Source organism: Protofrankia sp. Cr2, from assembly GCF_963555885.1.
In the GTDB taxonomy this organism is placed as follows: Bacteria; Actinomycetota; Actinomycetes; order Frankiales; family Frankiaceae; genus Protofrankia.
On the sequence record NZ_CAUVXG010000011.1, the window covers coordinates 1 to 43230 of the forward strand.

The following is a 43230-nucleotide window of genomic DNA, read 5'->3' on the forward strand; positions in this document are numbered from 1 at the left end:
GCAGTGGCCGGTCTGTCAACCGCTATTTCGGGCAGACCCCGCGGAAAGGTCGAGCGGGAGCGATGTCACCCCTCGGTGGATGAGGCTGGGCAGATAGGTGAGGGTGTCGGCGGCCAGGGACAGGCCGGGGGCCCGCGCGACGAGCGTGCGGATCGCGGTTTCCGCCTCCATCCGGGCCAGCGGAGCTCCCAGGCAGTAGTGCAGACCGAGGCTGAAGCCCAGATGGCGGCGGGGGGCCGGGGCGGCCGCGTACCGGGTGATGTCGAAACGGTCGGGATCGGTGAAGACGGCCGGGTCCCGGCCGGCGGAGGCCATCAGGACGATCACGCCGTCACCGCGGGCGAAGGTGTGCCCGCCGACAGTCGTCTCGGTGAGCGCGACCCGCATCGTGAACTGGGTGGGCGTGTCGTAGCGGAGCATCTCCTCGACGGCCGCGGGGGTGAGCTCCGGTCGTTCGCGCAGCAGAGCGAGTTGGTCGGGATTGCGCAGCAAAGCGATCATTCCGTTGCCGATGAGGTTGATGCTCGTCTCCATGCCCGCGACCAGCAGGAGCACGCAGATGCCGAGGACCTCGGCTGCGGTGAGGACCTCGCCCTGCTCCTCCACCCCGACGAGCATGCTCAGCAGGTCGTCGGTGGGGTGCGCCCGCCGCTGCCCGATCAGGGCGTGCAGGTAGGCGACGACCTCCTGGCCGGCTCTGCTCCGCTCGGCGACGTCGTGGGCCGACAGCAGGTCGTCCGGGTCGGTGCCACGGGCGATCGCCAGCTCCCAGTTCCGCAGCGCCGGCCGGTCCTGTTCGGGGACGCCCAGCAGCCGACCACCGACCATGGTGACGGCCAGCGGCGCGGACAGGTCCCGGATGACGTCGATCTCGCCGGCCTCGAGCGCGGCATCGACCAGCCGGCCCACCAACTCGTCGATCATCGGCGCGAGACTTGCGACCATGCGGGCGCTGAATGCCTTGTTGACCAGCCTGCGCAGCCGCCGGTGATCGGGAGGGTCCATCCGGATGAAGGAGCCGGGCAGGGATGCCGCCTGATCCCAGAAAGGGCTCAGCCCATCCTCGTGGCCGTGGCCCCAGTCCTGGCTCCCCAGGATCGCAGCACAGTCGTCGTACCGGCTGACCAACGCGACCGGGACGTCGTGGAGGTAAAGCCGGGACAGCCCGGCCGCCTCGCGGACCCGCTGGTAGCTCGGGTACGGGTCGGCCCGGTTGGCAGGATCGAACCCGTCGAAGGTGACGTGACTGGGACTCACCGTGGTCATTCCCTGCTCCTTGTCGTTCAGCCAAGCCGTTCGAGCCGGATTCAGGCAGCCAGGCGCTCAGGCGCTCAGGCGCTCAGGCGCACGGGAAGTCCCGACATGCCGCGGACCACGAGGTTCGGGCGGTACGGAGGTGGATCGGCGAGCAACGTGAACGCGGACACCCGCGCGGCGATGGCACGCAGCGCGACCTCCACCTCCAGGCGCACCAGGGACGCGCCGATGCAGTAGTGCAGGCCGAGGCCGAAAGCCAGATGGCGGTTCACCCGTCCCCGTTGGGCATATCGGGTCAGATCCAGACGATCGGGGTCGGCGAACGCCTGCGGGTCACGGTTGGCCGACCCGAGGATCAGGATGAGACTGTCCCCAGGGGCGAACGTGTGTCCGGAGACGGTGATCTCCTGGCGGGCCGTGCGGGTTGTCAGCTGCGCGGGAGCGTCATAGCGCAGCATCTCGTCCACCGCCGGCAACGCGAGGTCCGGCTGCTGGCGCAGGAGCTCGAACTGGTCGGGATGGCGGATGAGCGCGAGGATCCCATTACTGATCAGGTTGACCGTGGTCTCGTGCCCGGCGACGACCAGCACGAGCAGCGTGCCGAGCATCTCCGCGGCCGTGAGCCGGTCGTCTTCGGCCTCGACCTGGGCAAGCGCGCTGATGAGATCCTGACGGGGCCGGGCCCGACGCTCCGCTACCAGGGCGCCGAAGAAATCCAGGAACTCGCCGACGGCTGCCGTCCGGTTCGCGAGCTCGTCGGTGGACATCAGCACGTCGGGATCAAGACCGCGGGCGATGCCGGCCGACATCCGCCGAATGGCCACGTGCTCGCTCGCGGGGACCCCGAGGAGCTCGCACACCATGGTCAGCGGCAGCGGGTAGGCGAACGCCTCGACAAGGTCCACCTCGCCGGCGGCCAACGCCTTGTCGAGCAGGTCGGCCACGACCTGCTCCGCGTGCCCGCGCATCCCCTCGATCCTGCGGGGGGTGAAAGCCCTGCTCACCAGCCCCCGCAGCCGCGTGTGGTCCGGTGGCTCCATCCAGAGGAAGGATCCCGGCAGCTCCACGTCGCTGTCCGGGTGGAGCAACTCGGACTCCTCGGCATGACTCCAGGCCGGATTCTGCAAGATGGCGTCACATTCAGCATAGCCAGGTACAAGGGGTGGGCCGAGCAGCCCCGGGACAAACGGTCCGGCAGCGCGCAGAACGTCATAACTGCGGTACGGGTCGTGCCGCCATGCGGGAGTGAAAGCGTCGATGACAGCTTGCTGAACGCTGGTGGTTTCTTCGACCGCGGCAGCGGTGATGTGTCGAGTGCCGGCGATGTCCACGTACAGCTCCGTTCGGTGAATTGAACCGGCGGTACAGCCAATCGACCGGGCGTGCGCAAGTGGCACCCGTGAAGGACACGCGTCATGCTGGTTCCCACCGGCGTCGAACGTCAAGAATCGCCGGCCGAGTTCTATCGCCCGATTGGGTATGCCAACGCGGTTGTTCAAACAGCCGCCGCCCGTTCAAACAACCGCCGTCCGGCCGTCGGGTTCACGATGTTGGTCGAGTTCACGATGCTGGTCGAGTTCACGATGCTGGTGGAGGATGGGGCCACGGATATCAACCTTCGCTACGCTTCGCCGGCCGGCCGCTGGGTGCTGCTCGCCACGGTGCTCGGGTCGAGCATCGCCGCGCTCGACGCCACCGTCGTCAACATCGCTCTCCCCCGGATCGGCGCGGACCTCGACACCGGCCTGGCAGGGCTGCAATGGACGGTCAACGCCTACACCCTCACCCTCGCCGGCTTCCTCCTGCTCGGCGGTTCGCTCGGGGACAGCTACGGCCGGCGCCGGGTGTTCCTCATCGGTGTGCTGTGGTTCGCCGCCGCCTCGCTGCTGTGCGCGGTCGCCCCGACGGCCAGCCTGTTGATCGCGGCCCGGGCACTCCAGGGGTTCGGTGGCGCTCTGCTGACCCCCGGTAGCCTGGCGATCATCGAAGCGAGCTTCCATCCCGACGACCGCTCGGCGGCGATCGGTGCCTGGTCGGGTCTGGGTGGCGTCGCCATCGCCATCGGCCCGTTTCTCGGGGGCTGGCTGGTCCAGGCCGTCTCCTGGCGACTGATCTTTCTGATCAACCTTCCGCTCGCCGCCGTCGTGGTCTGGGTGTCGGTGCGCCATGTGCCCGAAACCCGCAATCCGCAGCCCGCCGCCGGCCTCGACCTGCCCGGGGCGCTCCTGGCGGCGCTGGGTCTGGCCGGCGTGATCTACGCGCTCACCGACGGCAGCACCCTGGGCTGGGGATCCCCGGTCGTGCTCGTCACCGGTATCGGCGGGGCCGCGGCCCTGGTGGCGATGGTCGTGGTGGAGGCACGCAGCCCCCATCCGATGCTGCCGCTGGAGATCTTCTCCTCCCGCCAGTTCAGCGCCGCCAACCTGGTGACGTTCGTCGTCTACGGCGCGCTGGGGGGCTCGCTCTTCCTGCTCCCGGTCGTCCTACAGGAGGTCGCCGGGTTCTCGCCGATCGAGGCCGGCGCAGCTCTGCTCCCGATCACGATCCTGATGCTGACCCTGTCAGCCAGGGCCGGCCGCCTCGCCCAGCGGATCGGGCCCCGCCTGCCCATGACCCTCGGCCCCATCGTCGCCGGCACCGGCCTGGCCCTGCTCACCCGCGTCAACGCCGGGAGCACCTACCTCGGTACTGTCCTGCCGGCGATGACCGTGTTCGGGCTGGGGCTCTCGCTGACAGTGGCACCGTTGACTGCCACGGTCCTCGCCGCGGCCAGCGATCGACACGCGGGGGTGGCCTCCGCGGTCAACAACGACGTCTCCCGGGTGGCCGGCCTCGTCGCGGTGGCCGCCCTGCCTGTCGTCGCGGGCATCTCCGCGAGTGCCTACGCCAACCCCGACGAGCTGGCAGCCGGTTTCCACACCGCCATGTCGATCACAGCAGGAATGTGCGTAGCCGGCGGCCTGCTCGCCTTCCTCACGATCCGCCGGCCGGCCCCGGCGCGACAGCCCGCCGTCGACGTCGTCCACCGCTGTCCCCTGGATGCGGCACCGTTGTGCGGCACGGACGAATCCCGGACGCCCGCGTTGCGCTACACCGCAGCCGGGACGAATGAGCCAACCGCAGGGTAATGAACCAGGACGGGCCGTGCATGCGGACAAGCAGTGAACCTGGACAGGCCGTGAACGTCATCCCGATCGGGTGAGTACGCCGGCCGCGAAACAAACTAGCGTTGTACCGCAAGGCGCCGCCCGTCTTCATCCAACCGCTCGGCGGCCCGCAATATAAATCGATCCACTACAAAGGAGAATGAGCGGTGCCCGAACGCTATGACGTCATCATCGTCGGGACCGGCGCGGGCGGCGGTACGCTCGCGCACACGCTCGCCCTCTCAGGAAAAAGGATCCTGCTGCTGGAACGGGGCGACTATCTGCCGCGGGAGACGGCGAACTGGGATCCCGAGGAGGTATTCGTCGACGGTCGGTACATTTCTACCGAAACCTGGTACGATGCCGACGGCAAGGCGTTTCAGCCGCAGGTCCACTATTTCGTGGGTGGTGCCACCAAGCTGTACGGGGCGGCGCTCTACCGTCTACGGCCACAGGATTTCGGCGAAGTACGTCATGTAGACGGCATCTCACCGTCCTGGCCGCTGTCCTACGACGACTTCGAACCGTGGTACACGAGGGCGGAATGGCTCTACCAGGTCCACGGAAACCACGGTGATGATCCCACCGAAGGCCATTGGAGCAAGGAGTACCCCTGGCCGGCGGTCACCCATGAACCACGGCTGCAACAGATCTTCGATGATCTGAAAACCGGTGGATACCAGCCCTTCCATGCGCCGTGCGGAATCCTGCTCGACGAGACGGACCGGGCGAAAAGCGCATGTATCCGCTGTGCGTGGTGCGACGGGTATCCGTGTCTGGTGCACGCCAAGTCCGATGCGGAGGTGATCGCCGTGCGGCCGCTGCTGGACCGACCGAATGTCACGCTCCTCGTCAACGCCGAGGTCATCAGGCTGGAGACCGACCCGACCGGCCGCATCGTTACCGGTGTCGTCGTGTCCCGCAACGGCGGTCGCGAGGTCTACGAGGCCGACATCGTGGCCCTCTGCGCCGGCGCCGCGAACAGCGCCAAAATCCTGCTCGCCTCGGCCGGTGACTCCCACCCCCACGGGTTGGCGAACGGCTCGGACCAGGTCGGCCGAAACTACATGTTCCACAATTCCAAGGCCGTGGTCGCCCTCGCCGACGAGCCCAATGAGACGGTCTTCCAGAAGACCCTCGGACTGAACGATTTCTACTTCGGCAGCGATGACTACCCGTGGCCGGCCGGCAGCATCCAGATGGTGGGCAAGTCGAACGCGGCGGCCATGCGCGGCGAAGAACCGACGCTTACCAAGCTGGCCCCGAAACGGAGCCTGGAAGAGACGGCCAGGCATGCCGTCGACTTCTGGCTGAGCACCGAGGACCTCCCCCGCCCGGAAAACCGCGTCACCCTGGCGCCCGACGGCAACGTCCGCCTCGCCTATACCCCGACCAACAACGACGAGGCCGGTCACCTGTACCACCAGCTGAAGAAGATTCTCAATCACATCGGCATGTCCGCGCACCACGTGCTCCGGAAGAACTTCTACATGTCCATGAACATCGAGATCGCCGGTGTCGCGCATCAGGCCGGCAGCGCCCGGTTCGGCACCGATCCCGCGACGTCGGTGCTCGACGTGAACTGCAAGGCCCATGAACTCGACAATCTCTACGTCGTCGACACCAGCTTCTTTCCCAGCATCGGCGCGGTGAATCCGGCGCTCACCGCCATGGCCAACGCCATCCGGGTCGGCGAGCACCTGTGTGAGCGGATGCAGTAGCGCGGGCGACCGAACGAATACCGGTGCCGGCCGGACACCAGATGGCGATGGCGAGGATACATGGCCAGCAGGACCGAAACGACCGTCATCTACGCGGCCGGTGCCGCGCAGGGCATTGTTCTGGTGACCTTTCCCGCCGCGAGCGCCATCTTCACCGACCCGGACAGATACGACCTGTCGAGCACGCAGTACGGGAGCATGTTCCTCCCCCAGGTCGTCACAGCCGTCACCACCGCGCTGCTGGGTGCGCACCTGGGCCGGCGTTTCGGCACGAAGCGGGTGTATCTGGCCGGCCTGTGCGCCGGTCTGGTATCCATGACGCTGCTCGTCCTCAGCCAGCTGTTCACTTCGGAACAGTCCGTGGCGTACGCAATGCTGCTGCTGGCAACGGCGAGTCTGGGCGCCGGATTCGGCCTCACGGTACCCGCCCTGAACACGTTCACCGCCGCGTTTCACCCCCGGGCCGTCGACGCGTCCATTCTCACGCTCAACGCCCTTCTCGGTCTCGGCACGATGCTCGCCCCGGTGTTCGTGGCCGTGTTCGTCGGCGTGGGCCTGTGGTGGGGCCTCCCGCTGATGTCGGCCATCCTGCTCGCAATTCTTCTGGTGATAAGCCTGCCTCTTCCTCTGCAGGCACAGGCACAGGCACAGACACGCAAAAGTGGCGTGAACACCGGAGCCACCGGGGCCACCCGGGCCGGGGCTGGCCTGCCCGCCCGGCTGTGGGTCTACGCGGCGTTCGCGGTCGTCTACGGTCTCTGCGAGACGGTCAACGGCAACTGGGCTCAACTGGACATGACCGGTGAGCTGGGCGCCTCAACCACGGTGGCCTCCCTCGCCCTCACCGCGTTCTGGGCCGCCGTCACCGGTGGGCGGGTGCTGTTCGCGGCCATCCAACGCTGGTTCCCGGCCCGGTGGGCATACCACCTGCTGCCCGTCGTCCTCACCGCCGCCTTTGTGATCATCTCCATGCTTCCGCCGAACGCTCCGGCCCTGGGTGTGGTCGCGTTCGGGCTGGCCGGCCTCGGCTGCTCGGCGCTGCTGCCACTGACGATCAGCTTCGGCCAGGAGGAACTCACCGCCATCCCGGCGACCGTGTCGGGTACCGTCATCGCCTGCTACCAGCTCGGATACGGCATCGCCGCCTTCGGCGTCGGTCCCCTGCACGCACACGGAATCAGCCTGGCCACCGTGTTTGGGGCCACCGCCGCTGTCGCCGTCGCCATGGGACTGCTGTCATTCCTCGTGGCCGGGCTTCGACCGAGCCCGGCCGCCATCCACCCGCGACCCAACCCCGCGATCGCCGCCCGCCTCCGATACAAATGACCACAATCCGACCGTGGGCCGTGCCCTCGCCGAGCGAGGCGTCGCGGCAGCGGACGTCATACGAACCGCCGCCGGGCATGCTATAGCGTCGCTGCTATGCCTCGGGGCGACGGGTGAGCGGTTGACGGTGTTCGTCAAGACCCGGATGCGGGAGGTCGGAGAGGTCGCCCGGGCCAGGCGAGCCCCAGCACGCTGCCTGGCCGAGGAGCACACCCTAGACGAGGATGACGGGAACAGTGACTGAGCGGACCGAATGGGCGCAGGTGCGGGACCGGCGGATGAACGAGCCTGGCGCGCAGGAGGCTTACCAGGCCACCCGGCTGGCCGAGGCTGCCGTCGAGAAGGCTCACCTCGCCGCCCTGCACGCGGCAGGCCGCGCAGCCGCGCGGGAGATGGTGGCCGAGTACGAAAGCGAGCACGGCACGCTGCCCGAGGGGTCCCGGCAACGCGCCCGCGAGTTCCTGATGGAGGCCGGGCTGCGCGACGACGAACCATCGCGGGCAGCCGGGTAGTGCGCACGATCGTCTACGACACCGGCGCCCTGTTGGCCGCCGAACGGCGCAATCCCGATTTCCTCGCCCTGCACGACGAACTGACCGCCGGTAGCATCCGCCCGATCGTACCGGTGGTGGTCCTCGCCCAAGCCTGGCGCGGCGGCCCGCAGCACCAGGTCTCCCGCGTTCTCAAGGGCTGCGACATCCGCCCCGATGATGGGTCAACCGGTCGCGCCGCCGGTGTCGCCTGCGGTGCCGCTGGGACCGCCGATGTCGTGGACGCGATCGTCGTCGCGACCGCCGTCCGGTACCAGGCCTCGGTGGTCACCAGCGAGGCCGATGATCTGAATCACCTCGCCGACTCCGTCGGTGTCAAGCTCCGGCTCTTCACCGTCTGACCAACCGCGAGGGCCACGGCACCACGCGGATGTTGGCGCGATCGTGGCGATTGGATCGCCGCCTCCACAAGATCAAACCAGGGTGAGATGGCGTCAACAGCGTTGACTACGATATTCGTCACGATAACGCCCAGGTACTCGACTGCATGTCAGTTTCGGTTCCGCCGTAGACGCCCAGATCCGCTGGTGGCTACACCAGCCATGGTCATTATGGCCACTTGAGTCCGTGTCGCTGGAACCAAGGCCGCTGGACTCAAAGCCACCGGAGCCAAGGCGGCTGGAGCCAGCGGAGCGCCACACGTGAACGTTGGTATTCGGGAGTTGCGGGACGGCCTGAGCCATCACCTTGCCGATGTGCGAGCCGGTCACACGATAACCATCACCGATCATGGACGGCCGATCGCCCGTATCGTGCCCGTGCACCAGCCGACAGTTCTCGAACAACTCATCGCCGATGGGCTGATCGAACCTGCTCGTACCAGGACGCGTAGCCAGCCGAGCCCGGTCCACGCGACAGGTTCGGTGAGCGAGCTGGTCAACGACCAGCGACGATGATCTGCTATTTCGACACGTCGGCGTTCATACCACTGCTGATCTCCGAATCGGGCACACCTCAGGCCAGCCGGCTCTGGGAGAAATCCGATCATGTCGTCTCGTCGCGGCTGCTCTACGTCGAGACAGCCGCAGCCCTCGCTCAGGCCAAACGGATGCGATGGATTGACGACACAACGCACGGCGAAGCGATGACGTCCCTGGAGCAGCTGTTCAGCGCGTTCGACGTGGTTACGACAGCCGTCGTCCACGTGCCCGGCAGTGGGGATCTCACGCAACGTCCCGTCGTTGGACGCCCTGGCACAGGGAAGGACCTGTCGGAAATGTGCTCTCTACCAGTGCAGCACCACCGACCGGGTCCGCGACGCCCTCGTGCAGACCTTTCGCGCCTACCTGCGCGAGCACGAAGCCGCGTGAACCCGCTCTAGACCTCCCTACCGGCGCGGACTACGGAGGCGCCGTTTCGAATGGACGCGGCCACGGTGACGATCCGTTCGACGAGGGCGAGGTCGGCAGCCGCGTCGCGGCCGTCTATTCGCGGCGGTCGCCGGTCTTCTACGGCGTTTCGGAACTCGAGGAGCTGCGTCTCAAACGGGTCGACCAGAGACACGGGTTCCGAGGAGACCACGGGAAGCCCGTTGCTCGATCCACGAACGCTCTCGATGACCGCGGGCGCGTGAGGGAGGTACGGCGACGGAAGGTCGAGCGACCAGCGGCCCCTGTTACCCACGAGCCGTACGCGCTCTTCGTACCCGGCTGTTTCGACGTACGCGAACGTGAGCGAGGCGGTTAGGGTGGCTGAGTAGGAGAAGATTACCCGACCCGCCAGCCCGTCGTTCCAGAAGTCCGCGAACGAAACTGTTTCAGGTTCACCTAGAAGGCCCCGCAGCAAGTTGACGTCGTGTATCGCGCTGGTCGCCAGCAGGAAATACGCGCGCTTCAAACCCACGTCGTCACGGTCCACGCCTAGGGCCGAGAGGACCGACGCGACGTCAGGCACGGAGGTCTGAGAATCGAGAAACGCGCCGAGGTCCGACGTGGCTTGTCTTCCGTGGCCCAGTACAGGAGTCAGGTACGCGTCTTCCGGAGGATGGACCAGGTCGACCGACACGGACACGATCGTTTCCTGCGCCAGGACCTCGGTGATTCTGCCCACGCTGTCATAATATCGTTTCATGTAGCCGACTTGCAACGGCAGGTCGCGTACCTCGAACTCGCGTACACACTCGACGGCGCGACCACGCGTGTAGGAGATCGGTTTCTCCACGAATGTCGGCAAACCGTGCTCGGCTAAAGTCAGCAACAAGTCGTGGTGGTCTCCGTCCACGAGCAGTAGAACCGCGTCCAGCGAGCTTCCCCGAGCTTGTGCCAGGTCGACCAGCGAGGAGTAGTATTCCGCCTCAGGAAAAAGCCTGCGCGCATGTTCGAGGGCAGCTGAGTCTACGTCGCAGAGTCTCGCGACGGCGAAATTTTCGGAGAGTTTCCAAAGGAGCGGAAAATAGCGCGACCGGGCAGCTATGCCGCAGCCGACGACACCTATTTGCAGTCTTCCCACGTGGCAGCCCGCCTCTACTTGTCGGGACCAAGGTCAGTCGGTTCGGAATCGTCCCAGGTGTCGCGCTGGACCGCCACCTGTCCGCCTCCGTCGATAGACAACAGGTGTCGCTCGAACACCTGGCTCAACAGTCCGAATTGGCGGAACGGCGGTCCCACACGATTTCCGAAAACTGCCGTCCCCCCGCGCTTCGAGACGTACGGATCTATCAGTTCCGCGATGCTTCGTCCTGCTTCGGGACCGTCGGGCACCCGCTGTCGGACGTCCCGCGACGCCCGTGCAGAGTGAATTAACTCGGCGGTCCGTTGGAGAACGGTCTCTCTGCTTCCGGCCGCTTCGAGGTTCACTAGAGTGTTCACGCACAGATTCGGCGCCTCCTGCTGGAAGAACTCGGTCTGCGCACCGAGGAAAGCAGGGTCGAACCACAGCGGGCGCACTGTCCTGTCCGATTTGCGTTCCCGCCTCGTCAGACTCAGCGACACCGAACCGGAGAACAGCACTGTCGTTGCGTCGGCCGGTAGGTAGCGGCGTATGTCGCGCAGGTACTCGGACCGTACGAGGTCGTAGGTGGATGCCGGCTCCCACCCGACGCGCGCGGCGGCGTACACGAAGGCGAGTGTGGCGAGCACGCTCTTGTCGCAGACGGCTCGTACGGCGCAGGTGCTCGTGACCTCGCGGGCGAAGCGGCTCCGCTTGACCTCCGTACGCATGTACCACCGCGCCGCGTCTAGGCCACCGAGCCCTACCACTTCCGGGTACACCGAAGGAGACGGGTTGTTCTCCGCGATGAAGACCAATTCTTCGTCTTGACTCGCGAGGCTGACACCGGCAGTCGATTTGCCGAGGCCGGGTAGTCCGTCAAAATAGATAATCGGCGAGTGCGGGACGACGTGCCTCTCCGAAGCTTCCTTGGACGACATCTACCCATTCTCCGTCGAGCGAGGCGGATTTCGCGGCGGCAGCTGCGACCGCGAGACTTCGGAGGTGGTCTCTGCCGGCATGAGGCAGAGGGCCTTCCCCTCGGAGGTGCCGGACGAAAGAGACGAGCGCTCCGGTGAATCCGTCCGGAACCCATTCACCCTTTGGTACTATCCGCTTCTCCTGTTCACCCGAATACACGTCCACGGCGGACAGAGAAGCGACCGCGCTCTGGCGGGTACCGTCTACCACGAGCCGGTAGTCGTAAGCCGAAGGTCCCGGCACCGAGTTAACGAACGTCATGGCCACGTGCGGAGCGGTCCCGCTCGAGAAACGCGTGTTCACGGAGTACAGGAGAGGGGAGGCAGCCACTTGGCCGGGACGCCGACCAGAAACCGCCGACACCGCGCTGGGCGTTTCCTGAGCTAGGAGTCTGACGAGGTCGAAATAGTGGATTCCGTGGTCGAGGAAAATGTAGTCCGGGTGCCGCGTGTACCAGGTGTCCACGTCTTCGCGGTACCTGTTGTGGTGGTGCACCGCATAGACCGATCCCGCGTCGCCGCTCTCGATCCACCTGAAGAGCACGAGGTGCGTCGGGGCCCAGCGGGCGTTCTGGTTGACCGCGAGCGGCACACCTTTGCTGTCCGCCTCGTCCACGATGCTTTGCGCGGTGGCCAAGTCGTACGCCAAGGGTTTCTGAGCCAGAACCGGCTTTCCGACTTCGAACAGGGCACTCAGCAGTTCGGCTCGGGTGCCGGGGGGCGTCGCGACGTCTACCAGGTCCACGTCCTCCCGCGCGGCCAGCCGGACGGCGTCTTTCTCGACAGCCGCACCGAGACGGGAGGCGACGCGCTTCGCGCGTTCGTCGTAATAGTCGCAGACGGCTGTCACCCTCATACCGGCTTGCAGGTAAGCGGCGACGTGGGCCGACCCGCCGATCCGGCCGCAGCCGACTAACCCGACTCTCACAAGAGACCTCTTCCTGAGCTCGTCGCCTTACCGGAGAACGCTCCTGGATCGAGACAGGACGTCCGCTGCTCTGCCGGGCTCCAACGCCCAGAGCTCCGGAGAGAACAACTCGACCGAGACGGGACCGGTGTAGCCTATCGCGTCCAGGTCCCTCATGACCGCGTCGAAATCCACGACGCCGCTGCCGGGAACGCAGCGGAGGGAGTCGGTCATTGTGGCCGGGGCCGTTCCTGACGGCACGTCGGAGACCTGTACGAACTCGACAGGGCGGGCGCAGGCGCGGGCGTGGCCCAATGACTCGCCCGACGCGTACAGGTGGCACAGGTCGAGGAGAATCCCGACGTTCGGCCGACCGCACCGGGCGAGCAGCTCGTCCAGTTCCCGAAGACTGGCCACGAACGGGTGCGGCCCGTCGAGTTCGGGCGCCAAACCTCGAGTGACTCCTATGTACTCGACAGCGAGGCGAACGCCGTGCTCGCCCGCGGCGGCGGCCAGGACGTCCAGCCGCCTGGCAGCGATCTCCGCCGCCGTCGCAGGAGGCAGGTGCGTCCTCGGGTTGACGACGACGGCGGCGCGCTGGCAGCCGAGCGCCTGCGCCACCTCGAGCCGCTCGTGGACGGACGCCACGGCCGCGCGGAACTGTGGCTCGTCCACGAGGAGCGGCGCCGGAAGCACCGGCCCTGCGGGAAGCAGCCCGCTGAACTGCGCAACCTCGACGCCCGCACGCTGTCGCCAACGCGTGAGGGCGGCCGTACCGCCGAGTTCCTCGGCGAGGGATTCCGCTTGCTGGATGCTCACTTCGACGTGCTCGAAACCGGCGGCACGACTGACCTCGACAAATTCCCGGAGGGAAGTCCCCCAGCGGTAGCAAGCCGGGTTCACGCAGACGTCACGCAGCATCGGACCTCCTGCGCGGGAGCGGCAGGCAGGTCCCGCTCCCGCTTGCCTAGTTCGGTTGGACGTAGATGTGGGCGAGCGGTCCCGGGCTGCTGCCGAGCGACTTGAGGAACTGGGGCTGGACGTTCATCGCGACGAGTTCCGAGTCGTCGAAGAAACCGAAAGAGCGGACCGGACCTGCGATGTCCTGCCAGTCGTCGACCTCCGCAGGAGGTTCGACGAGCTCAGCGGAAAAAAAACATTCCACCTTGTGCTGGCCCTCGGACACGTCGATGAATTCGGAAACCGCTACCACGTCACCAACGGTGACTCTCAGGCCGGTCTCTTCCCATACTTCTCTCGTGACGCACTGTGGAAGGGTCTCGGGCGAGTCCAGTCGGCCGCCCGGCGTGTACCAGTAGCCGTTTCCGTCGGTTACCAGCAGCAGCCGTCCCTCGTACCGAAGGACGGCGCGGCACGCGACAGTGGCCTTCGGTGCTGTCATAGCATTACTCCTTCACCGCCGAGCTCTCGTGCCGGGCGGCAATTCTTCTGCTCCCGGCGTCCGACCGCAAGGATACAACGGGTCAGTTCAACACAGCTGGACCCCGTCAGTGATGATCTCCTGCGTGATGTCGGGGAACCTCGTGAGCTGGTCGGAAAGGAGCTGTAGGACGGCCACGCTGTCGACGTCGCGGGCAGCGAGTCGCAGGACCACACGCCACGGTCGGTCGAGACGTTGACCCGTCGCGCTCACCAGGTGGACTTCGGCGTAATCTCCCGTGGCCGTGTGAAGAAGTCCGGCCAACCGTTCCGCCGCCACGTTGTAGAGCTTGCCGACGTGGTAAACGGGGTTCTTGCCGTTCGCGCCTTCGAGGTTCATCGGACGGAGCGGCGTTATCAGGCCGTTGGTCCGGTTGCCGCGTCCGACCACGCCCTCGTCACCGGACTCGATCGAGCTCCCCGTGTAGGTCAGATATATTTCGTCGTCCTGGGGTAAGTCCCGGGCGTTGAGTCGGAAATTCACCGTTCCTTGCGGCCACAGGAGCTCGGCCAGTCGTACGCACTCGGTCAGGACGTCGCCGCAGTTGTCCTCGTACGATCTGCGGTTCGGGACGTGGCGGCTCTTCTGGGGCACGCACAGGACAACGTCGGCGTCGTCACCCACTCGCATCGACATGACCTTGACGTCTGAGCCGCACCACGGTCGTTCCTGACGGAAGCCGCTGTTCCCCGAAAAATTGTCGGCAAGCGCGATAACGAATTCCTCGTGGGTGCTCAGGGGCGCCCATCCGGTGCCGAGTGAGGTGTCGTTGGCGAGCACCGTCCGACGTTCACGCAAGGTGCTGGGGTCCGAGGGAGCGAACCATGTCGACCGTTCCGGGCTACTGCGGCCCGTCCCGTGGACCGCCCCCGGACTCGGATTCCCAGTGATGTTCAGTTCGATGCTCAGATAGCCGTCCAACTCGGGTAGACGGCCCCGAAAGAACTCCTCCACGGTCTCGGTCGCGATGTCGTCAACCGGTACCGCCGAGTTCCCGCACGTCCTCGTTGCCCTGCCGTTCACGAGGACCCGCACCGGCGCGAGCATTTTTCCTCCCCCGTATTCTACCTGGGACTTCCCGCCGAGAACCGCAAGCTTGTCGAAATTGTGATGCAGGACGACGCCGAAGGTGTCTCGCGTGTACCTGCTGTATGCCCGTGACAACAGCTCCGCGACGTTGTCAGCAAGCGTGTCAGGATGACCCATGCCCTTCCGTTCGACGAGTCCAGTGGACCGGGCCGGAATAACACCCGTCTCGACGAATACTACGGTCTCGTCCATCTCGAAACGCTTGATTTCCACGTCGCTCTCCTACGTCTCTCTCGGTGGAGCCGGTGATCTTTCTCGTTGGTGGCCGTGCGGAGGACCCATCCTTAGAGCTGCCCTGCAATCACCCGCCGGGCCTCGGCACGCGCGGCCGAATCCGGGGTATCGACGTGAAAAACGGCCCGAAGCAATTCGACCAGTTCGTCGTCCCGAACTTTCGTGGTCGGCGCTTCCGGTGGCACTTGTCCTGATCTGGTCACAGACTACTCCCACGTATTCCGATTTCTACCTCGATCGGACCGGGTCACCCCGCCCGGCCCGGCCGCTCGGCCCTGTACCGAAATCGTCCGGATCCTATGTCAACACCTTGAGACGTTCGACCACTTTACGCAGTACTTCCAGGTCCGGTTCTTGGACGAGCACTGCGGGAGGAACGGAGAGCGGCGTACGAATCGGTAGGCCGCTGGCGGTGGTCGGAACGGCTGCGTCCAGTTCCGCCCAAACAACCTTGCCGCCTCGTCTGAGGTTCAGATGCCACCACCTCGAACTCAGCGCATCGACGAGGAAAAGCCCTCGACCGCACTCTGCTCCGTCGAACTGCTCGCGGAGAACCGGGGGACTGGGATTGTGGTCTCTGACGCCGACGAAAAAGCTGTCAGCGATCGAGACGAGCCGCAGTTCGACGGACTGCTCGACCCCTGCGCCGACGGTTGAAGTTGCCTCGATACCGTTAGTGACTAATTCGGAGGCCAGTAGCTCCACGACGTCCGAGAGATGTTGCAGACGCCACTGCCTCATGACGTTCTTCGCGACCAGCCGGCCGTAGGCGACGGCGCTCGGCACGGCGGGCAGTACGGCCCTCACCGCGCGGCGGGACGCTGCGGTGACGACCGGGGTCGTCCCGCCAGTCGTGGGCTTTGTCATGTGACACGACCCGGGAGGTGCCGTGACGGGATGTCGAGCTGGAAGACCGCCGTCGTGAAGCCGGGCCAATGTTCAGCCAAGGCGTAGGCCGCCGCCGCGCGGCGGCTCTCGAAGAAGCCGCTCACGCCGCAGACGAAACCGTCCTCCAACCGCACGGCAACGTACACCGCGTCTGGTTCACACCGCACTGCCATCGCTCCGTCCCGGACGCCACGGTCGCGGCTGTCCCTCGCCTGCCTCCGCACGGGTGGTCGTCCGACAGGACGGCCGTGTGGCGAAAGCGCCCTGCTACCGACCCGACCCCTGGTCTGTCCCTTCCGTGCCGGTACGACCTCGTAGGGCGATGATGGGACAACGTAGGCTTAAATGCAAGTGCATTTTGACCGAGGTGCCCACAACCGGCGGAGACCGGCCACTGGCAGACTCCGAGCAGGAGTCGTCCCGGTCGCGGAGGGGGAGCGTGGCGAAGTCGTCAGCAGGGCCGACGGTGCGCGGTCGCCGACTCGGCGCCGAGTTGCGAAGGTTACGAGAAGCCGTCGGGATGACTGCGGAGGAGGCCGGGCAGGCAATCCAGGCGTCGGAAGCCAAGATCAGCAGAATCGAGAACGGGAGAGTCGCGGTACGCCAGGTAGACGTCAGCGGTCTGCTCGACCTGTACGAAGTCCAGGACGCGGACCTGCGGGACGCCGTCCTCGCGCTCGCCAAGGAGTCTCGCCGACAAGGCTGGTGGCGCGGCTTCAGCGACATTGTGCCGCGCTGGCTCGAGGTCTACATCGGACTCGAAGCAGACGCCTCGTCCATCAACACGTACCAGTGCGCTCTCGTCGAAGGACTGCTCCAGACACCGGACTACGCTGCCGCGGTCATCCGTTCGATCTTGCCGGAGACTCCCGACGAAGTCGTGGCGCGGCGGGTCGCTCTCCGGATGAGCCGCCAAGAACGGCTTCGCTCCGACCGCCCGCCCCGGCTCTGGGTAGTACTCGACGAGGCCGTCGTCCGGCGCCCCATCGGAGGCAAGGAAATACTCGGAGCCCAGCTCAGGCACCTCCTCGACTCCATGGCTCGGCCGAACATCACGATTCAGGTGCTACCGTTCGCGGTGGGCGGGCACGCCGCGCTCGGGACCTCGTTCACGCACCTTGGGTTCCCCGACGCCAATGATCCGGAAGTGGTCTACGTCGAGGCGTTGACGGGCAGTCTCTACCTGGAGAAGGCCGATGAGATACGGCAGTATAGGGAAAAGCTCGATCATCTCCGAGCCCTCGCGCTCGATCCCGCCGCGTCTGCCGAGATGATCGCGATTTTGCTGAGGGAGTAGGAATGAAAGACAAGATCGAGTTTGACCGGGAGAGCCTCTCCTGGCAGTTGTCCAGCTACACGAACGGCGAGGGCGCCTGCGTCGAGGTCGCCAAGCTCCCCGAAGACGGCCGAGCCGTGCGTGACTCGAAGGACCGAAGCGGTCCCATCCTCGTCTTCACCTCGGCGGAGTGGACAGCCTTCCTTGCGGGCGCCCGCGACGGTGAATTCGACTCCTGAGCGTGGTGTAGGTTCCCCGGATGATCTAGAAATTCCCTCGCCCAGCTAGCACCTACCTGGCAATTGCCAGGTAGGCCCGGCTCCCGGGAGGGTTTCGACCGGTCTGGGTTTGTATGCACCCCCTGGGTTCACCGATCCGTGCGGGCAGTCGGTCCGCCGACGATGCGGAACTGCTACTGAAGCCGGGTAGGTGTGAGCACAACCAGTGCCAGCGACATTGGGAAACCCATATCTCGGTCTTCCCGCCGGGACGCACCTACTCACGGGATCAGGCGGGGTCCGCCTCCTTGCCGACCTACGCCACCGCGCCCGGCGACGCCGGAGTGCATGCGGCCGGCATCGACGCTGACCGATCATGGCACTTGACCACTGGGGGGCATCGGCAACGTGGACCGGCCCCGGCACACGGGACGGCACCGGCGACGATCTTTTCGGAGGCGTTCCCTGACACCAACCGGTAGCGGGAAGCGACCGCCTGATTCTCCCCGGCGGGCTAGCCCATGAGTCCGGTTACCCCGTTGAAGGTCATTGTCAGGCCGAGGACGGTCACGACGGCCGCCGACAAGACCGGCAACCATGCGATGAGCGGGCTGCTGCCCGGACGCCGGAACCTGTCCAGCGTCGCGCGGGAACTCACCAGGATCAGACCTAAGCCGACGAGGACCGCAGCCAGGCCGACGCTGAAGGCGACGACCATCGTCAGGCCCAGTACCGTGCGGTTGAGGCCGATGGCCAGCAGGAGAACACTCAGCGCTTCGGGACACGGGATGATCCCGCCCGACACGCCCATGGCGGCGATGCCACGAAATGTCGAGGGCAGCACCGGAGGAGCGTGCTGGTGGTGAACCGCGGGACCGTGCTCGTGGTCGTGGTCGTGGTCGTGGCCGTGGCCGTGGCCGTGGTCGTGGCCGTGCGCGCCGCGGTGGCGCCAGCGGCGAACGACCAGTCGCACTCCGAGGATGAGCACAACGATCCCGGTCGTGACCTCCAGGCTCGGAACGAGGACGCCGGGAACGATGAACCGTCCCGCGGCCAGCACCAGTACGCCGAGCACGACCACAGCGGAGGTATGGGTGACGGTGACGACCGCCCCGAGGGTGACCGCCTGCCTGGGTGTGCTCTGGGAGCCGACCAGATAGGAGGCAAGAAGAGCCTTGCCATGACCGGGCGTCAGGGCGTGGAAAGCTCCGAGCAGGGCACTGGTGGCAATCAATGCCACCAACGCCCAGGGTGACCTCAGCGGCGTACGTAGCGCGCGCAGCATCGTCGCCCCGTTCGACACCTCTCGTTTGCTGGTGGTCGCCAGCGCCGGGTGATCAGGCGAAGGGGCAGCTGACGCGGTACCGACCTGGGCGAGCGCAAGGGTGATCGTCCGCCCCTCGTCTGCATGTGTGATGGTGTCCAGGTTCGCAGGGTCGGCGCCTGCGACCAGAACGTCCATCTGTACCGTCGTGCGGCCGGGACTGTATCCGTCGGTGAGGACGACATTTCGACTGCCGGGCGCCACACCGGCACTCAGTTCGATGGTCACGGCGCCACCAGCCGCAGTGAGCAGATCGTAGCCCGGATATGTGCGCCCGGTGACCGTCAGCGGGACAGCCTGGCCGTCCACTCGCAGCTGGAGAGTCGACGTCACGAGGTCCACATGCGCAGCCTCCTCACCCACGCTGATCGTCTGGTTGCCATCGGTGTCGATAGCCCGAGCGAAGGCCGGCGCCACGAGCACTCCCGGGGTGAGGTCGAGCTGTACCGCCAGCCGGGAGCTGGTGGGCGTCAGGTACGCCTGTTGGAGGACCTCGTCGGTCGGATGTGCCTGGGCGGGTATCGCAACGAGGACCGACCCGGTGGCCGCCAGCAGGAACACTGCCGCCCACCGGACCAGGTGTCGAGCAATCGTCACGAACTCAGATGTCACGAACTCAGGCCGGCGCCGTAGTCGTTACCGGGTTCGCGGTAGATCGAGTGGATGTGCGTGATCCCGCCGGCATTGGCGCCGCCGCCCTGCTGGTGGGCGAACTCGATGATGAAGGTCGGGCCCTGCACCCGATAATAGATCGGTTGACCGATCGTGGTCGATCCGTACCAGGCGAACGTGGTCTGGTCGAGGTTCTTCTTCACCGCTGCCAGCTTGGCGGCCGCCAGCTCCGCGTTCAACGGGGTGATCCACTCGTCCACCAGGTCAAGGAGCAGGGTCTTCTGCGCGTCGGTGAAGGTGGACGCCTTGACTCCTTCGGCTGCCAGGGTCTTTCCGTCCTGCCCGGCCCCCAGCACGATCTCCTTCGTGGCTGTCGTCAGGACGGCCGCCTTGAGCTGCGTCGCGTCCAGCGAGTCGACGACCGCGAACGCCTTCTTCGCCTCGCCGCTCAACGGTTCGACGCCGCTGCCGGCCGCGGTGTAGGACGCCGGTTGGGCTCCCCACAGGGTCGGGGCAAGCGTCATCGCGTTCCCGGCCATCGTGACGTTGAAGGCCAGGTGGTGGCCGCCGTACTGGACCGTCCACTTCCCGGTGGCGGCCGGCGTTCCCAGGATCCGGATCCAGTAGTGATCCGCTCCGAAGTCGAGGTTCATGCCGCCCTGGGCGGCCAGGACACCGTCCGCGGCCGTGATCTGGGTGACCTGCTTGTACCCCTCGTCACTGAGCGCCGCCTTGACGATCTTCAAGACGGCTGCCTGCTGGATCGCGTTCAGGGCGTCCATCCGAAGTCCTGCACGCTTGAACAGCTGATCGGGCAGGTTCGACCACTGCGACAGGTTGGTCTGGGTGCGTTCCGCCATCACCGCTGTCTTCTGCGTCGAGTCCAACGTGGCCAGGAACGCTGTGGTCGCGGTCAGGACCGCTGCCGCCGCCTCGCCGCTCGTCGTCGTGCTGGCGGCCGTCGAGCTGGTGGCGGTCGATACGGCGGCCGTCGATACGGACGTGGTCACCGATCCGGTGCTACCAGATGAGCATGCGGTGACAGCCACCAGCACGAGCCCGGCCGCGATGGTCGCGCCGAGACGACGTTCCCGCCGAGCGGACCGCATCCGGGCGACACGAGAATAACGCAGAGACAAGTCGGTTCTCCAAGGTCAGGGCATGCCGCGCCCATGTGCGAACGCGTTGATTGCCGAGGTCGACTGCACCCGCCGCAGACGTTAGATCCCGCAAGAAACCTGGTCAATTAGACCGGCTGTGAAAGTGCCCAATCGCGGACCGCCGACCTGTGGGGATGCGTTGTGATGACACTCGGATCCGGTTCTTGATCAGCCCACAGTGGCAGGGACGATTATGATTTGCTTCTGGCCCGACGTCCGAACGGAACACGGAACACGGAACACGCGTCAACATGGGCACACCGAAGCACCCACGGGTGAGATTCAGAAAGCGGTCAGACCGCTACCCGGGCAAAAGAACAGCGTCCATGGTCGGTACAGATGAATTCACCCTGCACAGCATTTTAAACGCAACGTCGCAGAGTCGAGCCGTTCAGCATCCACCGCATGTACAGTTCATCGCTTGCGATTAGCTTGCAATGAGTCAGCTCAGGTCGTCCAGTCGACGACGGTGAGTTCGTCCGCTGCCGCGATGACGATCCCGTTACCGCCGCAGGACGGGCACGCATCAAGACGCTCACCGTCGTACTCCCGCGCACAGGTGAAGCAGCGCAGCCGGTCGACCGCGGTCCGCCATTCCACCTGGCTGGCTTGCAGGCAGGTGCCGGTAGCCGCGCCGTGCCAGGCCGCGGCGGCGGAGTCGATGTCGACACCGGTACCGACCGCGAGCACTACCGTGCGCACCGCCGCTCCCGCGCTCGCCTCCACGAGCGCGGCGACCGCCGCCCGCGCGAGGCCGGCCTCATGCATCTGCGGGCACCGCCACTCCCCAGTTCGCCAGGATGGTCCGGGCCGCGGCCACCATCGCCGTGACCCTGGAGTCGACCAGCGGGCTGAGCCCCCAACGGTCCGCGATGGACTCGGGCACGATGCCGACCAGCGCGACATGCTGTGGGGCACAGCCCGCAAGCTCCGCGGCCGACAGGGCGTCCACAAGGCCGACGTCGTGCGCGGTCGCACGCACCCCGTGGCCGCGTCGGACATCACCGTCACCGATGACGATCACATCGCCCGGCCTGCCCTGTGCGCTTGACACCGCGTCGAGGACGAGCACCGCGCGGCGGCCGGCGAGGTAGGGCATGAGCATGAGGCCGAGGGTCCCGCCGTCGAGCACTTCCACGCCCGGGTTCGGCACCGCCGCCAGCCGCCGGGCCGCGACCACGCCGACGCCGTCGTCACCCAGCAGCTCGTTGCCGATACCCAGGACAAGAACGGGCGCCACCGCCTCGCCCCCAAACGCTTGCCCGGAACGCTCTCCCCCGGCGGGAACCGCCCCGATCACAGCCGGTCCTTCGGCAGAAACTTGGAACCGGAGAAAATCGAGGAGATCACGCCCGTCCCCTCGACCCGGTCGACCAGCATGGCGCTGTACAGATGGTGAATCATGAATCCCCAGGTCAGCCACATGATCATATGATGGATGAGCCGGATCGTCGGCAACGAGACCAGGTGGAACACCCATCCGGTGAGAAAGGCGGCCCAGCTCCTGCCTTCCACGCCCCACAGCGCGACTCCGGTCAGTATCTCGACGGCGAACATCGTGTAGAGCACCACGTAGGTCATCCCGGCAAGCGGGTTGTGCCCGACGACCTCGGGCGCCTCACGGTCGATGAACAGGTAGAAGCGCAGCGACGGGATGATCAGGCGCCGGCGTTCGCGCGTGCTGGGGATCCACTCCGTCCACCGCGACCAGCGGTTGGGCGACAGGACATGCCAGGCGACCCGCGCGAGGATCAGATCGATGAAGACGAACGCGGTGACCTCGTGGACCGTCTTGACCCCGGTGACCCAGTAGGCGTCGCCACCGAGGCGCAGCTGCGGGTTCCCGATCAGGAAGCCCGTCACGCTGAGCACCACCAGCGCCAGGACGAGCAGCCAGTGCACCACCCGTACCGGCAGGTCCCAGACCCGCACCCGGACGAAGGTCTCCTGCCCGGGTGCCACCGCCTGCACCGGCACAGATCCGCCCGGCGTGGACGCGGTCACTGGACCCGCACCTCGATGATGTCGCGGCCGTCCGCGTCGTACACGTGCGCCGCGCAGGCCATGCAGGGGTCGAACGAATGCAGCGTGCGCAGCACCTCCAGCGGTCGCCGCGGGTCGAGCACGGGCGTGCCTACCAGGGCGGACTCGTAGGCGCCCGGGTTACCCCGCTCGTCGCGGGGGCTGGCGTTCCAGGTCGTGGGGACCACGGCCTGGTAGTTGCTGATCCGTTCGTTGGTGATGACGACCCAGTGCGACAACGAGCCTCGGGGTGCCTCGTGGAAGCCGACGCCGCGGGCCCGCCCGGTCGGCCACGTCGAGGGATGCCACTTGCTGGTGTCCGCGATCGTCAGATCGCCCGAGCCGACGTTTTCCCGCAGCCGGTCGAGGAGTTCCAGCGAGTACTGCGCCATCAGCTTGGTCTCCAGACCGCGGGCCAGCACCCGCCCGAGTGTCGACATCAACGCCGTGGGCGGGAGATGGAGCCGGTCCAGCGCACCCTTTACCAGCGGCCGGATGCGGGCGTCACCCGAGGCGTAGCCGACCAGCATGCGGGCCAGCGGGCCGACCTCCACGGCGATTCCGTCGTAGCGCGGTGCCTTCAGCCACGAGTACTTCCCGTCGACGTCGAGATGGGCGAAGGGTGGCTTGGGGCCGGTGTAGTCCGGGGTGGTCTGGCCCTTCCACGGAGCGAGTGCGGCGCTCGCGCCATGACCGGCATTCTTGGCGCCCGCTTTGTTGCCAGCATTGGCGCCGCCGTTGTTGCCCACGTTGTCGTAGCGGAACCACGAGTGGGCGACGGACTCGGCTATCCGGGCCGGGTCGAACGGTTCGACCGACGACAGGTTCGCGTCCCGGATGATCCCGCCGGGAAACAGACCGCCTGCCTGCGGCCGGCCCTTGGGTTGCGGTGCCTGAGCGAAATCCCCGAACACCATGTACGAGCCCAACCCGGCGCCGTACCTCGTCCACTCGGGGTAGCCGGCGGCTATCGCGTACAGATCAGGCAGGAACACCTTGTCGACGAAATCCAGCCCCCGCGTCAACAGTTGGGCGAGCTCCGCCAGCGTGTTGTCGTTGATCGCCTCCTGGCTCGTGAGGTCGATCGGGGACGCCATGCCGCCGACGACATAGGTCTGCGGATGCGGATTCTTGCCGCCGAGAAGCGCATGAACCCTGACATATTCACGCTGGAAATCCAGCGCGTCAAGATAGTGACTGAATGCCAGCAGGTTCAGCTCCGGGCTCAGCCGATAGGCGGGATGACCCCAGTATCCGTTCGTGAACGGCCCGATGTTCCCGCTCGCCAGGAATGCCCCGAGCCGAGCCTGTACCGAGGCGAACAGCTTCGCCGTCGAGCGCGGATAGTCCGAGATCGACTGGGCGAGCGAGGCGGTACGCGCGGGGTCGGCCTTCAGCGCCGCGGTCGGGTCGATCCAGTCCAGCGCCTGCAGGTGGTAGAAGTGCACGACATGATCGTGGACGAACAGCGCCGCGGCGATGATCTCACGCAGCAGCCGGGCGTTGCGCGGCGGGACCGCGCCGACGGCATCCTCGACGGCCCGCACCGAGGCCAGCGCGTGCACGGTGGTACAGACACCGCAGATCCGCTGTGCGAACAGCCAGGCGTCCCGCGGGTCCCGGCCTTCGACGATGGTCTCGATGCCGCGCCACATCGTCGAGGACGCGTACGCCTCGGTGACCCGGCCGGCGTCCACCTGCACCTCGACGCGCAGATGACCCTCGATCCGGGTCACCGGGTCGATCACCAGCCGGCTCATGTCGCCTGACCGCCTTTACCGTCGGCATCGGGTTCAGCGGCATCGGGTTCAGCGGCGGCAGCGGCTGTGTCAGTGGCTGCATCCTGGACGTCCTTGGCAGTGCTTGCGGGGCTGCCCGCACGGGCCGCGGCCACCCGGTGTTGGATGACCTTTCCGACGCCGTGGGCCGCGAAGCCGGTCGCGGTCGCCGCGAGAACACCCAGACCGATCCTGTCGGCCGTGAGGCTGAAGTCCCGGGTCGCCACGTGCGGGAGCCGGTCATAAAAGGGCGACATCGTGTCCCAGAAGCCGGGCTCGGAACATCCCACGCAGCCGTGCCCGGCCGCCACCGGCCAGGACGTGCCGCCGTTGTAACGGACGCTGGGACAGTTGTGGAACGTGCTCGGCCCCTTGCAGCCGAGTCGGTACAGACACCAGCCCTTACGGTGACCCTCGTCGCCCCATTCCCGGGCGAACTGGCCCGCGTCGAAGTGGCCGCGACGCGCGCAGGTGTCGTGGATGCGTTCCCCGTAGGCGAACAGCGGGCGGCCGAAACCGTCCCGGGCCGGGAACGCACCGAAGGTCAGATAGTGGACGATCGTAGCGGTGAGGTTGTCGGCGTTGACCGGGCAGCCGGGCAGGTTGACGACCTCGACCCCGCCGACGACGTCCTCCACACGGACCGCGCCCGTCGGGTTGGGGCCGGCGGCGGGGATCCCGCCGAACGCCGAGCAGGTGCCGACGTTGATGATCCCGGCCGCGCCGCGCACGCAGCTGTTCAGTATCTCCTCGGCCGATCGGCCCCCGATCGTGCACGACCCCGGGATGCCGAGCGGCACCGAGCCCTCGACGACGACGAGATGCCCGCCCCGCGCCACCGCCTTGTCGCGCGCGTCCTCGGCGTCGACGCCGGCGGCTGCCATTACCGTCTCGTGATAATCGAGCGAGATCATCCCCAGGATGAGATCCGCGACGGACGGATTGCGCGAGCGCAGAAACGCCTCGCTGTCACCGGCGCAGTCCTGGAACTCCAGCCACACGACGGCGGGGCGGCCGACCCTGTCCAGCGCGGCGGCGACCCGGGGAGCGAACTGGGGCGGCAGGGCGAGGGTGGCGACCACCCCCGCGCAGAACTTCAGGATCGACCGCCGCTGCACCCCGGCCTCGGTGAGCCGCGCAGCCAGCGAACCGCCCGACGCCCCGCCCCAGACCTCGTCGCCCGGTGGTGACGTTCCGTGTGCCTCGCCCGCCGCAACCGCCCCATAGCTGCCGTTCATGGCTTGCCTCCCACCGGGCTTCAACTGGATGTCGGGTGCCGCCGTGTTCGAATGCGCGTTCGCAGGCGTCACAACGCAGGCGCTGGTCGGCCAGCGGCCGCACGATCATGGTGCTCGTCGCATGGCCTGCGGCCGGCGGCCTTTAGAAATCTAGGCCGGGGCGTCACGGGATCTGAGCGGTCTGATCGATGACCGGGCCGAAAGCCACGCGATCATGGATCCTTTCGCGCGACCGGACGGGCCAGGAGGGTCGGGATTCACAGGTCTTCCCGGCCGCCCCGACGGGTCGCCGGACCCTTGTCCGCCGTGACGCACGGCAACAAGACTGACGGACATGAGCCGGCTCGACGACCGCTACAACCTCGCAGACCGAGCCGATCACGTAGCGGACGCGGCTGCGGCCGAGCCGGCGCCGGGCGCGGTCCAAGGGCGGGTGGCCCACCGGCTCGAGGTCCACGGGACCGTGCAGGGAGTCGGCTTCCGTCCGTTCGTCTACCGCCTCGCGACCAGTCTCGGGCTGGATGGCTGGGTGCGCAACGACGACGGCCGGGTCGTGGTCGAGGCCGCCGGCCCGCCGCACGCGCTCGCCACCCTGGCGTCCCGGCTGCGAACCGACGCCCCTGCGCTGGCCCGGGTACGCGACGTCCACGTCACCGACCTGTCCGGCGGCATTGCGCGCCCGCGGCCGCGTTCGGGCTTCCGGGTCGCCACGTCGACGCACCGGTCAACCGCGTCAACCCCCGCCACCGGAGTCCGCGAGGTACCGGTCGACGTCGCCACCTGTCCGGCGTGCCTGGCCGAACTGTTCGACCCGGCCGACCGCCGGCACCGGTACCCCTTTGTCAACTGCACCGACTGCGGACCCAGGGCCACGATCGTCGACACCCTCCCCTACGACCGCGCGCGGACGACGATGAGCGCGTTCCCCATGTGCGGCGACTGCGCGCGCGAGTACGCAGATCCGGCGGACCGGCGGTTGCATGCCGAGCCGATCGCGTGTCCCCGATGCGGCCCCCGGCTCGCCTGGTGGGCGCCCCCGCAGCCCGCTCCGGCAAGCGGTGTGGATTCGCTGGCCGCGGCGGTGACGATGATCGACAGTGGCGGCACCGTGGCGCTCAAGGGACTCGGCGGCTATCAGCTCGTCTGCGACGCGACCAACGACGAGGCGGTCGCCCGGTTGCGGACCCGCAAGCACCGCCCCACCAAGCCGTTCGCGGTCATGGTGGCCAGTCTGGACGCGGCGCGGATGCTGGCCCACATCGACGCTGTCGAGGCGGGCCTGTTGACATCAGCCGCGCGGCCGGTGGTCCTGCTCCGGCCGGCAGGCGACAGCACTATCGCGGCCGCGGTCGGGCCGGGCGCCGGGCGGCTCGGGCTGTTCCTGCCCGCCACGCCCCTGCACCATCTGCTCCTCGCCGACCTGGGCAGACCACTCGTCGTCACCAGCGGGAACGTCTCGGGCGAACCGATCGCGATCGACGACGACGACGCCCGGAACCGCCTCGCCGCGGTGGCCGACGGGTTTCTCAGCCACGACCGGGCCATCCGCTCCCACTACGACGACTCGGTCGTCCACGTCGTCGCGGGGCGCGGATCGATGATTCGGCGCGCTCGTGGTTACTCACCGCAACCACTGCGCCTCCCCATCGGGGCCGGCGAGCCATTGCTCGCCGTCGGTGCGCAGCTCAAGCACACCTTCACCCTGGCCGAAGGGACGACCGCGGTCGTCGGGCCGCACACGGGCGAGCTCTCCCAGCAGCCCACGATGGTGGCGTTCGAGCGCAACCTGGCGCACCTGTGTGCGATGACCGGCATCGCCCCGCGCATCATCGTCCACGACCCGCATCCCGGCTACCTTTCCACCGCCTACGCGCTGGCACACGGTGCGGGCCGGCGGATCGCGGTGGCGCATCACCATGCGCACGTGGCGTCCTGCGCCGCCGAACACGCCGTCACCGGCCCGTTCATCGGTGTCGCCTACGACGGCCTGGGCCTGGGCGATGACGGCACGCTGTGGGGCGGCGAGGTGCTGGTCGCCGACCTCGTCTCCTATCGGCGGGTGGCGCGGTTCGGCCGGGCGCCGTTGCCCGGCGGTGCCGCCGCGCTGCGCCGTCCCGCCCGGGTGGCGCTGGGCTACCTGTTCGGCCTGGAACCACTCACGGAACCACTCACCGAACCGCTCACCGAACCGCTCACCGAACCGGTCACGGACGACTCCGGCAACGAGCGGTCCCGCGCAGCCGACCTGGAGCTCGCCGCGCCGTTCCTGGACCGGCTGAACGACCGCGAGGTGTCCGTGGTCTCCCGGATGATCGCGCGCGGCGTCAACTGCCCGGTCGCCTCCAGCGCGGGTCGGCTGTTCGACGCCGCAGCCGCGCTGCTCGGCCTGTGTGACGAGGTCACCTACGAAGGTGAGGCCGCCGCCGCCCTGGAAGCCGCCGCGCTCGAAGCCCCAGCCGGTGTGCCCAGCGGTGACGTCGAGTTGCCGTGGCGGATCGTCCGCCATACCGGTCTGCTCGTCTACGACCCGCGCCCGACGTTGCGGGCCCTGTTGGAGGGACTGCACAGCCATGTCGCCGTCGGCGTCCTCGCCGCGCGGTTCCACGCCACGATCGTCGCGGTCACCGTCGCCCTGTGCACCGACATCGCGCGGCGCCACCGGTTGCGGACGGTCTGCCTGTCCGGCGGGGTGCTGCACAACCAGCTGCTTGCCGGGGCTCTCCCCCCCGCGCTGGCGGGCGCCGGCCTCACCCCGCTGCTCAACGAACAGGTCCCGGCGGGCGACGGCGGCGTGAGCTACGGGCAGGCCGCGGTGGCCGCCGCCCGGCTGAGGGAGGACTGAGCCCGGTGTGTCTCGGGGTGCCCGGCCGCGTCGTGACGACGACCGATGTCGCCGGCCTGCTCATGGGCACGGTCGACTTCGGCGGCGTGACCCGCGAGGTCTGTCTCGGCTACGTCCCCCAGGCGCGGGTGGATGACTACGTCATCGTCCATGTCGGCTTCGCCATCAGCCTCGTGGACGAGGCCGAAGCCCACCGCACGCTTGCGATCCTGCGCTCGATGGGGGCACTCGACGAGGAGCTGGGAGCCGACGGGCAGCTGGGAGCCGAACAGCGATGAGGTACCTCGACGAGTACCGCGACCCGACGCTTGCGCGGGGGCTACTCGCGGCGATCCACACGGTGACGTCGAAACCCTGGACCCTGATGGAGGTGTGCGGAGGCCAGACCCACACGATCGTCCGCCAGGGCATCGACGAGCTGCTACCCGCCGGGATCCGGATGATCCACGGACCTGGTTGTCCCGTCTGCGTGACGCCACTGGAACTCATCGACAAGGCACTGGCCGTCGCCGGACGTCCCGAGGTCGTCCTCACCTCCTACGGCGACATGCTCAGGGTCCCCGGGACGAGCACCGACCTGCTGGCGATGCGCGCCCGCGGCAGCGACGTCCGCGTCGTCTACTCGCCGCTGGACGCCGTGCGCATCGCCGTCGAGCACCCCGACCGCGAGGTGGTCTTCTTCGCCGTCGGATTCGAGACGACAGCGCCGGCGAACGCCATGGCGGTGCTGCGCGCCCACGCGCTCGGCCTGCCCAACTTCAGCGTTCTGGTCAGCCACGTGCTCGTCCCACCGGCGATGACCACGCTGCTGGACGCGCCGGACTGCCAGGTGCAGGCGTTCCTGGCCGCCGGTCACGTCTGTGCGGTCATGGGATGGACGCAGTACGAGCCGCTGTCGGAGCGCTACCGCGTCCCGATCGTGGTGACCGGGTTCGAGCCGCTCGACATCCTGGAAGGCATCCTCATGGCCGTACGCCAGCTCGAAGAAGGCCGCGCGGAGGTCGAGAACCAGTACGTCCGCGCCGTGCACCGGGCCGGGAACATCGCGGCGCAGGACGCCATCCGGCGTGTGTTCACAGTTCGTGACCGGATGTGGCGGGGTATCGGTACGATCCCGATGAGCGGGTTCGCGTTCACCGACGAGTTCACCGACTACGACGCCGAGACGCGCTTCGCCGTGGCCGGGTTGACCACCCGGGAACATCCGGCCTGCATCGCCGGAAACATTCTCACCGGGACGCGCCTACCCACCGACTGCGCGGCGTACGGCACCGTGTGCACGCCGCGGACGCCGCTGGGCGCACCGATGGTGTCGACCGAGGGGACCTGCGCCGCATTCCACAATGCCGGCCGAACGCAGACCGGCCGAACGCAGACCGGGGCACTGTCGACGACGGTCGCGAGCGCGTCGTGACCACGACTGACCTGACCGGCGCTGACCTGACCGGCGCTGACCTGACCGGCGCCAGCTGTCCGTTGCCACTGACGGAGACCGAGAGGGTCATGCTCGGTCACGGCAGCGGCGGGCAACTGTCCGCGGAGCTCCTGCGCGACGTCCTCCTACCGGCCCTCGGCGCAGGCACCGGCACCGGCACAACGCACGGCGTCCCCGAGGACGCGGCCCTGCTTGACATCGACGGCACCCCCGTGGTGATGAGCACCGACTCCTTCGTGGTGAGCCCGGTCTTCTTCCCCGGCGGCGACATCGGCTCACTCGCCGTGCACGGCACCGTGAACGACCTGGCGATGATGGGCGCCACCCCGCTGGCCCTGGCCGTCGCCTACGTCATCGAGGAGGGCTTCGCCCTGGCGGACCTGCGGCGGGTGACTGCCTCGCTCGGCGCGGCCGCGGCTGCCGTGGGCGTCCCGGTCGTCACCGGGGACACCAAGGTCGTGGGTCGCGGCGCCGCGGACGGGATCTTCGTGACGACCACCGGCATCGGTCGCCGCCTGCCCGGCGCACGGGTGTCAGCCGGGTTCGCGCGATCCGGGGACGTCGTCGTCCTGTCCGGTCCCATCGGCGCCCACGGCAGCGCCATCCTGAGTGCGCGCGAAGGTCTCGGCTTCGAGTCCGACATCGCCTCCGACAGCCGTCCCCTGCACCGCCTGGTCACGGCGATGGTGGCCAGCGGCGGTCGGGGGATTCACGCGATGCGCGACCCCACCCGCGGCGGCGTGGCATCGGCGCTGAACGAGATCGCCGCGGCGTCCCGGGTCGGAATCGAGATCGCGGAGAACGCCGTACCCGTCCCGCCCATGGTCGCCGCCGCATGCGACCTGTTCGGCCTGGACCCGCTGCATGTCGCCAACGAAGGATGTCTCGTCGCCGTCATCGCGCCCGATGTCGCCGACGCCGTCCTGACCGCGATGCGCTCCCTGCCCGAGGGCCGGCACGCCACTCGCCTCGGCGAGGTCGTCGCCACCCATCCCGGTCGGGTCGTCATGCGCACCCTGCTGGGCGGCACCCGCATCGTCGACATGCTGATCGGCGAACAACTCCCCCGCATCTGCTGACCCGGAAAGCAACCGGAGCGTGGTCAGGACACGGCCTCTCGGCGATGGGACGGGACTCGCGCGCTCAACAACGGATCAGCCAGAAATCGCGTTCCTGAGTCCTTTCACGGAAACAGCCGGGATTGCCGAGGATCCGTCGTCGCGGCGTTCGCAGACAATAAGCTCCTCCGGCTTCAACCGGTCGGCGAAGGCCGGAGAATGCGTGGCGATGAGAAGCTGGGTGCGCTCACTCGCCTCCCGCAGCCGGTCGACCAACAGTTCCAGCGCCTGCGGATGCAGACCGTGGTCAATCTCCTCGATACAGGTGAGGGCAGGAGGCTCAGGATCATACAGCAGGGCCAGCAAGCCCAGCAGGCGAATGGTCCCGAAAGAGGCGTCCGCGAGCTGGGTCGGACGTCGAAGTCCTCGCTCATGAAGCACCACGACGACCTCGCGTGCCGCGCCCGACGGATAGTCGAAGTCAATACCCTCAAGCTGGGGAAGCACCTTGACTGCATCCGACTCCAACCGGAGCCACGCGTCCTCATCTCGATCACGAATGGTCAACAGAAAAGCCGCCAGGTTTGCCGCGTCATGCTCCAACGACTCGTGCCGGGTGCGCGGAAAGCGCGAAGGAAGCCGCGCCTCGTCGACACGCACATCGAAGACACGGAGCGAGGCCAATCGTTCGGACAGAGCAGCGACCTCCGCGCCGCCCTCATCCTCGGACAGGCGAGGAAGGGTGGACAGACCACTACTCATCCGACGGATACCGAAGGTCCGCTCGGGTGACTCCTGGAGATCCTTGTCGATCTGCACGACGGCAGCCTTCTCACCGCTGATCGCAATCCGTCGGCCACGCCCCAGCGTGCGCTTGAACTGGAACGACTCGCTGCGCGACAGCGGCGATTCACCGAATTTCACGGTCAGGCGTTCGATCGCGAGCTGGTACTCGTCGGGAGATGTCAGGCTGCTGTACTGAGTCCAGGTCGCCTTGAGATTGATCCGGATGGATGCCGGCGTTCGGTCGCCGCCCTGGAACACCACCTCGTCGAAGCCACCGCGCGCATCGAGTGCGGGCTCCAGGTCGCTATTGATCACGTCAGCCAGGAAGCGGAACACCTCCAGGACGTTGGTCTTGCCGGCGCCGTTCGGCCCGACCAGAACGTTGAGCGGCCCCAGCGGAAGCGAGACCTTCCGCAGGCTGCGATAGTTCTCCACTGCCAGCTCGATCAGTCGCCTGTCCATGCCACCTCCTCGCTACGATCATCCTCGGCCCCGGACCCGGACCCCATTCGGGCCTCCGAGCGCACGGAAAAAGTCATGATCGCACGCTCTTCGGCCTACTGGTCACAGCTCGAACAGGGTGTCGAGGCCGGGTCGAAGATGTGTTCCGCGGAACGCGCCCGGTGGGCACGGGCCCGCTCGTCGTTGGACACCGCAGCCTGCAGCAGTCGGGTCGACATGGCGCGACCAGCGGATGGTTCAGGTGGGCGAGCACCACGTCGTCACGGCCCCCTTGCATGACTATAATTCTGGTCATGGTGACGATTCCGTTGGCTGATGCCAAGGCGCGGCTGTCCGCAGTGCTCGACGAGGTCCGGGACACCCATGAACGGGTCGTGATCACGCGTAACGGCCGCCCCGAAGCGGTGATCCTGTCGGTATCCGACCTGGAGGCGCTGGAGGAGACCCTGGACCTGCTGGCAACCCCAGGCGCCCTGGAGGAGATCCGTACGGCTGAGGCCGAGATCGCCCATGGTAAGGCGATCGGTGCCGAAGAGCTGCACCGGCTGATGGCCGAACGGGCGCGCGCAGAGGGGCCTGCGAGTGAGCGATGAGGCGTACACCTTGTCGCTGGCGCCGCCCATGCGGCGCACCCTGGCCGAAGGGCCGCCACGCGGCCTGCCACTGGCGGTCGCGGCGGCGGTGACCGCGTTCCTGACCGGCTCGCTATTGGACAATCCAGCGCGGGTTGGCAAGCCGCTGACTCGTGAACTTGCCGGATACCACTGCGCGAGGCGCGGCGCCTATCGGGTCGTCTACCGCATCGAGGAGCCCGCACCCGTCGTCCACGTCGTACGTGTCGACCACCGCGCCGACATCTACCACATGCGGTGAGCGTCGGTGTCGACTGACGTTCACCAGCCTGTCGCCATTGACGGGAGGAGGCGGTAGTGCGTTGTGACGCCTGCGACAATGGCGAGATCCGTCCCGGTCGGAAACCGAAGGTGCTCCAGAAGGACGGCCGGGTCGCTGTCGTGACGGACGTTCCGGTCGAAGAGTGCCCGTCCTGCGGCATGACGTGGCTCGACGGTCCGGTGGCGCGCCGTCTTGACGCCATGTTCCGGGAGATGGTGGCTGCCGACACCGTCGCGATCCGTCCCTACGCCGAAACGGCTGCCGCAGCCTGACGAGAACGTCGAGCGGGCCCAGCGGAAGCGAGACCTTCCGCAGACTGCGGTAGGGCTCCACTGCCAGCTCGATCAGTCGCCCCCGTGACGACGGCCCCCGTGACGACGGCCGCCGCGGCGACGACAATGGCAGTGACGACGACCACAGATGACGCCGACCGACGGCGAACGACGGGACGACGGCGGCCGACGACCGATGGCAGGGGACGCTCCATGACGAAGGTCGACTACACCCACATCACCCTGCTGATCGACCGGTCGGGCTCGATGATGGCGATCCGTGACGACGCCGAGGGCGGCATCCGGTCGTTCATCGCCGAGCAGGCCACCGTGCCCGGGCGGGCGACGATCAGCCTGTACCAGTTCGACCACGACTACGAAAAGGTCTTCGGCGCGATCCCGATCGGCGAAGCCCCACAATACCGGCTCGTCCCACGGGGCTCCACCGCCCTGCTCGACGCCCTCGGCAGGTCCATCGCGGACACCGGGGAGTTCCTCGGCAACCTTCCCGACGAGCAGCGTCCGGCGACGGTCGTCTTCGCCGTCGTCACCGACGGCCAGGAGAATTCCTCCAAGGAATGGACCCTCGAGCAGGTCAAACATACGATCAGCAGGCAGACGAACACCTATGGCTGGCAGTTCGCGTTCCTGTCCGCCGACCTCAACGCGGTTGCCGACGCCCGGCAGATGGGCTTCGCCCCGGCAGCGGCCGCGAGTTACAGCCCGGACAGCGAAGGTGTCGGCGTCGCCTACGCAAGCCTGTCCCGGTCGGTTTCGCGGACCCGGGCGAGCGGCGCACCGTTGGACCTGTCGGACTCGTAGGGTTCGGACTCGTAGGGTGTCGCCCACGGCATGCTGCACAGCCACATCTACACTGCCGGGCGTGCCCTATACGCCCCCAGCCAGGGTGCCACGATCGGGACCGACGCGCCGCCCGGCTGCACCCGCCGTCCCCGCGGCCCTCGTCCCCGCATCGGAGATCGACGACGACGGGGTGTACACACGACGCGTCTTCGACGGCTGCGATCTGGCGGGCACCCAGGCCGAGTCCATCGAACTGGAAGGCTGCCGGATCACCGGCACGGACCTGAGCGGGTCGCGGTTGACCCGGGCGATGCTGACCGACGTCGTCATCGAACGGTCGAGCCTGGCGAACCTGCGGGCCACGACCTCCTCGCTCGTCCGGGTGGAGATCGCGACCTGCCGGATGACGGGATGGTCCTGGTCCGGCGGACGACTGCGGGACGTGACCCTGCGTGACTGTCGGGTGGACCTGGCGAACTTCCGCTCCACCGCGATAAGCAACTCCCTGTTCGAGGACTGCAACCTGAAGCGGGCGGACTTCTACGGCGCCGATCTTCGTGGGGCGACCTTCGAGGACTGTGATCTGACCGGCGCGCAGTTCGCCAAGGCGCAGATGGACGGTGCCCGGCTCGTCAACTGTGTGCTCGTCGAGGTGACCGGGGTCGAGAGCATGAACGGAGCGGCGGTGTCCAGCCGGGACCTCGTGGCGCTGGCCTACTCCCTCGCCGGTGCGCTGGGCATCAGCGTCACCGAGAACGGCTGATCACCGAGCACGGCCAGTCCCCGTCGAGTCCCTGTTGCCGGACGCTCGTATCGCCTGCGGCCTCGCCATGATGTGCCCTGGTCCCCCTGCGTTCGATGGCTGTTCCCCGGGACGTCGATCGCGCAGGCGATAGTGAGCGCCACACGCAGTGGGGAGGAGCGTCGTGGGTGAATTCGTGTTGAACCGGCGGTCGACGCTGACCGGGGCAGCAGCGGCAGGCGCGGTGCTGTTGACGGGCGTCCAGGCCCGTCCGGCGGCCGCATCCTGGAGCGAGCCGGAGACAACGACCGGCAACCAGGCGGCGGAGACCGCAGCACCGTTTCTTCTAGGCGTCGCCAGCGGGGACCCGCTGGCAGACGGGGTCATCCTGTGGACGCGGCTGGTCCGCGACGTCTACGACGCCGGATCAATGCCGTCGCGGCCGATCACGGTGGCCTGGCAGGTCGCGCATGACAGGCGGTTCCACCGCCTGGCGGCCGCCGGGGTCACCCGGGCGCTGCCCGAGCTCGCGCATTCGGTGCACGTCGACGTGCGCGGGCTGGCGCCCGGCCGTGAGTATTTCTACCGTTTCCGCGCGGGTGGCCAGCTCAGCCCGGTCGGACGTACCCGGACCGCACCGGCCCGCTCCGCCGACCCGCAGCTGCTGCGGCTCGGCGTGGTCAACTGCCAGGACTTCCAGAACGGCTACTGGCCGACGTTGCAGGGCCTCGCCGACGAAGACCTCGACGTCGTGTTCCACCTGGGTGACTACATCTACGAGTACGACCCGAAAAGCCGCTTCCCCGATCGGGCACACGTCGCCCCGCAGACCCCGGGTCTGGACCAGCTGTCCACGCTGGCCGACTATCGCAACCGGCATGCCCAGTACAAGGGTGACCCCGCGCTGCGGGCAGCCCACGCCGTGGCGCCGTGGGTGGTCACCTGGGACGATCACGAGACCGAGAACAACTACGCGGGCTTCGTCGACGAGATCGACGACACCGGCGCGAAGAAGCAGACGCCCGCGGAGTTCGGGCGACAGCGCGCAGCGGCGTACCAGGCGTACTACGAGCACATGCCGATCCGCGCCGACCTGCGCCCCGGGTCGGCCACGGTGCGTATCTACCGCCGCTTCGACTTCGGGCGGCTCGCCCGGATCAACGTGCTCGACACCCGGCAGTACCGCACCGACCAGCCGGGCGGTTTTCCCGGCGACTTCGGTCTGGAGTCGGCGGGCCGGTTGAACACGGCCGGTACCCTCACCGGCGATGTCCAGGAGCAGTGGCTCACCCAGAGCCTGACCAATTCGCACACCCGGTGGAACGTCATCGCCCAGCAGACCATGATGAGCCGCACCCGGTTCCCTAACCCGACGCGGGTGCCACCCACCATCGTCAACCTGGACCAGTGGGACGGCTACGCCCCACAGCGCACGCGGCTACTGCGGCTGTTGGCCGACGCCCACGTCGCCAACCCGGTGGTCCTGTCCGGTGACATCCACTCCACCTGGTTCAGCGACCTCAAGGTGGACTTCGACGACCCCGCATCGCCGACCGTCGCCGTGGAATTCGTCAGCACGTCGATCAGCTCGGACTTTCCGGTGGCCTTCGATGCGCCGATCAAGCAGGCCAACCCACTGCTCAACCCGCACGTTCGCTACTTCAACGGGCTCAAGCACGGTTACCTGCGCTGCGAGGTGACGCCTGGTACGTGGCGGACCGACGTGCGGGTGGTCGACACCATCGACGTCCGCGACGCCCCCGTCCGTACCGACGTCTCGTTCGCCGTGCAGGCGGGTCGGCCGGGCCTCATGGCGGTCTGAACCACCCGAGTCAGGACACGACCCAGCCACGCGCCCGCGCGAGATCGGTGAGGCGCTGGCGGATCTGGCCGATCTGACTACCGGTCAAGGTCGGCACGCCTTCGATAAGTGTCTCGGTGAGCACGTGCTGAAACTCGGCGGTCGTCAGGACATCACACATCTCGTCGTCGTCGGTGCCCGAACCGGCGGCGTTCGAGCCCGGGGTGCGCGGCCAGAACGGACCGACCGCAGCCCGGTCGACAAGACGAACGGCTGACGCCTTCAGGCCCTTGTCGCCCTCTTCCGCCTTGAACTCGACAAGTGCCCCGGGCCGGAACAGGTGTTTTTCATCCTGCAGGTCGTTCACGTGCATGAAGATGTCATCGCCGCCCTCATCGGGCGAGATGAAGCCGTAGCCACGAATGCCATCGAACCGCACGATTCTACCAGTACCCACCGCATCAACCTCTACATCGGGGCGAACGTCCCAGACCATGGGACCGCACGCACATTGCCAGTTGAACCCAACCAAGTCAACCGCTGACGCACCGGCGACGGCAAATGATCATCTAGCTGGTGGCGGCTCGAGCGGGGACGGTGCGCGACAGCCGGCCGGCGGCACAGCCGGTCATCCAGAGCAGGGCCGGCCAGTGACAGCAGGGCCGGTCAGCGGCATCAGGCCACGTCTCATGGCCCGGCACGGCTAGGCTGAGAGGTCAGCTGCCCCGGCCGCGACCGACCGACCGACCGACCGACCGCCGGTCGCACCGGCGCCTGCCCACCGCGACCGAAGGGGTTTCGTGACCGACCGCTGGATCCACCTTGACGGCTGTGCCAACGCCCGCGACCTCGGCGACCTGCCTACGACGGCCGGTGGTTCGACCAGGCGCGGGCTCCTGATCCGCTGCGACACCGTACAGCAGCTCACGGTGGACGGCACGAACGTACTGATCAACGAGTTCGGTCTGCGCACCGTGTTGGACCTACGTACGCCGAAGGAGGCTGCGGTCGAGGGCCGCGGGCCGCTCGCGCAGACCGAGGTCGGCTACCACAACGTGGCGTTCATACCCGACTTCTATCGTGCGCCCGGTAACCCCGAACACAAAGTGATCGTCGAACAGCGGTCCAAGCGGGAGGCGGTCGAACACTACCTAGAGTATCTGACCCGCCCCGGCAGCGTGGTCCCGAGCGCGCTGCGGCTGCTCACTCAGCCGGCTGAACTGCCGACGCTGTTCCACTGCGCAGCGGGCAAGGACCGCACCGGTGTGCTTGCCGCGCTCGTCCTGGACATCGTCGGAGTCCGGCGCGACGCGATCGTCGACGACTATGTGATGACCAACGAACGGCTACCACAGATCAAGACCCGGCTCAGCGCGATGGCGACCTACGGCCGGATCGCGCGCAGCGATATCGGTTGCCGTCCCGAGACCATGGTGACGTTCTTCGAAACCCTCGACCAGCGCTGGGGTGGCGCGGCCGGCTGGGCACTGGGTCACGGCATCACCCAGACGGAGCTGGATGTCCTGCGGAAGACGCTCGTCGACTGACGCCCCGCCTGACCCGATCTGATGCGATCTGATGCGATCTGACCCGACAGATTTTCGAGGTTTGTACGCAGAAATCACCCTTATCGATCATACAAACCTCGAATAATCGCTTCAGTCGGCCGACGTCCGTCGGCCCGGTCGTCAGCCGCAGCCTCGGTATACGCCTACGGCGGACAGCGGATCGGGAAGGCCGGTTGCCACTCCTGTGTTGCTACGGCTGTAACTGTGTAATCGTTACGGGTGTCCAGGAGGCTGCAGGACGCGCGACCAGAGCCCGGATCGCGCGCCCGGTGGCACCAGGAGCGCGGGAGCCAGTTCGGGAGGCCGGGATGACTGATCCATTGGATGCCTACTCGCAGGTGGTGACACGGGTCGCTGCCGCCGTCTCACCGTCGGTCGCAAGCCTGCGGGTGCGGACCCGTCGCGGCGAGGGAGCCGGCTCCGCCGTCGTCTTCACCGATGACGGCTTCCTGCTCACCTCCGCTCACGTCATCGACGGTGGTCTGCCAGCCGGGGAAACGGGCGTCGGGGTGGGTACGGCGGAGTTCACCGACGGCACGGAGAGCCCGGTGGACGTGGTGGGCGCCGATCCGTTGTCCGACCTCGCCGTGCTCCGCGCCCGCGGCGCCACCCCGCCGCCGGCCACCCTCGGCGACGCGGCCACACTCGTCGTCGGTCAACTGGTCGTCGCGGTGGGCAACCCGCTGGGCCTGACAGGCAGCGTCACCGCAGGAGTGGTCAGTGCGCTCGGTCGATCGCTCCCGACCCGGGCCGGCGCCACGGTCCGCATCATCGACGAGGTGATCCAGACCGACGCCGCCCTCAATCCGGGTAACTCCGGAGGCGCCCTGGCCGATGCGAACGCCCATGTCATCGGCGTGAACACCGCCGTCGCCGGAATCGGGCTCGGGCTCGCCGTTCCGGTCAACGCCACTACGCGCCGTATCCTCGCTGCGCTCATGCGCGATGGCCGGGTGCGACGGGCCTACCTCGGGGTCGCCAGCGCCCGGGCACCGCTGCCGCCACGGCTGGCCGAGCGGTTCGGCCGCCGGCACGGGGTCCGGCTGGCTGAGGTTGTGGTAGACAGCCCGGCCGGGCAGGCCGGCCTGTTCACCGACGATCTGGTGCTCTCGGTCGCAGGGCAGCCGGTCGCCGCACCCGGGGACCTCCAGCGGCTCATGACTGAGGAGACCATCGGCAACCCGATCGAAGTGACCGTGTGGCGACGCGGCGCGCTCGTCGATGTCATCGTCGTCCCTCGGGAGCTGGCGCTCACCTGACCGAGATCGCATCCGATCCCGAGGATCAATGTACGGGCGGGGCGCCATCACCTCGACGCTCCGCCCGGCAACGCTCCGCCCGGCAACGCTCCGCCCGGTGCTGGCATCGTTACCATCTGGCAATGACCGTGCCCGTGCGATCGACCAGCGGCCCGTCGTCCACCGGACGCGGGCGCTACCCGACCCCCGCCGATGGCGGGGGTAGAAGCACCGGCCCGCACGACGACCACCTCGACCCGGTATTCGTGGCCACTCTGCGAACCTCGATAACCAAGATCGCGCGATCGCAACGGGCCGAACGCCAACGGGACCCGCGGGCGTTGCCATTCAGCCTGATCTCAGCTCTTTCCACCCTGCAACGGAAGGGGCCGCTGACACCGACACAACTCGCCCGTCTCGAAGGCGTACGGAAACCATCGATGACACGGGCGCTGGCAACGCTGATCGAAGGGGGACTGGCGATCAAAGAAAACGACGAATACGACGGTCGCCAGTTCATCGTGCGGATTTCCGACAAAGGTCTCACCGCCGTTGCGGAGTCGCGGCGGGTCGTCGACGACTGGTATTCCCGGCGTCTTTCCCAGCTGAGCCGGCAGGATCTGGCGGACCTCATGCGCGCCGGGGGCGCACTCGCGCGACTCGCCGACGAGACGAGCTAAGAGCGCCCGGCAACAGGGGAGTAGATCAAGGATGATAACGATCATCGACGCATGGCTACAACATCCGACGCTGCGTTTCCTTCGGGACGACATGTTCGCATCGCTGCACCGCTGGACAGGTGCGCAGAATACGACGGTGGCACCTCCGCTTGAGCACACGATCGCCGCGATGGACCAGGCTGGAGTCGAACGTGCGCTGATCTGTGCCTGGATCGGCCCGTGCGGGCCGCTGATCTCCAATGACGAGGTCGCTGGTTTTGTCGCCAGGTTCCCCGACCGGCTGACCGGGGTTGCGGCGGTCGACCTTCGCTACCCGGTCGCCGCCGTTCGGGAACTCCGGCGAGCCGTTCACGACCTGGGTCTGCGGGCACTGCGGGTTGTACCGTGGCTGTGGGCGCTACCTCCCAACGACCGTCGTTACTACCCGCTGTTCGTCGAGTGCGTCGAGTTGGGGATCCCGTTCTGCACCCAGGTCGGCCACACCGGACCCCTGCGGACCTCGGAGACGGGCCGGCCGATCCCCTACCTCGACGACGTGGCCCTGGAGTTTCCCGAACTGGTGATCGTCGGTGGGCACATCGGCCATCCGTGGACCACCGAGATGATCGCCCTGGCCTCGAAGTACCCGAACGTCCACATCGACACGTCCGCCTACGCCACCCACCGCTACCCGGCCGAGCTGGTCGAGTACATGCGCGGGCGCGGACGCCGCAAAGTGCTGTTCGGTTCCAACTTCCCGATGATCACACCAGACCGGGCGCTGGGCGGCCTAGCCAGCCTCGACCTCGACCCGCAGGCACAGGAGCTGTTCCTGGCTGGCAACGCCCGACGGGTGTTCGCGATCTGAGAACGCCCGGCGATCTGGCGAAGATCAACTGGATATACCCTAATGTTCCGGAAACGGCTCGCTGTCGCCCTGGCATACGACCGGAGCTGGAACCCGCCCGGGCCCGACATGGGACCGACATGGGACCAACATGGGACCGGTACGAAGCTATCGAGAGGACACCGTTGCGGATCGCGTTGCTGTCGTACCGCAGTCTCCCCACCTGCGGCGGTCAAGGCGTGTACGTCCGGCATCTCTCCCGCGAACTTGTCACGCTGGGTCATCAGGTCACGGTGCTGTCCGGGCCGCCCTACCCGCTGCTCGACCCCGGGGTCGGCCTGCGCACCCTGCCCAGTCTTGACCTCTACGCCACGTCCGACCCGTTCCGCTGGCCGTCCCCACGGGAGCTACGCACCGTCGCCGACATCGTCGAGTTCGGTCTGATGCGCACCGGCCAGTTCTCCGAGCCGCTGGCGTTCAGCATCCGGGCCGCTCGCGCCCTGGGGCCGGGTGCGGGCCGCCCACCCCACTTCGACATCGTCCATGACAACCAGGGCCTCGGTTACGGACTGCTCGCGCTGCGCCGGGCGCTGCGCCCGCACGGGGTTCCGGTGGTGGCGACCGTGCACCATCCGATCACGGTCGATCGGCGTATCGCGCTGGCGGCCGCGCCCGACCGCAGCGCGCGTATCGGCATCCGCCGCTGGTACTCCTTTCTGCCGATGCAGGCCCGGGTGGCACGCACCCTCGACGGCATCGTCGTCCCGTCCCAGAGCTCCGGGCAGGAGATCGTCACTGACATGGGGGTGGCGCCGGAGCTCATCCGCACCGTCCCGCTCGGTGTCGACTCAGACGTCTTCCGCCCAGCCGGCACCGGCACCGGCAGCGGCGCCTCGGCCACTACACCGACGCCCGGTCGCATCGTCGTCATCACCAGCGCGGACGTGCCGCTGAAGGGACTGGGAGTGTTGCTGGAGGCGCTGGCCAAGGTCCGCGTCGAACGCGCCGCCCACCTGGTGTGTGTCGGGATGGCCCGGCCTGGTGGCGCCACCGCGCGCCAGGTCGACGAGCTCGGCCTCACCGATGTCGTGACATTCCACTCGAACCTCTCCGAAGCCGACCTGGTGAGGCTGTTACAGTCGGCGGAGCTCGCCGTGGTGCCGTCGCTGTATGAAGGCTTCAGCCTGCCTGCGGTTGAGGCGATGGCCGCTGGCGTGGCGCTGGTCACGACCACGGCCGGCGCGCTCCCGGAGGTGGTCGGGCCGGCTGGGCAGGCTGGCGAGCTCGTCGCTCCCGGGGACGCCGAGGCGCTGGCCGCCGCGATGGGACGGCTGCTCGACAATCCGAGGCTGCGAGCGCGGATGGGCGCCGCCGGGCGGAAGCGGGTTGAGGACCGGTTCTCCTGGCGGGCCGCGGCCAGCGCGACCGCGGCATGGTATTGCGACCGGATCGATGCGGTCCGGTCCGGACGCGATCACACGTCGGCGGCCAGCCCACGCCCATGTTGACGGTCGACTTCGACCGGTTCCCGGTCAGCGGGGGATGCCGCCTGCTCGATCTCGGCTGCGGCACGGGCAGACACAGTTTTGAAGCGTTCCGGCGCGGGGCGGACGTGGTCGCGCTCGACCACGCGACGGCGGAGGTCACCGGCGTGCGGCAGCTGCTCACCGCGATGGCCGCCCACGAGCCGGTAGGACCGCAACCCAGGGCCGCCTGCGTGCGCGGGGACGCGCTGGCGCTGCCGTTCGCCGACGCGGCCTTCGACCGGGTCATCGCCGCGGAGGTCCTCGAACACATCCCGGACGATGTCGGCGCCATGGCCGAGCTTGCCCGCGTGCTGCGCCCGGGTGGGCTCGCCGCCGTCACCGTCCCCGCCTGGTTTCCCGAGAAGATCTGCTGGAGCCTTTCCAACGCCTACCACAGCGTGGAAGGCGGGCATATCCGCATCTATCGGAAACATGATCTACTGGACCGGCTGCGCGCCGCGGGGCTCGAACCCGTCGACGAGCACTCCGCCCATGCCCTGCACGCTCCGTACTGGTGGCTGCGCTGCCTGGTGGGGGTGCACAACGACGATCATCCCGCCACCCGGCTCTACCACCGAGTGCTGGTCTGGGACATGATGCGCCGACCCTGGCCCACCCGCGTCGCCGAACGGGTCCTCAACCCTCTGATCGGCAAAAGCGTCGTCCTGTACCTGCGCAAACCGGAGGTTTCGCGTGCGGCC

45 protein-coding genes are annotated in these 43230 nt (G+C 67.6%); 26 read left to right on the forward strand and 19 right to left on the reverse strand.

Annotated elements, in window-relative coordinates; translation table 11 throughout:
* Window positions 1–15 precede the first annotated feature (15 nt).
* Both U9978_RS07715 and U9978_RS07720 read right to left on the reverse strand, forming a co-directional pair.
* Window positions 16–1266 carry a cytochrome P450 gene (locus U9978_RS07715; protein ID WP_322760371.1) on the reverse strand — a complete coding sequence of 417 codons (1251 nt, stop codon included), beginning with the start codon at window positions 1264–1266 and terminating at the stop codon, window positions 16–18.
* 65 nt (window positions 1267–1331) lie between these two features.
* Window positions 1332–2588 carry a cytochrome P450 gene (locus U9978_RS07720; protein ID WP_322760372.1) on the reverse strand — a complete coding sequence of 419 codons (1257 nt, stop codon included), beginning with the start codon at window positions 2586–2588 and terminating at the stop codon, window positions 1332–1334.
* A 252-nt stretch (window positions 2589–2840) separates the two neighbouring features.
* Here U9978_RS07720 and U9978_RS07725 point away from each other — a divergent pair, with 252 nt between their 5' ends.
* The 8 genes from U9978_RS07725 to U9978_RS07760 all read left to right on the forward strand — a co-directional run bounded on the left by U9978_RS07725 (window position 2841) and on the right by U9978_RS07760 (window position 9311).
* Window positions 2841–4385 carry an MFS transporter gene (locus U9978_RS07725; protein ID WP_416210888.1) on the forward strand — a complete coding sequence of 515 codons (1545 nt, stop codon included), beginning with the start codon at window positions 2841–2843 and terminating at the stop codon, window positions 4383–4385.
* 185 nt (window positions 4386–4570) lie between these two features.
* Complete coding sequence (locus U9978_RS07730) at window positions 4571–6124, forward strand: GMC family oxidoreductase (protein ID WP_322760374.1); 1554 nt, start codon at window positions 4571–4573, stop codon at window positions 6122–6124.
* Window positions 6125–6184: 60 nt separating this feature from the next.
* On the forward strand, window positions 6185–7450 hold the full coding sequence (locus tag U9978_RS07735; protein ID WP_322760375.1) for an MFS transporter: 1266 nt from the start codon (window positions 6185–6187) through the stop codon (window positions 7448–7450).
* A 13-nt stretch (window positions 7451–7463) separates the two neighbouring features.
* On the forward strand, window positions 7464–7694 hold the full coding sequence (locus tag U9978_RS07740) for a hypothetical protein (RefSeq protein ID WP_322760376.1): 231 nt from the start codon (window positions 7464–7466) through the stop codon (window positions 7692–7694).
* Window positions 7687–7962: a hypothetical protein gene (locus U9978_RS07745; RefSeq protein WP_322760377.1), complete on the forward strand. Its 276-nt coding sequence runs from the start codon at window positions 7687–7689 to the stop codon at window positions 7960–7962. Before U9978_RS07740 ends, U9978_RS07745 begins: the two co-directional genes overlap by 8 nt.
* On the forward strand, window positions 7962–8342 hold the full coding sequence (locus U9978_RS07750) for a PIN domain nuclease (RefSeq protein WP_322760378.1): 381 nt from the start codon (window positions 7962–7964) through the stop codon (window positions 8340–8342). The genes U9978_RS07745 and U9978_RS07750 overlap by 1 nt, the downstream gene beginning before the upstream one ends.
* A gap of 300 nt (window positions 8343–8642) precedes the next feature.
* Window positions 8643–8897, forward strand: a complete 255-nt coding sequence (locus U9978_RS07755; protein WP_322760379.1) for a type II toxin-antitoxin system prevent-host-death family antitoxin — start codon at window positions 8643–8645, stop codon at window positions 8895–8897.
* Between the two features lie 258 nt (window positions 8898–9155).
* Entirely contained in the window at window positions 9156–9311 is a 156-nt protein-coding gene (locus tag U9978_RS07760; RefSeq protein WP_322760380.1) for a hypothetical protein, read from the forward strand.
* 7 nt (window positions 9312–9318) lie between these two features.
* On the opposite strand, the gene U9978_RS07765 is transcribed toward U9978_RS07760, so the two are convergent.
* The 8 genes from U9978_RS07765 to U9978_RS07800 all read right to left on the reverse strand — a co-directional run bounded on the left by U9978_RS07765 (window position 9319) and on the right by U9978_RS07800 (window position 16140).
* Window positions 9319–10449, reverse strand: coding sequence for a Gfo/Idh/MocA family oxidoreductase (locus U9978_RS07765; RefSeq protein WP_322760381.1), 1131 nt, complete (start codon window positions 10447–10449; stop codon window positions 9319–9321).
* A 14-nt stretch (window positions 10450–10463) separates the two neighbouring features.
* Window positions 10464–11369 (reverse strand): hypothetical protein, encoded by a 906-nt coding sequence (locus U9978_RS07770; protein WP_322760464.1) that lies wholly within the window; start codon window positions 11367–11369, stop codon window positions 10464–10466.
* Complete coding sequence (locus tag U9978_RS07775; protein ID WP_322760382.1) at window positions 11308–12336, reverse strand: Gfo/Idh/MocA family oxidoreductase; 1029 nt, start codon at window positions 12334–12336, stop codon at window positions 11308–11310. The genes U9978_RS07770 and U9978_RS07775 overlap by 62 nt, the downstream gene beginning before the upstream one ends.
* A 27-nt stretch (window positions 12337–12363) precedes the next feature.
* Window positions 12364–13236 (reverse strand): sugar phosphate isomerase/epimerase family protein, encoded by an 873-nt coding sequence (locus U9978_RS07780; protein WP_322760383.1) that lies wholly within the window; start codon window positions 13234–13236, stop codon window positions 12364–12366.
* Window positions 13237–13282: 46 nt separating this feature from the next.
* Complete coding sequence (locus U9978_RS07785) at window positions 13283–13717, reverse strand: NUDIX hydrolase (protein WP_322760384.1); 435 nt, start codon at window positions 13715–13717, stop codon at window positions 13283–13285.
* A gap of 87 nt (window positions 13718–13804) precedes the next feature.
* Window positions 13805–15058 carry a methionine adenosyltransferase gene (locus tag U9978_RS07790; protein WP_322760385.1) on the reverse strand — a complete coding sequence of 418 codons (1254 nt, stop codon included), beginning with the start codon at window positions 15056–15058 and terminating at the stop codon, window positions 13805–13807.
* Between the two features lie 318 nt (window positions 15059–15376).
* Window positions 15377–15946 carry an ATP-binding protein gene (locus tag U9978_RS07795; RefSeq protein WP_322760386.1) on the reverse strand — a complete coding sequence of 190 codons (570 nt, stop codon included), beginning with the start codon at window positions 15944–15946 and terminating at the stop codon, window positions 15377–15379.
* Window positions 15943–16140, reverse strand: a complete 198-nt coding sequence (locus tag U9978_RS07800; protein ID WP_322760387.1) for a hypothetical protein — start codon at window positions 16138–16140, stop codon at window positions 15943–15945. Before U9978_RS07800 ends, U9978_RS07795 begins: the two co-directional genes overlap by 4 nt.
* Window positions 16141–16433: 293 nt before the next feature.
* Between U9978_RS07800 and U9978_RS07805 the strand changes: the two genes are divergently transcribed.
* A complete protein-coding gene (locus U9978_RS07805) occupies window positions 16434–17264 on the forward strand; it encodes a helix-turn-helix transcriptional regulator (protein WP_322760462.1) in 831 nt (276 codons plus the stop codon).
* A gap of 2 nt (window positions 17265–17266) precedes the next feature.
* Complete coding sequence (locus U9978_RS07810; protein WP_322760388.1) at window positions 17267–17482, forward strand: DUF397 domain-containing protein; 216 nt, start codon at window positions 17267–17269, stop codon at window positions 17480–17482.
* 493 nt (window positions 17483–17975) lie between these two features.
* On the opposite strand, the gene U9978_RS07815 is transcribed toward U9978_RS07810, so the two are convergent.
* The 7 genes from U9978_RS07815 to U9978_RS07845 all read right to left on the reverse strand — a co-directional run bounded on the left by U9978_RS07815 (window position 17976) and on the right by U9978_RS07845 (window position 25595).
* Window positions 17976–19397: a sulfite exporter TauE/SafE family protein gene (locus U9978_RS07815; RefSeq protein ID WP_322760389.1), complete on the reverse strand. Its 1422-nt coding sequence runs from the start codon at window positions 19395–19397 to the stop codon at window positions 17976–17978.
* Entirely contained in the window at window positions 19394–20506 is a 1113-nt protein-coding gene (locus U9978_RS07820; RefSeq protein ID WP_322760390.1) for a DUF3500 domain-containing protein, read from the reverse strand. Before U9978_RS07820 ends, U9978_RS07815 begins: the two co-directional genes overlap by 4 nt.
* A 498-nt stretch (window positions 20507–21004) precedes the next feature.
* Entirely contained in the window at window positions 21005–21325 is a 321-nt protein-coding gene (locus U9978_RS07825; RefSeq protein ID WP_322760391.1) for a hydrogenase/urease maturation nickel metallochaperone HypA, read from the reverse strand.
* Complete coding sequence (locus tag U9978_RS07830) at window positions 21318–21857, reverse strand: HyaD/HybD family hydrogenase maturation endopeptidase (protein ID WP_322760392.1); 540 nt, start codon at window positions 21855–21857, stop codon at window positions 21318–21320. Before U9978_RS07830 ends, U9978_RS07825 begins: the two co-directional genes overlap by 8 nt.
* Entirely contained in the window at window positions 21854–22561 is a 708-nt protein-coding gene (gene cybH, locus U9978_RS07835; protein WP_322760393.1) for a Ni/Fe-hydrogenase, b-type cytochrome subunit, read from the reverse strand. Before cybH ends, U9978_RS07830 begins: the two co-directional genes overlap by 4 nt.
* Complete coding sequence (locus tag U9978_RS07840; RefSeq protein WP_322760394.1) at window positions 22558–24339, reverse strand: nickel-dependent hydrogenase large subunit; 1782 nt, start codon at window positions 24337–24339, stop codon at window positions 22558–22560. The genes cybH and U9978_RS07840 overlap by 4 nt, the downstream gene beginning before the upstream one ends.
* Entirely contained in the window at window positions 24336–25595 is a 1260-nt protein-coding gene (locus U9978_RS07845) for a hydrogenase small subunit (RefSeq protein ID WP_322760395.1), read from the reverse strand. The genes U9978_RS07840 and U9978_RS07845 overlap by 4 nt, the downstream gene beginning before the upstream one ends.
* Before the next feature lie 334 nt (window positions 25596–25929).
* Here U9978_RS07845 and hypF point away from each other — a divergent pair, with 334 nt between their 5' ends.
* The 4 genes from hypF (at window position 25930) to hypE (ending at window position 30951) form a co-directional block, all read left to right on the forward strand.
* Window positions 25930–28437: a carbamoyltransferase HypF gene (gene hypF / locus U9978_RS07850; RefSeq protein WP_322760396.1), complete on the forward strand. Its 2508-nt coding sequence runs from the start codon at window positions 25930–25932 to the stop codon at window positions 28435–28437.
* Window positions 28438–28442: 5 nt separating this feature from the next.
* Window positions 28443–28715 carry a HypC/HybG/HupF family hydrogenase formation chaperone gene (locus tag U9978_RS07855; RefSeq protein ID WP_322753771.1) on the forward strand — a complete coding sequence of 91 codons (273 nt, stop codon included), beginning with the start codon at window positions 28443–28445 and terminating at the stop codon, window positions 28713–28715.
* On the forward strand, window positions 28712–29851 hold the full coding sequence (hypD, locus tag U9978_RS07860) for a hydrogenase formation protein HypD (RefSeq protein ID WP_322760397.1): 1140 nt from the start codon (window positions 28712–28714) through the stop codon (window positions 29849–29851). The genes U9978_RS07855 and hypD overlap by 4 nt, the downstream gene beginning before the upstream one ends.
* An 89-nt stretch (window positions 29852–29940) precedes the next feature.
* Window positions 29941–30951 carry a hydrogenase expression/formation protein HypE gene (gene hypE / locus U9978_RS07865; RefSeq protein ID WP_416210889.1) on the forward strand — a complete coding sequence of 337 codons (1011 nt, stop codon included), beginning with the start codon at window positions 29941–29943 and terminating at the stop codon, window positions 30949–30951.
* A gap of 75 nt (window positions 30952–31026) precedes the next feature.
* Here the strand turns inward: hypE and U9978_RS07870 are convergent, their stop codons facing one another.
* The gene (locus U9978_RS07870) at window positions 31027–32178 is read right to left on the reverse strand and encodes an AAA family ATPase (RefSeq protein ID WP_322760399.1); all 1152 of its coding nucleotides are present in this window, start codon (window positions 32176–32178) and stop codon (window positions 31027–31029) included.
* 275 nt (window positions 32179–32453) lie between these two features.
* On the opposite strand from U9978_RS07870, the gene U9978_RS07875 reads away from it, so the two are divergent.
* The 6 genes from U9978_RS07875 to U9978_RS07900 all read left to right on the forward strand — a co-directional run bounded on the left by U9978_RS07875 (window position 32454) and on the right by U9978_RS07900 (window position 36712).
* Window positions 32454–32771: a type II toxin-antitoxin system Phd/YefM family antitoxin gene (locus U9978_RS07875; protein WP_322760400.1), complete on the forward strand. Its 318-nt coding sequence runs from the start codon at window positions 32454–32456 to the stop codon at window positions 32769–32771.
* Window positions 32761–33051, forward strand: coding sequence for a type II toxin-antitoxin system RelE family toxin (locus tag U9978_RS07880; protein WP_322760401.1), 291 nt, complete (start codon window positions 32761–32763; stop codon window positions 33049–33051). The genes U9978_RS07875 and U9978_RS07880 overlap by 11 nt, the downstream gene beginning before the upstream one ends.
* Window positions 33052–33107: 56 nt before the next feature.
* Window positions 33108–33344 (forward strand): type II toxin-antitoxin system MqsA family antitoxin, encoded by a 237-nt coding sequence (locus tag U9978_RS07885; protein WP_322760402.1) that lies wholly within the window; start codon window positions 33108–33110, stop codon window positions 33342–33344.
* 213 nt (window positions 33345–33557) lie between these two features.
* Window positions 33558–34166 (forward strand): hypothetical protein, encoded by a 609-nt coding sequence (locus U9978_RS07890; protein ID WP_322760403.1) that lies wholly within the window; start codon window positions 33558–33560, stop codon window positions 34164–34166.
* A 172-nt stretch (window positions 34167–34338) separates the two neighbouring features.
* Window positions 34339–34911, forward strand: a complete 573-nt coding sequence (locus tag U9978_RS07895) for a pentapeptide repeat-containing protein (RefSeq protein ID WP_322760404.1) — start codon at window positions 34339–34341, stop codon at window positions 34909–34911.
* Window positions 34912–35074: 163 nt separating this feature from the next.
* A complete protein-coding gene (locus tag U9978_RS07900; RefSeq protein WP_322760405.1) occupies window positions 35075–36712 on the forward strand; it encodes an alkaline phosphatase D family protein in 1638 nt (545 codons plus the stop codon).
* A gap of 10 nt (window positions 36713–36722) precedes the next feature.
* On the opposite strand, the gene U9978_RS07905 is transcribed toward U9978_RS07900, so the two are convergent.
* On the reverse strand, window positions 36723–37148 hold the full coding sequence (locus U9978_RS07905; protein ID WP_322748010.1) for a cold-shock protein: 426 nt from the start codon (window positions 37146–37148) through the stop codon (window positions 36723–36725).
* Between the two features lie 343 nt (window positions 37149–37491).
* On the opposite strand from U9978_RS07905, the gene U9978_RS07910 reads away from it, so the two are divergent.
* The 6 genes from U9978_RS07910 to U9978_RS07935 form a co-directional block, all read left to right on the forward strand.
* Window positions 37492–38238, forward strand: coding sequence for a tyrosine-protein phosphatase (locus U9978_RS07910; protein ID WP_322760406.1), 747 nt, complete (start codon window positions 37492–37494; stop codon window positions 38236–38238).
* A gap of 329 nt (window positions 38239–38567) precedes the next feature.
* Entirely contained in the window at window positions 38568–39518 is a 951-nt protein-coding gene (locus tag U9978_RS07915) for a S1C family serine protease (protein WP_322760407.1), read from the forward strand.
* 134 nt (window positions 39519–39652) lie between these two features.
* Window positions 39653–40177: a MarR family winged helix-turn-helix transcriptional regulator gene (locus U9978_RS07920; RefSeq protein ID WP_322760408.1), complete on the forward strand. Its 525-nt coding sequence runs from the start codon at window positions 39653–39655 to the stop codon at window positions 40175–40177.
* Between the two features lie 34 nt (window positions 40178–40211).
* Window positions 40212–41024: an amidohydrolase family protein gene (locus U9978_RS07925; protein WP_416210890.1), complete on the forward strand. Its 813-nt coding sequence runs from the start codon at window positions 40212–40214 to the stop codon at window positions 41022–41024.
* 119 nt (window positions 41025–41143) lie between these two features.
* A complete protein-coding gene (locus U9978_RS07930; protein WP_322760410.1) occupies window positions 41144–42511 on the forward strand; it encodes a glycosyltransferase family 4 protein in 1368 nt (455 codons plus the stop codon).
* A partial coding sequence (locus U9978_RS07935; protein WP_322760411.1) for a class I SAM-dependent methyltransferase occupies window positions 42505–43230 on the forward strand: 726 nt, incomplete at its 3' end. The genes U9978_RS07930 and U9978_RS07935, both read left to right, overlap by 7 nt.

Coding starts and splice junctions, on each gene's coding strand:
- U9978_RS07715 (WP_322760371.1), bottom strand. CDS start 1,266: ATGACCACGGTGAGTCCCAGTCACGTCACCTTCGACGGGTTCGATCCT.
- U9978_RS07725 (WP_416210888.1), top strand. CDS start 2,841: ATGCTGGTGGAGGATGGGGCCACGGATATCAACCTTCGCTACGCTTCG.
- U9978_RS07735 (WP_322760375.1), top strand. CDS start 6,185: ATGGCCAGCAGGACCGAAACGACCGTCATCTACGCGGCCGGTGCCGCG.
- U9978_RS07770 (WP_322760464.1), bottom strand. CDS start 11,369: ATGTCGTCCAAGGAAGCTTCGGAGAGGCACGTCGTCCCGCACTCGCCG.
- U9978_RS07780 (WP_322760383.1), bottom strand. CDS start 13,236: ATGCTGCGTGACGTCTGCGTGAACCCGGCTTGCTACCGCTGGGGGACT.
- U9978_RS07785 (WP_322760384.1), bottom strand. CDS start 13,717: ATGACAGCACCGAAGGCCACTGTCGCGTGCCGCGCCGTCCTTCGGTAC.
- U9978_RS07795 (WP_322760386.1), bottom strand. CDS start 15,946: ATGACAAAGCCCACGACTGGCGGGACGACCCCGGTCGTCACCGCAGCG.
- U9978_RS07800 (WP_322760387.1), bottom strand. CDS start 16,140: ATGGCAGTGCGGTGTGAACCAGACGCGGTGTACGTTGCCGTGCGGTTG.
- U9978_RS07810 (WP_322760388.1), top strand. CDS start 17,267: ATGAAAGACAAGATCGAGTTTGACCGGGAGAGCCTCTCCTGGCAGTTG.
- U9978_RS07820 (WP_322760390.1), bottom strand. CDS start 20,506: ATGCGGTCCGCTCGGCGGGAACGTCGTCTCGGCGCGACCATCGCGGCC.
- U9978_RS07825 (WP_322760391.1), bottom strand. CDS start 21,325: ATGCATGAGGCCGGCCTCGCGCGGGCGGCGGTCGCCGCGCTCGTGGAG.
- U9978_RS07840 (WP_322760394.1), bottom strand. CDS start 24,339: ATGAGCCGGCTGGTGATCGACCCGGTGACCCGGATCGAGGGTCATCTG.
- U9978_RS07845 (WP_322760395.1), bottom strand. CDS start 25,595: ATGAACGGCAGCTATGGGGCGGTTGCGGCGGGCGAGGCACACGGAACG.
- hypF (WP_322760396.1), top strand. CDS start 25,930: ATGAGCCGGCTCGACGACCGCTACAACCTCGCAGACCGAGCCGATCAC.
- hypD (WP_322760397.1), top strand. CDS start 28,712: ATGAGGTACCTCGACGAGTACCGCGACCCGACGCTTGCGCGGGGGCTA.
- hypE (WP_416210889.1), top strand. CDS start 29,941: ATGCTCGGTCACGGCAGCGGCGGGCAACTGTCCGCGGAGCTCCTGCGC.
- U9978_RS07870 (WP_322760399.1), bottom strand. CDS start 32,178: ATGGACAGGCGACTGATCGAGCTGGCAGTGGAGAACTATCGCAGCCTG.
- U9978_RS07875 (WP_322760400.1), top strand. CDS start 32,454: ATGACTATAATTCTGGTCATGGTGACGATTCCGTTGGCTGATGCCAAG.
- U9978_RS07890 (WP_322760403.1), top strand. CDS start 33,558: ATGACGAAGGTCGACTACACCCACATCACCCTGCTGATCGACCGGTCG.
- U9978_RS07915 (WP_322760407.1), top strand. CDS start 38,568: ATGACTGATCCATTGGATGCCTACTCGCAGGTGGTGACACGGGTCGCT.
- U9978_RS07930 (WP_322760410.1), top strand. CDS start 41,144: ATGGGACCAACATGGGACCGGTACGAAGCTATCGAGAGGACACCGTTG.